We start from the raw sequence: 49183 nt of genomic DNA, 5'->3' as shown, positions 1-49183 counted from the left end.
CGGTGATGCTGTAAGCCGTCGTCTGGCTGCTGACATTACCGGCTGCGTCGGTGGCAGTGGCCTGGATGCTGTGGCTGCCGTCAGCCAGGGCCGCAGGCAGTGTATAGCTCCACGCGCCGCTGCCATTGGCGGTGGCCGTACCTACTGCCGTGCCGTCAACGTATACCATCACCGTACTGTTGGCTTCGGCACTGCCTTGTACCGTCGGCGTGGTGTTGTTGGTGATGCCGTCGCTATGGCTGCTGCCGCTGTCAGTGGCGGTGCTCAGGGCCAGGCTGCCGGGAACGGCAGGCGCGCTGGTGTCTATCTGCACGGAATAGCCGGAGGAGACACTGCTGCTCACGCTACCGCTCGTTGCCATTGCGGTAATGGCATGGCTGCCGTCACCCAGGCTGGATGCCAAGGTGTAGCTCCAGGCACCGCTGCCATTGGCCGTGGTCGTGCCGACACTGAGGCCATCCACATATACCGTCACCGTGCAGCCGGCCAGTGTGGTACCGGTCACGGTGGGGGTGTTGTTACGGGTAATACCGTCCGTGCTGCTGTCACCGGTATCGGTGGCGGTGGTCAAACCGCTGACAGTTGGGGCCGGCAACTGGATGGCTATGCTACGGGTGGCTGCGGTGCTGTTTGTTGTTCCGTCGTTGACCAAGAAACTGATGGTGCGGGTGGCAGTGCTGGCGCTGCTGGCGGTGTCATTGTAAGCCACCGCCCGGAGTGCAGCCTGCCATTGCGCCAATGTAGCCGTTGCGCCGCTGGAGGTCAGCGTCAGTACGCCGGTACCGCCATTGTAGCTGGCGGTAATATTGCCCATGGTGCTGCCATTATTGGTGAAGGCCAGCACATCTTCACCACTTTGAAAATTACCGTTGATGAATACCGTGGCGGATGCCAGCGCGGTGTTGTCGCGGTCAGAAAGCGTGATGCCAGCGTCAACCACCACCGGAGTCGGCGTGCTGCTGAGCATGTAGCTGCCATTGCCGCTTGTCGTGGTGACAATCGGTGTTTGATCGGTAGCTGTCACGGTAACCGCGCGCGTCGCCACGGTGCTGTCTTTGCTGCCATCGTTGACACTGAAACTGATGGTACGCGTGGCGCTGTTGGGTGTGATGGCGCTGTCGGTATAAGTGATGGCGCGCAAAGCAGCTTGCCACTGCGCCAGCGTGGCCGTGGCACCGCTGGAACTCAGTGTCAGTACCCCGGTGCCACTGTTGTAACTGGCACTGATATTGCCGTAAGTGGAGGCGTTGGTATTGCTGAATGCCAGTACATCTTCAGCACTGTGGAAGTTACCGGTGATGGCAACGGTGGCGCTGGCCAGCGTGCTGTTGTCCAGGTCGGATACGGTAATCCCGCTATCCACCGTGACTGGTGTGGAGGTGACGTTATTACCTGCAGTGAAGGCAGCACTGCCACCGCTGGCGGTGACGATGGGGGTTTGATCGGTAGCCGTTACGGTCACCGTCTTGGTTGTCGCCGCGCTGTTCTTGGTACCGTCACTCACCACGAAACTGATGGTGCGGCTAGCCGTATTGGGTGTGACCGCACTATCGGTGTAATTCACCGCACGCATGGCGGCCTGCCACTGGGCGAGTGTGGCCGTTGCCCCGCTGGAAGTCAGCGTCAACACCCCGGTACCCGCGTTGTAGCTGCCAACGATATTGCCGTAGGTGATGGCGCTGGTATTGGTAAAGCTCAGTATGTCTTCGCCGCTGTGGAAATTGCCGGTGATGGATGCCGTGGCGCTGGCCAGTGTGCTGTTGTCCAGATCGGACAAGGTGATGCCGCTGTCCACCACCACCGGAGTGGAGGTGGTGTTGTCGCCAGCAGTGAAGGCGCTGCTGCCGCCGCTGGTGGTGGCGATTGGGGTTTGATCGGTGGCGGTTACGGTTACGGTGCGGGTGGCCACGGCGCTGTTGTAACTGCCATCATTCACCTGAAAGCTCACCGTGCGGGAGGCAGAATTTGGCGTCACCGCAGTATCGGTGTAAGTCACTGCGCGCAAAGCCGCCTGCCATTGCGCCAAGGTTGCGCTACCACCGCTGGAGGTCAGCGTCAGCACCCCGGTACCCGCGTTGTAGCTGCCAACGATATTGCCCATGCTACTGCCGTCGTTGCTAAAAACCAGCACGTCCTCGCCGCTGTGGAAGTTGCCGGTAATGGACACCGTGCCGCTGGCCAGCGTGGGGCTGGCGTTGTCAGTCACACTAATATTGCCGTCCACTACCACCGGTGTGGATGCGGCATTGTCACCGGCAGTAAAGGCTGCACTGCCGCCGCTGGGGGTCAGCACGGGTACCACCGCCACGTTAACGGTAGAGGCCAGCGCCAGTACGGTGGTATCGACGCCACCATTGCTGGTGCCACCGTTGTCCCTGACGCTGGTCAGCGTTACCACGCGGTTGCCGGCGGTAGGACTGCCGCTACTGTCACGGTAACTGATGCCGCTAACCACGCTGGCTGCGGTGCTGCCGGAAATGCCGCTGCTGTTGATGGTCACCGTGGCGGTGCCAGCACTGAGCGATACGGTGACGCTCAGGCCGTTGCCGCTGGAGGTCAGCGAATTGCCATTGTTCAAGGCCACGCTGCTGCCGTCTATGGACAGAATTTCGTTACTGCCGTCATGCAGGCCGGACACGGTCAGGGTTAGTTGAATAATGCTCTGGCTGGATTCCACCGCACTGATGCTGGTGCCACTGAACACGGTTACTGCGGACCCGCCCATGGAAAAAATGGGATTGCTGGCGCTGGTGCTTGCAGTGGGCGCATCGTTCACCGCCACCACTCCTAGCGTTACATTGCCGGAGCCGGTACCGCCGCGACCATCGTTAACGCTGACATTGATGGTGCGGGTGGCCGTGCTGGGATCATTGCTGCTGTTGTCGTAAGTCAGCGCCGCCGCCAGGGTGCTCACCCGAGCCGCCGTGGCGTTGCTGTTGAAAGTGACGATCAGATCATGGCCGCCGACACCATCGCCATTACTGGCGATCACGCCGATGGCCACCCCGCCCACCGTCACCACGCTGCCGACGCTGGTGCCACTGGACAAGGACACCGTGCCACTGGTATCCATGCCCAGCACGTCCTGGCCGCTTTGGCCATTGGCGGAGATATGCACGGTCAGGTTGCCGCTGGAGAAATTTGGCGTGTCGCTGTCCGTCACCGTCACCGCAGTACCCACATCCAGCTTCACCGCACCGCCTTTTTCAGTGAACGTGGGATTGTCACCATTCAGGTTGCCTAGCACCGGTGCGGCGTCTGCCGCTACCGTTACTGTTTTGGTTACCACACTACTGTTGATCGCACCATCGTTGATGGAGAAGCTGATGGTACGGTTGCTGGTATTGGGTGACAGCAAACTGTCGGAATAGGTGACCGCACGCAAGGCAGCCTGCCATTGCGCCAGCGTGGCCGTGGCACCGCTGGAAGTCAGCGTCAGTACACCGGTGCCACTGTTGTAGCTGGCGGTGATATTGCCCATGGTGCTGCCGTTGTTGGTGAAGGCCAGCACGTCCTCGCCGCTATGGAAGTTGCTAGTGATGGACACCGTGGCGCTGGCTTGAGTAATACTGTCGGAATCGGACAGCGTGATGCCACTGTCCACCGTCACCGCAGTACCGGTGCCACTGCTGTAGGCGCTGGAGCCGCCGCTGGCTGTCAACGTCGGCGCAAAGCCGAAATTGATGGCATTGATGGCACCGATGCCGATCATGCCGGTTACATTGTGACCGTTGGCCGCCAGCATCCGAAAGGAATCAATGCCCTGGAAGGCGCTGTTGCCGGAGACGTTGAAGGTCACCAGTGTGCCGCTGCCTTGCAACACGTCACCTACGTTCAGCGTCAGCGTCGCGCCGCTGACCGCCACCCCGTTGATATAGCCAACCAGTTGCAGATTGCCGCCGGCGGTACCGGAATCGAAGCCATTAAGCACCACACCGATGGAATTCAAGGTAAAACGGCTGCTGTCATTGGACTTGACACTGAAATAGGAGATGGGAATGGTGCCGTCGCTATAGCCGTCCACCGTTTCCGTGGTGACCGCGCCGGCTTTTTCGACAATGATCGTCTGGCCGCCGTTATTGGTGGAACCCAGTTGCAACGAGAAATCCCAGCCTTGGAGGTTACCAGCGTTCACCACGCTACCGGATGGGTTATAGGTGTTGCCATCCGATGTGGTGAAATCGGTGGTACCGGTTACCGGCCGCGCCAGCAGCGCGTCGTAACTGAAATGCATGGCATCTACATCGATATGCCCGCTGCTGCGCTCCAGCGTCCAGTTGCCGCCCAGGCTTGCCGCACCGGTCGCATCGGTGGATGCCGCCACATCGGCGTGGGTATAACGGGACAGTGCACTGACGAAGGCCGCACCGCTGCTGCCAGCCGCGATATCACAGCCATACAGCAGGATATCGCCCCCAGGGTTCAGCGATTGGCCTATGGTTTGCAGGTCGGCCTGACGGCTGCTGAGGCCTGCGGTAGTCAGCTCATTGCTGCCCAGCATCAGGTCGGCACTCTCACCATGCGAAATGATATGCATGGCGGCATAGCCTTGATGGGTTTTGGCCCAGGCGGCAATCTGGCTCAAGCCGTCTTGGCTGGCATCCAGAATCACCACCTCCATACCGGCAGGCAGCTGGTTGATCAGGCTTTGGTAATTGCTGACATTGGATTCAATGAATACAACTTGCTTGGCCGCCGGTGCCGACTCCAGCAGCGCAGGTATTTTCTCGGTGGAACGATCGCTGCCAGCATGCGTGCTATCCGGGCTTGGTGCTTCAGGCAAGCTGCGTTCGGCAGGGGGCGGTATATCCACATGTGCCACAGCGGCTACCGTGGATGCTGCCGCGCCATCAAACATCAGCCGTGGCTCCAGCGCCTGCAAAAGCAAGCGGGAGCGTTTGGATTCATGGCTTTTTTTATCGCTGGCTTTCGCGTGCTGCGCAGATTTCCACCACCCCATCTTGCTCTCCCGGACTTATTTTTAGCTTGGTATCCCGGCCAGCTCCTCGCGCATCTTGCATGCAGCAAAGAAGACGGAACCAAGATAGAAGAAAAAACGGCGATGTAAATCACCATTTCTTGCGCATTAATACAAAAAGCATAATGTACAAAATTGAATTTTCCTAACGGATTTTTACTTGTAAAAACACCTAATACGACTTTAAATCAGCCTGCTAATTGATAAGCAAAACGCATCCCCATGCCTGACGCTGCCGATGGGCAGGCAGGGCTTGAAACAGGGGAAATAGGCAAATTCATGACATTTAGGTGCGCAGAAATGGCAGGCATTCAAGCTGCTGGAAAAACAGAGATAAGAAGCAATGAACAAACGAAGTACACCAGCGGCCGCCGCTGTGGCAGGCCTCACCCAAGCAGGTAATAAACCCAGCGTATTCGCGCTGGCTTAATCCCCCAGATAGCGGCTTATCTCCACCTCGTCCAGTTGTGCCGGGCGCAGGTAGCGCTCACCGTAGCGGCGGTAAATACCGGAGGTGAGAAACAGGTCGAACAGGACCGGGTCGATGTGCTTGTCCTGCTTGAAGCGGTACAGGATGGCCACCGACTCGGACAAGGTTTTGCCGCGCTTGTACGGTCGGTCGGAGGCGGTCAGCGCCTCGAAGATATCGGCAATGGCCATGATGCGCGCCGGGATTGACAGTGCCTCGGCAGTCAATTTGCGCGGGTAGCCGCTGCCGGTCAGCGTTTCGTGGTGGGTGCCGGCGTATTCCGGCACCCGGTGCAGCGATGCGGGCAGTGGCATCTGCTCCAGCATCACGATGGTCTGGATAATGTGTTCGTTGATCTTGAAGCGTTCTTCTTCGGTCAGCGTGCCGCGTCCTACGCTGAGGTTGTACAGCTCGCCCTGGTTGTACAGATAGTGCGGTACTTGCAGACGGAACCCATATTTCGGGTCCAGCGCCTTGCTGGGCGGACGCTCAAACAGATGCTGCACTTTGTCGGCCAGCAGCTGCTCCCTGGCTGGCAATGCCGCTGCCATGTCGCCGCAGCGCATCGCCTCCTCCTGCGACAGCCCCAGCCGGTCGTCAAAATGGCGCCACCAACTTTGTGCGGCAATATGCTGCAAGCGCTCGATACGCTCCGCTGCCATGAATTCACCGCCCTGGTTGCAGCTGGCCACAAAGGCAAAGTCATCCTGCAGTTGGGCCTCGCGTGCGGCCAAGCGTGCATCCTCCTGCGCCGGGTCTGCGCCGTGCAGGTAGATGGCCTCCAGCCTGGCGATGCGCGCATCCCGCAGCAAAACCTCGAAGCGGGTGCGCACTTCGTGCAGGCGGTTGTAGATGGTTTCCAGCTTGGTGGCCTTGTCCACCACGTATTCCGGGGTGGTAACCTTGCCGCAGTCGTGCAGCCAGGCACCGATGCGAAACTCACGCCACTCGTCCTTGTTGCGGAAGGAAAAATCAGCCAGCGGGCCCTGCTCTGCCGCACAGGCGGCCTCGGCCAGCATGAAGGCCAGCTCCGGCACGCGCTCGCAGTGGCCGCCGGTATACGGACTTTTGGCATCGATGGCACCGGCCAGAACGCGGATCATCGACTCCATCAGCGCCTTCTGCGCTTCGACCAGCGTCAGGTTTTCCATCGCCACCGCCGCCTGCGCAGCCAGCGCTTCCATGAAGGGCAGCAGTTTGGGGTCGAAGGGAATCTGCGCCTTGCTGTAGTCGTCGCAGGCATTACACAGCAGGATGACCCCGACCACGGCGTTTTCGTGCGCTTTCATCGGTAGCACCAGCAGCGAGTCCGCCTCGATGCCGATCTGCCGCAGCAGCTCGTAAGTATTGGCCTCCAGCTTGTCATCGCTGGCTGCCAGCCCGGTAAGCTGACACGATTTGCCGCTGGTCAGCACCTGTTCCGGCAGGCTGTTCTGCCAGCGGGTGTCTGCTGGCACCGTGTGCGGATAGGTGTGCAGCGTGTAGCGCAAGATGTTGTCATCCCCTGGCAGTAACACCGCCGCGCCTTCGCAATAGGCCATCTCGCATGCCGCCTGCAGCGTGGTCTGCAACAGCAGGTCGCGCTGCTGCAGCCGCCCCAGTGCCAGGCCGCTTTCCACCAGCCCCGCCAGCTTGATGCGGGCATCGCTCAGGCTGGCCAGGATGCTGCTTCCCAACAGCACCGCCAACAGCAGCAGCAGCTCGATCACAATGGCGCTGACATCCAGCAACAGACCGCGATAATGGAATAGCGCCAGCCCCAGCGCATAGGCCAGCAGTGCCAGCCCCAGGTTCAGCCACACCGCGCGCTGCGGCTGCTGCCTGAGCCAGCGCGCCGGGCCGCTATCGCCGCGCGGTATATGCCATAACAGGTTGATGCCCAGCAGCAGCCCTGCGGCCAGCTCTGCCCACAGAAACCACCAAGGCCGCTGCAGGAGGCTACCGTCGTACAAGGCCTCCATCACTTGCGCCTGGATTTCGATGCCCGGCACCAGCTCCTGCAGTGCGGTATAGCGCATATCGTTGAGGCCGGAGCCGGTCAGCCCCAGCAACACCAGCTTGCCAGCCAGCATCGCGGTATCGACCCGGCCCTGCATGACATCCACCGCCGAAACATAGCGCGCCATGCCGTCCGCCTGACGGGCAAAGTGCAGGTAGATGTCGCCATTGCTCTGGGTGGGTACATCCAGCTCGGCTACGCGCACCGATGCCACACCGTGTGCGTTGCTTGTCACCCGGATCGCATCATCACCGGTGCCGACACGGAACATTTCCAGCGCCAGCCCCGGCACCAGCTGCTCGCCCACCGTGGCGATCATGGCAATACGCCGTACGCCGCCACTGTGCGCGTCCACGCTCAGCAAGGCCTGGCCACTGGCGGCTGCCTGCAACTGCGGCAGGCTGGCCAGCACCTGCGGGTAGTGCCGCACAAAGGGACGCGGATCGTCCCCCATCACCCGTAGCGGTACGCTGCGCATGCCGCTGCTGGTGGTATAAGCCCGAAAATCGAAACCGGCAGCACCCAGCACCGTTGGCATTGCCGCCAGCGCCTGGGCGAGTAAACGGTCATTACCGGGCAGGGAACGCAGCTGGTCGGCCAGTGCATGCTGACTGGCGGGCAGGCGTGCCGCCAGCAAATCCGGCGAGCTTTGATCTGCCTCCGGCATATAGATATCCAGCCCCAGCACGGCAGGCTGGCGGTGCTGGATGCTGCCGATCAATGCTGCCAGCCTGTCACGCGGCCACGGCCACTGCCCCACTTGCCGCAGGCTTTTCTCGTCGATGGCAACAATGGTGACCGGCTGGCTAAGTGCCTGGCGCGGCAGCAGTTTCTGAAAGCTGTCAAACAGCCAGTCCCTGCCCTCCGCCAGTGGCGCACCCGCTATCGCCAGCCCTGCCGCAAGCTGGGGCGGCACTTGCTGGAGCCAGCTGGACGGCAGCTGGCTGGCAAGCTGCAACAGCAGCAGTAACGCCAGCAGCAAGGCCGCCATCGGCCGACCGCGCCCCCCGATCAGCAGGCGGCGCAGCATGTTTTGTGAACGCAAGGAAAAGGACATGACACCCCACTTGTCAGCTCAGTCGGCCGGTGATGGGCATCGGCCACGGGTCAACGCACCGAGACCTCCACCCGGCGATTGCGCGGCTCCTCCACCCCGCTGGCGGTGGGCACCAGCGGGTCGCGCATGCCACGGCCAGTCACCTCCAGCGACTTGGGCTGCACCCCAAGCTGCTGCAGCATGCCGGCAATCAACTGCGCCCGCTGCAGCGACAGGGTGTCGTTGTACTCGCTGCTGCCCACCAGATCGGTATGGCCGATCACCAGGATTTCTGGCACCGGTCGGCTGGCCACATCCTGCTTCAGCGCCGACAGCGTGGCCTGCGATGCAGCCGTCAGTTGATCGCTATCGTTCTGGAAATACAGCAGGTAGCTGGCGGGGCGTCGGGGCTGCGCCTGCAATACGTCAGCATAATGAGTGGTAATCTCGGCCTCGGTCTCACTGCCGCTTTGCACGCTGCCACCTGGCTTGACCGCCGCCGTAGCGTAGGCCTGTGCGATTTCCTTTTCTTGTCCGGCACTCCGAACAATCACCTTGCCCACACTGCCATCCGGTGCCGGTAGCAGCACCACCCGATCCGCAGTCGGCTGATACAGCAAGGCCGCGATGCCCGTCAGCACCACCAGAATTACCCCGCTCATGGCGTATCTCCCCGGTCCTGCGCTTCGATGATGAATTCGGTGCCGCGCACGCCCAGGGTCATGGTTGAGGTGCGAAACTGCACTGCCTCGGGCGAGTGCTTGGCAATGGCACCGGAAATCACACCCAGCCGGCCTTTCTTCAGCGTGGCCTGCAGCGCGCCTTGCTGCGTCTTGTTGTCGAAGTTGAATTTATCGAGTTGCAGCACCGACATCGCCCCGGCAGACAGCATTGTTTTGTCGCGCAGCATGATGCCCACTGCGCTTGCAGCCCCGGTCTGCACCAGGTCGGTTTCTTGCAGCGTCAGCCCGGGCTGGGCGGGCATGGTCTGCGTGCCACGCTTGACCAGCACATTGCCGCTTACCGTCTTGACGGTGCCGATACCCAGCTCCTCCGCCATTGCCATCGGTGTCAGCAACAGACAGAAGCAGCACAGCCAGCCGGCCCGCCTACCGCCATGTTCTTTCCACTTCATTTGTTTGCCCCCGATCCCCGGACGGACTAAGCCCATGCCTGTCGTTTGCGGCATGCCAGCACCGTGCAAACCCTTGCAACACCACGCGTTTGCCCAATAGTTTTATGGCTGAATTAAGACTGATTTGCCAGATGCTTTAATGTCTGCCGCTATAAAACGCCGTCTTTTGGATGCCATGCAGGCAGAGCCTAGCCGCCATGCCGGGTAAACCAGCCGGTATTCCTGGCTACGCGCAAAACCGCTTAAGCTGATTTCCCACCGGCCAGGCTGTCCATCAGGTGTTGGGACGCTAACGCTCAGAAGCCAAAAGCCCGAAATCAATCGGGCTTTTGTCCTGCTGCCTGCTGCAAACAACTGCCGTCAGGCCATGGCAATACGATACTGGCTGATGGTGGTGGATAAATGCCCGGCCAACTGATCAAGTTTCTCAGCCTGCGTATTGTTGTGTACGGCAACCACGCTGTTTTCTTCCGTCATGTGTGCGATTTGCTCGATATTCTGGCTAATCACCTGCATGGCCTGGTCCTGCTCCTCAATGGCGGCGGCAATGCCCTGCATACGTTGCAACACCTTGCGGGCTCCCTCATCAACCAGTTGCAGCCCCTGCTCGCTGGAGTTAACCGAATGCAGGCTCTGTTGTGACAATGTATCCGCCTGAGTCATGCCGGCAACCGAAGCATCGATGCGTTTTTGCACCTCCCGGATGAGGCCGGCGATTTCCTCGGTGGCCGTCCCGGTGCGGGCGGCCAGATTGCGCACCTCGTCTGCCACCACGGCAAAACCCCGTCCCATTTCCCCGGCACGTGCGGCCTCAATGGCGGCATTCAATGCCAGCAGATTGGTCTGATCCGCAATGTCCCGGATAACATCGACAATCCCGCCTATCCGTTGCGAACTTGCGCTCAGCAGCTGGATATCCTTACCGGAGGCTTCAATCTGCCGGGCGATTTCACTCACTTTTTGCACGGTCTCCTGCATGGTCAGCAGCGCCTGGCCTGTTTCGGTGCGCGATGTGTGCACTTGCTCCATCACCAGGCGCGTGCTGCTGGCCATTTCTGTCATGCTGACTGCAGATTCCTCCACTGCCGCAGCGACCGAGGCGGTTGCCTCCGATTGCACCGAAGCACTCTGTTTAACCTGATTGCTACTGGAAGACAGCTGCTCTGCAACCGAACCCATATCCCGGCCACAGCCCTGCACATCCAGAATCAAGCGCGAGAAAGCCTCCAGCAGCTTGTTGAAGGCACTGCCGATTTGCCGTGCTTCCAGTACGCCATCGGCCTGCACGGTGCAAGACAGATCCCGTGTTGCTACGGTTTCCTCCACAAAGCGGGCCACACGCAACAAGGGCCGGCCAATGCTGCGCCCAACCCACAGGCCAACGCCGGTACTAAACAGTATTGTGATGAAACCAATGACAATCACCATCCACAGATTGCGCAATGCCTGGTTTTCCTGGGCCTGGGTTTGCGCATCGATACTGGCTGTCAATTGCTGTTCCACGCCATAGAGCGCGTTAATCTTGCTGGTGATCGCGTCAAACCATTGGTCAGCCGGCACATTAAACCCACCCTGAGCCAGCCGGCTTTCCATCACGCGACGGTACTGCTCCACGCGCATGGATTCCGCACTGGCCAGCACTTGCTTCAGCCCAGCCACTTCATCGGCTTGGGCCACACCTGCAAACTGTTGCAGCAACTCCGCCTGGCTGTCGATCTTGGTCAGGATCACACGGTATTGCGGCCACTCCACCTTGTCCGCAATAAACACCGTCAGCGACAGCGCACGTTCGAGTCCGGCATTTTCCTTGGCCTGGATAAGGTCCAGATACGCCTGCAAACGACGCACGATATCGGCCTGGTCATTACTCTGGCCAATGGTTGAAATACTCTTCAAGAGTGTTGCAATGGTCTGGGTGAAATACGCCGAGCTTTGCGCAGGCACGGTAGTTTGTCTTGATATCTGTTCCCGCATCCCGCTCAGCTGCTGTAGCGCAGCGCTGGCATTCTGGATGTTCATGTTGTCCGCCAACTCATGATTACTGGCAATCACATGCTGATAAGCCTGCAGCTTGGCCTGGGTGCTTTGTTGGATGCCTGGAAGTTTGTCAGCAAAGTTCTTGCCATGCGATTGCAGAAAGCCGGCGGATGCCCCTCTTTCGATTTGCATGGTGTGGATCAGATTGCCGGTTGCAATGGCCACCTCCATTAACTTGCGGGTATGGATGGCTTTTTGATATTGGCCGTAGTTCTGCCACAGAAGCATGAGTGAAAAACTGCTGAGTACCAGAAGCGGCACCAGAATCAACAAGACAAGACGGTTCCTGATGGTGGAAAACATGAGCTGCTACCTTGTTCCGATGAGGGGCTGATGTGGAAAAATAACAAGGCAACAAGCGCCACGATCTGTAGGTGCGCTTGTCATCAAATTTTCCAATCATGACAAGATGTTATTTGTTTTACGGGCCGGTGGACTTGAAATAGGTCAATCCCATCAAACAAAACAAGCGCCAGCAGCAGACGGCAAAACTACAGTCACAACAGGAATTTACGCGCTTGCTGCAGGCAGCCTGCACGCCCATGACTGGTAATCAATAAGTGGGTGGTTTGTGTTTTATGCATGCAAACAAAAACGGCGGGAATAAACCCGCCGTTTGGGAAAGTGCCTCAGCTGGCCTTAGCTGGCTTTGCCTGCCGGAATCTGCTGAGTGATGCAGTGGATATTACCGCCGCCCAGCAGCACTTCACGCGCCGGTACGCCGACAATGCGGTATTCCGGGAAGATTTCCTGCAGGCGGCTGGCCGCTGCCTCATCGGTACGTTCATCCAGCAGCGGGAAGATGATCTGGCCGTTGCTGATCAGGAAATTCACATAGGACGCCGCCATGCGCTCGCCCACTTCACGCGGGACAGCCTGACCGCTGGCCACCACGCCTGCGGTTTCTTCTGCGGTGTAGTACAGGGGGCCGGGCGACAGCATCTTGTGAATCTTCAACGGGCGGCCCTTGGCATCGCGCGCTTGCGACAGTACTTCGTAGGCGGCCTGCGAACGCGGGTATTGCGGGTCGTTTTCATCGTCCACCCAGTGCAGGATCACCTCACCCGGACGGGCAAAACAGCACATATTGTCGATGTGGCCGTCGGTTTCATCCATGAACACGCCTTCGGGCAGCCAGATGAAATGGCTGACGTTCAGGTATTCGGACAGCAAGGCTTCAATCTGCTGTTTGGACAAGTGCGGATTGCGGTTGGGGTTGAGCAGGCACTCGGCGGTGGTCATCAGCGTGCCTTCACCGTCGACATGGATCGAGCCGCCTTCCAGCACCAGCGGTGCGGCGTAGCGGTCAAAGCCATGGTGGGCCAATACCTGGCTGGCTACGGCGCTGTCCTGGTCCCACGGGTGATACAGGCCACCGTTGAAACCGCCCCAGGCATTAAACTGCCAGTCCACGCCGCGCACCTGGCCAGCCTGGTCGATCACCACGGTCGGGCCGCTGTCGCGCATCCAGCAGTCATCGCTATTCATTTCCACCAGCGTCACTTCGGCGGGCATCACGGCACGGGCTGCGGCCATGCATTGTTGCGGCACTGCCATGAACACCGGGGTGGCTGCGGCAATGGCTTTGGCGATGGCGGCAAAAGTCTGCTGTGCCTCGCGTCCAGCATGACGCCAGTTATCCGGGCGCTGCGGCCAGATCATCCACACCGCCTGCTGCGGGGCCCATTCGGCGGGCATGTGAAAGCCGTCGGCGGCGGGTAGACTAGTGTGCGTTTTGCTGTTCATTTTGATCACCATGCTGGATTAATGCCATCAGAAGTATTCAAAACATCGCCCATGTGCAGACGGCGGATCGGGGCGTGCTAAAGCGGTTTGAGCGGCCGGTAGTATCTGCAATGCACGAGGAAGTGATTGACAGACGCAGTCTAGGGAGAGGCAAACTATTCAGCAAATGAACAATACGAATACTTTCATAAATACGGTGAATGATGTGAAATTGCATCAGCTGGATTTGAACCTGCTGTTGGCGCTGGATGCGCTGGTCAGCTTGCGCAGCGTCACGCGGGCAGCGGAGAAACTGTTTGTCAGCCAGCCCGCCATGAGCCACTCGCTCAACCGCTTGCGGGCATTCTTCAACGACCCGCTGCTGGTGCGCTCGCCACACGGCATGCAGCCGACGCAAAAAGCGCTCTATCTGCAACAGGGCGTGCATCAAGCGCTCAGCCTGCTGCAAAGCCACTTCAGCCAGCCCGAAGCGTTTGACCCGGCCACCTCGACGCGCCGCTTCACCCTGTGCACCACCGATTACGTGGAATGCGTGCTGATTCCGCCGCTGGTGAAAAAGCTGGCGGTGGAAGCGCCCAATGTCCATATCGACATCACCATCCTGCGCGAAGAAATCCCGGAGCTGGCGCTGGCCGACGGCGAAATCGATTTCCTGCTGGGTTTTGATGAATACATGAAGATTCCCGGCTATCTGTGCCGGGAAACCTGGTTGAACGAGCCCTTGACCGGCATCTTGCGTGCCGACCACCCTTTTTGCAGCGACCGGCTGACCCTGACGGACCTGATTGCCTTGCCGCATGTCTTCCACGCACCGCTGGGCCATCAGGGCTCGCCGATGGATGATTTTCTGGCCGCGCGCGGCTTGCAGCGCAAGATTTCGGTACACAGCCAAAGCTATATGGCGGCGGCGGCCATTGTCAGCCATACCGACCACCTGTTTATCCTGCCCAAGAAAGTGGCGGCGATGATGGCAGGCTACTGGCCGTTAAAGATGGTGGCGCTGCCGGAAGAGTTGCCGGGCTATCACCTTAACTGCATCTGGCATCCGGTGCAGGACAGCAACCCGGCGCTGCTGTGGCTGCGCGGCTTGATGCGCAGCCTGATTGAAGCCACCGACTAGCTGCGCGGTAGAGACTGAGCAGTATTCATCGCATGAATGGGTGTATCAAAATGAATCATTTTCCCGCATAAGCCAGACTCTTGTAGATTAGCCGCCATATTGCGTCATCGCCCATGCCTGCGCTTGTTGCAAGGCTGTCCGCGTGATGGGAATGAAATCCGTCTTCTTAGTGGAGGTAGAAGCATGATCGAGGTTACCGAACTATCCATTGCCCAGCTGCGAGCCGCGCTCGAATCCGGGCGTACCACGGCGGTGGAACTGGTCACGGCTTATCTGGCACGGATAGCGGCTTACGATGGCCCCGCCACCGAGACCCGGCTGAATGCGGTGGTGGTGCCCAATCCGGAAGCCATCCGCGAAGCCGAAGCCTCCGATGCACGCCGTGCCCGTGGCGAAACACTGGGCCCGCTGGACGGCATTCCCTACACCGCCAAGGACAGCTATCTGGTGAAGGGGCTGACCGCCGCTTCCGGCAGCCCGGCCTTCAAGGACTTGGTGTCCCAGCACGATGCCTTCACCATTGAACGGCTACGCGCCGCCGGTGCCATCTGCCTGGGCAAGACCAATATGCCGCCGATGGCCAATGGCGGCATGCAGCGTGGCTGTTATGGCCGCGCCGAAAGCCCCTATAACGCCAACTACCTGACCGCGCCGTTTGCCTCCGGCTCATCCAACGGGGCCGGTACTGCCACCGCTGCCAGCTTTGCTGCCTTCGGCATGGCGGAAGAAACCTGGTCTAGCGGTCGCGGCCCGGCATCCAACAACGGTCTGTGCGCCTATACCCCGTCGCGCGGGGTGATTTCGGTACGTGGCAACTGGCCGCTGACCCCCACCATGGATGTTGTCGTGCCTTATGCCCGCACCATGGCGGACCTGCTGGAAGTGCTGGACATCATCGTGGCTGACGATCCGGTGACCCGTGGCGATTTGTGGCGTCTGCAACCCTGGGTGAGTATTCCCAAGGCATCGACCGTGCGACCGGACGCCTATCCGGCCCTGCTGTCCGCGCCCGAAGCGCTCAAGGGCAAGCGCTTTGGCGTGCCGCGCATGTATATCAACCAGGACGAACTGGCTGGCACCAGCGATGCGCCGGGTATCGGCGGCCCCACCGGCCAGCGCATTCATACCCGCGCGTCGGTGATCGACTTGTGGGAAGCCGCACGTCAGGCGCTGGAAGCCGCTGGCGCGGAAGTGATTGAAACCGACTTCCCGCTGGTGTCCAACTGTGAAGGCGACCGTCCCGGTGCGCCCACCGTATTCAACCGTGGCATCGTTTCGCCTGAATTTCTCAATGACGAGCTATGGGCGCTGTCCGGCTGGGCTTTCGATGAATTCCTGCGCGCCAACGGCGACCCCAAGCTCAACCAGCTGGCAGACGTCGATGGTCCGCAGATTTTCCCGCATGACCCCGGCACCTTGCCTAACCGTGAAGGCGATCTGGCCGCTGGCATGGACGAGTACGTCAACATGGCCAAGCGCGGACTGAAGTCTTTTGAGCAGATTGCCAGCCTGCCCGACGGCCTGCGCGGTCTGGAAAAAACCCGCAAGCTGGATCTGGAAGACTGGATGGATAGCCTCAAGCTGGACGCCGTGCTGTTTCCCACCGTGGCTGACGTTGGCCCGGCGGATGCGGACGTCAACCCGGCTTCGGCGGACATCGCCTGGAGCAACGGGGTGTGGGTGGCCAATGGCAACCTCGCCATCCGCCACCTGGGCGTGCCGACGGTGACAGTGCCGATGGGCGTGATGGCCGATATCGGCATGCCGGTGGGCCTGACCTTTGCCGGGCGTGCTTATGACGACAACGCGCTGCTGCGTCTTGCCAGTGCCTTCGAGGCCACCGGCAGCCGACGGATGATTCCGCCGCGCACCCCGGCGCTAGGCCAGTGAGCATCCGCCAGACAGTGCTGCTGTCTTTCAGCTTGAAATAGCTTCACATTATCTTGTTATTGCCCATCGGCCCGCTGGCATGCAAAAAACGCATGCCAGCCCCGGTATAAACTCGCTTGTCAGCCAGCCATACGCACACCAGAATGTCAGTACACTCTGCACTGGAAACCGCATGACCGCCCTGCACACCATCCCCCAGCGCCTGACCGCCCTGCGCCAGGCCATGCAACAACAACATGTTGATGCCTGTCTGATTCCGTCTTCCGACCCACACTTGTCCGAATACCTGCCCGCCCACTGGCAGGCCCGGCAGTGGCTGTCCGGCTTCAAGGGCTCGATGGGCACGCTAATCGTCACGCAGGATCAGGCTGGCCTGTGGGCCGACAGCCGTTACTGGGAACAGGCGGAACAAGAACTGGCAGGCAGTGGCATTACGCTGATGAAAATCCAGACCGCAGCCAGTACCCAGCATCTGGACTGGCTGGTCAGCAGCTTGCAGCCCGGCCATATCCTGGCGGTGGATGGCGATGTGATCGGCCTGGCCGCTGCCCAGGCACTGCAAAGCCGGCTGGACAGCAAGGGGGTGCAGCTGCGTACCGACATCGATCTGCTGCAAACCATCTGGCAGGACAGACCCGCCCTGCCGCAAGCCACCATCTACCCGCATCTTGCACCGTTTGCCAGCACCAGCCGCCGCGACAAGCTGGCCGCCATACGCCAGGCCATGCAGCAAGCCGGTGCAGACTACCATTTTGTGTCCACACTGGATGACATTGCCTGGCTGCTGAATCTGCGCGGGGCGGATGTCAATTACAACCCGGTCTTCATCAGCCACCTGCTGCTGGGCCGGGACCATGCCACGCTGTTTGTGGACAGCAGCAAACTGGACACCGCGCTGCAGGCCGAACTGGCAGCCGATGGCGTGCAACTGGCCGACTACCACAGCACCAAGGCAGTGCTGGCCGCCCTGCCCGTCAGCAACACCATGCTGCTAGACCCGCGCCGCATCACCCTGGGCCTGTATCAGGCCATTCCGTCCACCATGCCACGGCAGCAGGCCATCAACCCCAGCACCTTGCTGAAGGCGTGCAAGACCACAGCAGAGGCAGAGCAGATTCGCAAGACCATGGAGCAGGATGGCGCGGCACTGTGTGAATTCTTTGCCTGGTTTGAGCAGACCGTTAACCGGGAAGCCATCACCGAACTGAGCATCGACGAGCAGATTACCGCCGCGCGCGCGCGCCACCCCGGCTTTGTCTCCCCCAGCTTTGCCACCATTGCCGGTTTCAATGCCAATGGCGCGCTGCCCCATTACCACGCCACGGCAGAGGCCCATGCCAGCATTGCCGGTAACGGCCTGCTGCTGATCGACTCCGGCGGCCAGTATCACGGCGGCACCACCGACATCACCCGCGTGGTGGCTGTCGGCACGCCCAGCCCGGAACAAAAGCGCGACTTCACCCTGGTGCTGAAGGGCACGCTCAACCTGTCCATGGCCCACTTCCCGCGTGGCACCCTGTCGCCGATGCTGGACGCACTGGCCCGCGCACCAATGTGGCAGCACGATATCGACTTCGGCCACGGCACCGGCCATGGCGTAGGCTATTTCCTCAATGTGCATGAAGGCCCGCAAACCATCTCGCGCAGCCTGCCGGATGCCAGCATGGCAATGCAGGAAGGCATGATTACCTCGGTGGAGCCGGGCATCTATCGCCCCTGTCAATGGGGTGTGCGTATCGAAAACCTGGTGCTGAATGTGCCAGCGCAAAAGAACGGCTTTGGCGACTTCCTGCGCTTTGAAACGCTGACGCTCTGCCCCATCGACACCCGTTGCATCGAGCACGCCCTTCTCTCGCGCCAGGAAGTGGACTGGCTGAACCATTATCACGCCGAAGTGCGACGCCGCTTGCAGCCCTTGGTGGATGGCGCGGCCCGAGACTGGCTGCTGCAGGCGACCAAGCCCATCTGAGCAAGACTAAAGCACAATAAAAAAACGCCCTGGAATCCAGGGCGTTTTTTCATGCCAGGCCAGCCACATGGCTTACATGGTTTCCAGCACCTTGATCCCCAGCAGATCCAGACCGGTACGCAAGGTCTTGCCAGTCAACGCTGCCAGTTGCAGACGGCTGGCACGCACTTCGCCTTCGCTCTTCAGGATCGGGCAGGCTTCGTAGAAGCGCGAGAACAGTGTGGCAATCTGGTACAGATAGTTGGACAGGTAGTGCGGGTAGCAGCCATCAGCCACCGACAGCAGCGTGTCCTCAAACTGGGCCAGTGCCGCAGCCAGGTGTTTTTCTGCCGGTTCGGTAATCACGATGGGCGCATTGGCATCCACGTTTTCCGCCTTGCGGAATACGCTCTGCACACGGGTGTAGGCGTATTGCAGATACGGCGCGGTATTGCCTTCAAAGGCCAGCATGGTGTCCCAATTGAAGATGTAATCGCTCATGCGGTTCTTGGACAGGTCGGCATACTTCACCGCGCCAATGCCCACTGCGGCAGCAATTTCGCGCTTCTCGGCTTCGGACAGGTCCGGGTTCTTTTCCGACACCAGCGCATAGGCACGCTCTTCCGCCTCGTCCAGCAGCTCGATCAGCTTGACGGTACCGCCGGAACGGGTCTTGAACGGCTTGCCGTCGTCACCCATCATCACGCCAAAGCCGATGTGCTCCAGCAGCATGCTTTCCGGGGCAAAACCGGCCTTGCGGCAGATGCTGAACATCTGGGCAAAGTGCTGGCTCTGACGGGCATCCACTACGTAGATGACACGGTCCAGATTCAGCACCTTGTGACGGTAGCGCACCGCGCCCAGGTCGGTGGTGGTGTACAGGAAGCCGCCGTCTTTCTTGCGGATGATCACGCCCATCGGCTCGTCGTCCTGGGTACGGAATTCCTCCAGGAACACCACCTCGGCGCCTTCGCTTTCGCTCAGCAGGCCAGCAGCACGCAGCTCGTCCACAATCACCGGCAGGTCGTCGTTATAGGCCGATTCGCCACGCACATGCTCGCGCTTCAGGCCGACATTCAGCTTTTGATACACCGCTTCGCAATGCTTGAGCGAGATGTCGACAAACTGCGCCCACAGTTTGAGCACTTCTTCGTCGCCACCTTGCAGACGCACCACGTAGTCACGCGCGCGGTCGGCAAATTCTTCGCTTTCGTCAAAGCGCACCTTGGCGTTGCGGTAGAAGGTTTCCAGATCGGACAGCTCCAGCGCGTTGTCGCCAGCCTGGCGGATTTCCACCAGATAGGCAGTCAGCATGCCAAACTGCGTGCCCCAGTCGCCAACATGGTTAGCCCGCACCACATCGTGCCCCAGGAATTCCATTACCCGCGCCAGCGCGTCACCAATAATGGAGGAACGCAGGTGGCCCACGTGCATTTCCTTGGCCAGATTGGGCGAGGAGTACTCCACCATCACGCGCTTGGCAACCACCGGGGTGATACCCAGTTTGGCGTCCTTCAAGGCAGCTTCGCTGCGGCGGGCCAGATATTCAGGGGCAAGATGAATATTGATGAAGCCCGGACCGGCGATTTCCACCTTGTCGGCAATGCCTTGCAGGTCGAGCGCGGCCACAACTTTCTGTGCCAGCTCACGCGGATTGGTCTTGAGTGCCTTGGCAGCCCCCATGACACCGTTAGCCTGATAGTCACCGAACTCCGGCTTGGAAGCCGGCTGGATCACAGCCGGCGCATCCGGCGCACCGGCAGCGGCCAGCGCTGCCTGTACCCGTTCATTGATCAACTGCAGAATTGTCATACCTCGCCCCATATTGCCGTGAAAACGAACAAAACCCTTCGTTTTCGAAAAAATTAATAGTGTCGATTGTATGCCCCCCAGCCGTGCCGGGCAATGTTTGCATTGCAGCAAAATGGCGCAAACTGCGCCAATTCGGGGCAATCCGACGCCATCGGGACAAGCGCATGCCCCCAGCGTGACAGCCAGATGGTTTCGCCGATTGCCGGCAGCATAAATTCTGCGGCGCTGACATCCTGTTCGCGCAGCGCCATGGCTAGCTCTGCCATGGGTTGCTGGATGGGTTCGTCCGTCAGGATGAACGTCCCCCAGTGCACCGCCCAGGCCTTGCGTGCCGCCACGTGCTTGAAAATGCGTACGGCTTCTTCCGGATTGATATGCTGCGCCCGCATGATCTTGCGCGGCTCGTAAGCACCAATGGGCAGCAACGCAAAATCCACCGGGCCGATATGCAAGCCGATTTCATGAAACAGTTCGGCGCGGTAGCCGGTATCGCCGGGGAACCAGATTTTCTGTCCGTCCCCTTCCAGCAAAAAGCCGCCCCACAGCGCCTGGTTCATATCCCCCCAGGGGCCACGGTTGCTCCAGTGATGGGCCGGCGTCAGCAGTATCTGCAACGCCCCGCGCCCACACGCCTGCCACCAGTCCAATTCAGTGATTTTTGCGGCGGGAATGCCTGCTGCCCGGACTGTGCGCGAGACACCCAGCGGCACAATCACCTCCGGCGCCCCACCCTCCTGCGCAGCCAGCCGTTGCAAAGTGGTGAAGTCAAGGTGGTCGTAATGCAAATGGGTCAGCAGCACCAGATCAATGCGCGGCAGATCAGGCAGATCCAGCGGTAAGGCCACCTGCCGCTTTGGCCCCAGATGGCGAAATGGCGACGCCCGTGGTGACAACACCGGGTCGATCAGGATATTCAGCCCGGCCAGCTGGATAAAGCTGCTGGCATGCCCCAGCCAGGTGACACTGGCGTGCTGCCGGTTGGCCCGTAGCGCAGCGGCGTCACCGCAGCAAACCGGAATCATCTCTGGCCGGTGGTCCGGCTTTTGCCGCCACAGGGCGGACAGCTTCCAGTACAGCAAGCTGCCCAGCGATGGCAAGGCAAAGGGGTAGAAATTGCGATAGCCGCTGACACCATGATGGCGGCGGGCCGGGCTGGCCTGATAAGGCAGTCGGCTGAACATGGAGGCCATCCAGTCTGGGCGTCTGGGCATGGGATCTTCCGCAAATACGTTGAGTGAGAAATGCAGCCAGCCTGGCCATTTGGCAAGAGGCCGCATGAAAAATGGCCTCCAGAGGAGGCCATTGCAGGCAAGATGCAGGCTGCCGCTCAGAAGCTGTATACCGCCTGAGCCGCGAAGATATCGTTGCTCTTGCGATAGTTGCCATCGCTGCGCAGGAATACGTCGCGGTTGGCCCAGTCGTGACGGATTTCCATCTTCAGGGTCAGCTGGTCGGTCGGGTAGAACAGCAAGGCTGCGGTCAACGCCTGACGGGTAGCGCCGGAGCAGTCTGTACCATTGCCACCATTGGCTACGCTGTTGTTGTAGCAGGCTTGCGAAATGCCAAAGCCGTTGGTGCCATCCACACCACTGGCTTGACCCAGTGCAATACCGCCGCCACCGCCGCCGTTCTTGCTGTCATTCAGGTAGTCATAGCGCAGGGTGGCACCCATGCGGCCAAACCAGTCGGAATTCCATTTCTGGTGCGCCAGCATAGAGAAACCCCACCATACGGCATCGCCACCATTCCAGGCGGCCTGCTTCTGGCGACCATAGTCGATTTCGGCGTTGTAGACACTGTCAGTACCCGTCAGCGTCATGTCCAGCTCGCCAAAGTAGTAGGCACCGTAGGCGCTGTTGGACGTTCCCTGATAACCATAGGTATTGTCAGCAGTATTGTTCGTGTTATGCACAAACAGGCTTTGACGGCCAACGTTCATCGAGCCACCAATGTCCAGATTACTGGTCATGGTGTAATCGACACGGCCAGTCACTGTCGGGGTGCTGTTGCTATGGGTATGGGTACCGGAGTCGGTTGCACTGTTCGGGTTGGTGTGGAACTGCTCGTTGGCAATCATGAACTTGGTGGCCCATGCACCATGCGCCCAGTTGAAGCCAGCACCCACATAGCTGCCCGGATCGCTGAAGTCATACAGCAAGCCATGGGTGATGGTGTTCATCTGGTTGGATTGCTGCACTTCGTAACCACCAAAGCTGTTCATCAGGCCGGCTACCAACTGGGTGGTATCCGATACCGGGAAGTTGATGATGGCGGTATTGATGATGTTGTTACCGGCACTGCTGGTACCACCGCTGGTCAGCAGATTGTTACCGGAACCACGGTTCGGCAGGATGCTGACTTCGGCACTGGGTGCCAGCGGGCCGACACCAAAGGTTTTCTTGATATCCAGATAGACATCGCCAAAGGTGCTATTGGTGTAAGCATACTGGTTGCTGTGATTAACAAACTGGAAACCGGCGCTCCGGCCCAGACGGCTGGCAACATAAGTCGGGTCCATGTAACCGGTAATGCTCAAACCGGCAATCGGACCTTCGCTGGCGTCGGTGGTCAGCTTGTCCACCTTCATTTCCATGCCGGCCACACGCTGCTTCAGCTCGGTGCTGTCATCCGCCTCCGGAGCCTTGGCAGCCGTGGCGGCATTCACCGCCTGCTGCAGTTGCTGCATTTGCGCCTGCAGGGCCTCTAACTGGGCCTTGAGCTTGGCGATTTCGTCTCCCTTGGCATCGGCCATGGCCATGCCGGGAAGACCTGCGATCAGTGCGCTGATCAACAATTTCTTCATTTCATTTCTCCCTTGTACTACCGCATGAACAGCACTTCTCCTACGCTTTGGATAAAAAACGGGGCAGCAACCGGAATCTGACATCCCACCTGCCACCCCGTGGTCATTACACAACTTCCCCGTTAGTTCAGGCCTGCATGAAAGCCAACTGCATTTCGCGATCGCGCTTGCGCTGCACCGAACGCATGTAGAGGTTGCCGGCGACCACCCCTACCGACACCACCACGATAAACAGCGTGGCCAGAGCATTCATTTCCGGGTTCAGCCCCAGACGCACTCGGGAGAACACCACCATGGGCAGCGTGGTGGAACCCGGGCCGGACAGGAAGGCAGTCAGCACCAGGTCGTCCAGCGACAGGGTGAAGGACAGCAGCCAGCCGGACACCAGTGCCTGGGAAATCAGCGGCAGGGTGATCACAAAGAACACCTTCAGCGGACGCGCGCCCAGATCCATGGCCGCTTCTTCCAGCGAGCGGTTGAGTTCACGTACCCGGGATTGCACGATGATGGCTACATAGGACACACACAGCATCACGTGACCAATCCAGATGGTGAATACCCCGCGACCTTCCGGCCAACCCAGTGTCTGCTCCATGGCTACAAACAGCAGCAGCAGCGAAATACCCTGAATCACCTCGGGAATCACCAGCGGCGCGTTTACCATGCCGGCAAACAGCGGAAACAGGCGGAAGCGGTTAAGGCGCGCCAGCACGAAGCCGGCCCAGGTCCCCACCACCACCGATGCCGTGGCCGTCATCAGGGCAATCTTGATACTGAGCAAGGCCGCCGTGATCAGCTCGTCATCTTCCAGCAGCGCCCAGTACCATTTGGTGGAGAACCCCGACCATACCGTCACCAGCTTGGACTCGTTGAACGAGTAGATGATCAGCAACAGAATGGGCAGATACAGGAAAGAGTAGCCGAAGCCAAGTACCGCATAAGACAGCGGTTTGCTGGGTTTCATGGTGCTCATTTCACTTCCTCCATCGCTTTTGCCTGGTAATGCTGGAACATGGCCATTGGCACCAGCAGCAGCAGCACCATCGCGCAAGTCACGGTAGCCGCCATCGGCCAGTCCATATTGTTGAAGAACTCATCCCACATCACGCGACCAATCATCAGCGTATCCGAACCACCCAGCAGTTCCGGAATCACGTACTCGCCCACCGCCGGAATGAACACCAGCAAGCTACCGGCGATGATGCCGTTTTTGGACAGCGGCAGGGTCACCTGCACGAAGGCCTTCCACGGACGGGCACCCAGATCGTAGGCAGCCTCCAGCAGACGCAAGTCCATTTTTACCAGATGCGAATACAGCGGCATGATCATGAACGGCAGGTAGGAAAACACCATGCCGATATACACACCCCAGTTGGTGTGATACAGGCGCAGCGGCGTATCGATCACCCCCAGCCACATCAGGAACTGATTGAGAAAACCATCGTTCTTGAGAATACCGATCCAGGCATACACGCGAATCAGGTAGGAAGTCCAAAACGGCAGCATCACCATCATCATCAGCGTGTCACGAGCAGATTCGGACGCGCGGGCGATGTAATAGGCCATGGGATAGCCGATCAGCAGACACAGCAAGGTGGAGACAAACGCCATCTTCACCGAGCTGATATAGGTGGCGAAATACAGGTCGTCACCCAGCATGAACTTGTAGTGACCGATATTGAGTACCAGGGTGAAGACATCGTCTTCCATCTTGGTCAGCGGCGTATAGGGTGGAATACCCAGTTGCTGCTGCGAGAAGCTGATACCCACTACCAACAGGAAAGGCAGCAGGAAAAATACAAACAGGAATAAAAACGGTACACCAATGACGGTTGTCCTGCCGGACGGTAACCATCGATTGAATTTGAGACTTTTCATGATTTAGCACCACTTGGCCGGTGGGACCGGCTTGCCAAGCCCATCTTTACAGCCATCATATCAAGGCCCTGTCACGACTCGCCCTGATGTGATGACTTACGTTTCACTGCAAGCCGACCCTGTCGGACCGGTTTGCAACCCTCACTCCACATACTTTTTTCTAACCGTTTGCCGTGGCTGGTATACCACAGCAAGCGGCCTGTGCATCAGCCCTGCCGCCACCGCAGCAGCGCGGGCCGTGCTGTCGGGGCCTGGTGGAGCAACTGCCCCACCAGGCCGGGACGCGGTTTAGCGGCCAGTCTTCAACTGAGTCCACAGACGGTTCTGCAGACGCATGATGTCAGCCGGCAGCGGCTTGAGCAGGAACAAGGTCTTCATGACCGATTCAGGCGGATAGATGGACGGATCGTTGGCGATTTCCGGCTTCACGTACTTGCGCGCTGCCGCATTGGCAGTCGGGTAGAACACCTCGTCGGTAATCGCGGCATTGACTTCCGGATTCTGGATGTAGTTGATCCACTTGAGGGCGGATTCCACGTGCGGTGCATCTTTCGGGATCACCATCACGTCAAACCAGATCGGTGCACCAGACTTCGGAATCACATAACCCAGCTGGTAAGTACGCTTGGCTTCGGCGGCACGGTGCTTGGCAATGTTAACGTCGCCAGACCAGCCCAGCGCCAGGCAGATATCGCCATTGGCCAGGTCATTGATGTAGCCGGAAGAGTTGAACTGGGTGATATAGGGGCGGATTTTCTTCAGCAGTTCGAAGGCGGCCTGGTAGTCAGCCGGGTTCTTGCTGTTCGGGTCCTTGCCCAGATGGTGCAGCGCCACAGCGAACACGTCGTTGGCCTGATCCAGCACCGACACGCCGCAGCCCTTCAGCTTGGAAACGTATTTCGGGTCAAACAGGATGTCCCAGCTATCCAGCGGTGCACCGGCACCCAGAATGGCCTTGACCTTGGTGAAGTTGTAACCCAGGCCATCCGTACCATAAGCCCAGGGTACGCCGTGGGCATTGCCCGGGTCGGCATCCTGAATCTTGGCCATCAGCGCCTTGTCCAGATTGGCCAGGTTAGGGATCTTGGATTTGTCCAGCTTCTGGTAGATGCCAGCTTCGATCTGCTTGGCCATGAAGTTGGAAGTTGGAACCACGATGTCGTAGCCGGCGCGACCGGTCAGCATCTTGGCTTGCAGGGTGTCATCGCTGTCGTAAACGTCGTACTTGACCTTCACACCGGTCTGCTTTTCATAGCCAGGAATGGTGCTCTTGGCAATGTAGTCGGACCAGTTGTAGACATTCAGTATCTTGTCTTCTGCCAGAACGCCAGCACTTGGCAACAGCAGAAGCAGCGAACACAGCACTTTCTTGACAAGTTTCTTCTTCATTACAGGCTTCCTAATGTATTGCAAGACCATAAACTCCCTGTGTCTGGGGACGTCAGGGACCTGATGAACTGCACCTCATATTGACCGGTCGGGGATTCCCCCTCATATCCGGCCAGTGCCAAACCCGGGCAAAAGCGGCACGCATATTTGCTAAGCAATATTCGTGCACAACATTTATAACCCCATCCTATCCATTCTGGCTATTTCCAATCCAGATGAATGTGACACCAGTCAGGCAAGAGACGAAGGACAAGGCAACTTACTGCTGCCAGCCTTTCACATTTATTGTTATCGCAGGAAACCCGTGGAAGCCGGCGCGATAGGCAGCAAACAAATCCGCCTGCCCTCTTCCTGCTTCCGCACAGGCCATGACATGCATGACCTGGCCTCCTCCGTTGTAGATTCCACCTCGGTAATGTTTAATAAAATCCACAATTCGTGGCGAGGTGTTACAGCTTTTTAACCACAAAGACATTCAGCCGCAACATGAATTTTTTGCGCATCGCAAAAAAAACCAGCCGGGCAGGCTCTTGACGCCCCAACAAGTTTGCCATCTCACACATCTGATCATTTATCGGCCACAAGCCTGTCAATACGCCCAAAATTACTATTACATATGATCAAAACCCGCAGCCCGCTTGGTGTTTCAAGGGTTTAGCATCCAGGTGTGCTCATGTGGCCCGGGAAGCGGCAAGACAAGGAATGCACGAGGGGCTAACGATTCAACGCAGCCCGTTGCTGTCCGGTAGACAAAAAAAGTTTTTTCTTCTGCTGCAGTGAAATGAGGCAGATTTGCCACAGATCAAATCTGGCTACTTACCGACGTGTCTGCATGGCAAAGAAAAGCGGATTGCCCCTACAGGCAATCCGCTCACGTTTTAGCAAAAACTTTGTGCTGGCTTATATTTGATCAGATCAACCGTGCCAGTAGTGCTTTTTCCATGCCGGCCATATCGGGAATGCGCACCTGCATGCCATTACCAGCCGCCAGATCGACCGCTATGCCGTTACGCGTCATCTGTGTCAGCTGCACGATGCGATTGCCACGCGGATGGATAACCTCAATACGGTCGCCCACGCCAAAGCGGTTTTTCACCTCAACCAGTGCCCAGCCATCGGCATCCACTTCCAGCACATCGCCCACATACTGGCTTTGCTTTGCCTTGGAATGGCCATCCAGATAGTTCTGGTAATCCTGCGTCTGGTGACGCTCCAGGAAGCCCGGGGTATAGCCGCGATTGGCCAGGCCATCCAGCTCGGCCAGCAGGCCCAGGTCAAACGGGCGACCGGCCACGGCATCATCAATAGCCTGGCGATATACCTGGGCGGTACGCGCCACGTAGTACAAGCTCTTGGTGCGGCCTTCGATCTTGAGCGAATCGACACCTATCTTCACCAGTTTTTCCACCTGCTCCACCGCACGCAGGTCCTTGGAGTTCATGATGTAAGTGCCATGCTCATCTTCGATGATGGGCATCAGCTCGCCCGGACGACTGCCCTCTTCAATCAGATAAGTCTTGTCGGCCAGCGGGTGACGTTCGGCACCACCACAGGCGGCAAAGCTCTGGTTGGCTTCTTCCAGTGCCTTGTTGAAGTCCAGCTTGATGGTTTGCACATCGCCAGCGTCGTCACCCTGGGTATCGTGCATCTTGTAATCCCAGCGACAGGCATTGGTACAGGTGCCTTGATTGGGGTCGCGGTGATTGAAGTAGCCCGACAGCAGGCAGCGGCCAGAATAGGCAATGCACAGCGCGCCATGCACAAACACTTCCAGCTCGATATCGGGGCATTCCTGGCGGATTTCGGCAATCTCGTCCAGGCTCAGTTCGCGCGACAGAATAATGCGTGACACACCCAGCTTCTGCCAGAACTTTACGCCCATGTAATTAACGGTATTGGCCTGTACCGACAGGTGGATCGGCACTTCCGGCCAGCGCTCGCGCACCATCATGATCAGACCAGGGTCGGCCATGATCAGCGCATCGGGCTTCATGGCAATCACCGGCTCCATGTCTGCCATATAGGTCTTGATCTTGCTGTTGTGCGGCAACAGGTTGCTGGCCACAAAAAACAGCTTGCCTCGGGCGTGGGCTTCGTCGATGCCGGTTTTCAGCTCTTCGAGCTTGAAGTCGTTATTACGTGCGCGCAGCGAATAGCGCGGCTGGCCGGCGTAAACCGCATCGGCACCAAAATCGTAGGCAGCACGCATTTTGTCCAGCGTGCCGGCGGGCAGCAGCAATTCCGGGGCTTTTAACATAGTGGCTTGGCTTTCTTAATGAGACAGACAGGCAATGGGCAGCGGCATGCGATCCGGCGGCACAAAAGCACGGCGCGATGCATCCTGGTTCAGCCTGTCATCCGAATAATATGCGAGCAGGACGGCTCTGGCGTCCTGCAGGACATCGTCACACTGCGCCAGGAAAGCAGGCCAATCCTCTACCAGCGCCGGCGTCTGCTGGGCGCGGTGGTACAAAATGGACAATAGCGACATGGTGACGGTGTGGTGGTATTTCTCGGCCGCCCCCTGCGCCATGGCATAACGGGACAATGCCCGCGCACAGCGTGCCGCAGCCTCTGCCGCCGGGTATTGCCGACGATAGGCCCAGGCAGCATACAAATGCGCCTGGTGGGTAAACTCGGATGCAGGCAGCGTACTGGATTCCAACTGACGCAAAAACGCCTGGTAGTCCATGAGTCGGGGTCTCCGAAAACTGTAAAAACAAAAAGGCCCCGCCGTATCAGGGGCCTTTTCTAAATATGTTGCGGCGCGATTATGCGCCGCCTATACCAGCACCGTCAAGCATTAAACCCAAGGCGCAGCCAGCATTAAATCCCTGTTTTCAATGCCATTTTTCCCTTATGGTTTTTTGGCCAGCAACACCAGCATCAGCAACTGCACCAACAGGGACAACAGCATCAGCACACCCCAGCAAACCATCAGCAGCGGCGACTGCGCCAAGCTCAGCCCACTCATGACTGCAGCACTGAGCACAAAAGACAACGTCGCCCCCAGCAAGCCGATAAACAATTGTTTGCGCTGGCAGCGCAGACGCTGAATGAACCGTAAAATCATTGCACTCTCCATGCGGATAAACTGCCTGACCGATTGATGGCAAGCCCGTCACCCAGCCGCGTGCTCGGACTTGGACTGCTGTAGCCATTCAAGCTCTGCTTCAGTAAAACCGGCACTGCGGCGGGCATCCAGATTGTAACTGCCGCGATGAGCGGTCAGGTCGTGCTCGGCCAGCAGATTACTGAACGTGGACACCGGGTCCAGTTGCCGCGCACGGCACAGCCAGTGAAACCAGTGATTACCAACCTGCACATGGCCTATTTCATCCTGCAGGATGATGTCCAGAATGGCCACGCTGTCATGATCGCCAATATTCGCCAGCTTGCGCTTGAGCTCCGGACTGGCATCCAGCCCGCGCGCCTCCAGCACCCTGGGCACCAGTGCCATGCGCACCAGCACGTCGTGATCGGTATGGTGGCAGATATCCCACAAACCGTTATGCGCCGGAAAATCACCATAGTCATAGCCCAGTTGCTGCAAGCGCTGCTGCAACAGCCGGAAGTGGCGCGCCTCTTCGGCGGCAATGCGCAGCCAGTCGCCCACATAGGCATCTGGCATGTCGCGAAAGCGCCAGGCGGCGTCAAGTGCCAGATTGACCGCATTGAATTCGATATGGGCAATGGCATGCAACATGGCCGGCTGCCCCAGCGGCGAGCCGGGACGACGTCTCGGCACCTTGGTGGCATGCACCAGTTCCGGCCTTGGCGGATGTCCGGCCACCGGCAAGCGCGACAAGGGCGCATCCAGCCGTTGCAGCTGACCGGCCTGCCATGCGGCATGAATAGCCTCGGCGGCGGCCAGCTTGGCGGTCACCTCACAGCTGCACAGCGCTGCTTCGATCTGCGGATACAAAGAAGAAGGATTCATCATGGTGCAGCATTCTAACGGCTTGCACCGCAATCGGGCGATCCAGCACCCAATTGCGTGCCAATAAAAATATGACCCAGCAGCAGCGCATTTCCTGCTCGCAGGCGGAAGACATGGCAGCATCCAGCACAACAGCATCGTCGCCAGCGCAGGCTTGATGCATAATGCGGGCATCTGCCACAGGGAGAACATCATGCTGTTTAATTCCAGCCAACTCGGCACCGTAGAAGTGGATGAAAGCGCCATCATCAATTTTGCCCAAGGCATCCCGGCCCTGGAAAACTGCACCCAGTTCAAGCTGTTCCATAATGCAGACAGTGATAATCCGTCGGTATTCTGGATGCAGTCGCTGAACGATGCAGGCATCACCCTGAGCGTGACCCACCCGGCCCAACTGGGTGTGCGCTACGAAGTGGAACTGAGTGATGAAGAAGTTTCCCGGCTGGAACTGAGCAAGCCGGAAGACGCCGTCATTCTGGTACTGCTGTATCAGGAACAATCCGAGTCCGAATCCCATCCGGCATTGGGCGAACTGAAAGCCAATATCCGCAACCCGCTGATCATCAACCTGGCCAGCCGTCAGGGCCTGCAAAAAACCGGCCTGTCCTGCGACATCCTGATGCACAACCTGGCCTGATCCCGCCCGGCCCGGTCATTACCGGGCCATCTGGAGTACCGCATGCCCCAAGCCTCTTTGCCCCGCTGCCCCTGGTGCGGCGATGATCCGCTCTATGTTACCTACCACGATGAAGAATGGGGCCGTCCGCAGCACGATGAACACAAGCTGTTTGAAATGCTGATTCTGGAAGGTGCTCAAGCGGGCTTGTCATGGATCACCATCCTGCGCAAGCGTGAAGGCTATCGTCGGGCTTTTTACGGTTTTGATCCGGTAAAAGTGGCGCAGATGAGCGAAGAGGACGTGGAGCGCCTGATGCTGGACAGCAGCATCGTGCGCAACCGGCTGAAAATACGTAGCGCCATCCGTAATGCACGGGTATTCCTGCAGCTGCAGCAACAGCATGGCAGCTTTGATCAGTGGCTATGGGCACACACTGACGGCGGCAGCCTGGTGAATCACTGGCAGTCAATGGCCGATAGCCCCGCCACGTCCGAGCTATCGGACAACATCAGTCGGGAACTAAAAAAGGCCGGGATGAATTTTGTCGGCAGCACCGTGATCTATGCTTACCTGCAAGCCACCGGCGTGATCAACGACCATTTGCAGGGCTGTCACCTGCATCCACAATACCAGCCGGGCTGAAATCAGGCCGGACAGGTATCGAATACCACGGTATGCAACAGCCCATCGGCCGAATGAAACGGGTGGGCGCGCACACATTCATCCTCCTGGCAGAATGCCATCATGCGCCAGCCCTCAATCAGCTCACGCACCTCCTCTTCCGACCAAGGCCCTTCCAGCCGCTCCGGCACCAGCGCCGACAATTCACGACACAGGGCATGCAGCTGCTCGGGAATGTCCAGTTGCTGCAGGGTAAAAATCAGGGGCTTGACCTGAGGCATGCATAGCCTTTCCCCGGAACGGGTATGCGGTGAGCTGCCATCATTTCATGCTTTATTCATCAAATCTAGTTAAAAGACTATTCGTAAAAATCTTTGACTTCTGTCAGTGCAAAATTGCAACGTCGGCAATAAAAAAGGACCGCCCGTCACGGATGGTCCTTTTGTCGACTGCAAAAGCAGCAGGCAGATGCCGACTCAGAACAACTTCAGTCCTTTGAGCATCACCACCAGAATCAAGAGCGGCGACACAAAGCGCACCACCACCAGCAACACGCGCACCAGGCTCTCGTTGTGTAGCTGCCCCTCATTGGACAAGGCCGCTTTCAGGCGATCAAAACCCCACACCCAGCCCACGAACAGACACAGGAAAATACCGCCCAGCGGCATCAGGATGTTGGAAGTCACAAAGTCGAACAGGTCGAACATGGTCATGCCGAACAGCTTGAAATCGGCCATGGTGCTATTGGACAAGGCACAAGTCGCGCCAAACAGTGCCAACACCAACAGATTAATCACCGTTGCCTTGGGGCGGCTGATACCAAAACGCTCGCTCAGTACCGATACCGGCACTTCCAGGATAGACAGCATCGCACCAGTAGAAGCAATAGCGGCCAGAATAAAGAAGGCCACCATGAACAGCTGCCCCATGGGCATGCTGGCAAACACCGCCGGAATGGTGATGAACAACAGCGACGGCCCTGCTTCCGGCTTGAAGCCAAAGGCAAACACCGCCGGGAAGATGGCAATGCCAGCCAGCATGGACACAAACAGATCGGCGCACATCACCCGCAGGGTAGTGGCCGGAATGTTCTGATCATCGCGGAAGTAACTGCCATAAGTCATCATGGTGCCCATTCCAATGGATAGCTTGAAAAATGCCAAGCCCACTGCGGTCAGCACCACACCGGCGGTAATCTTGGAAAAATCAGGCGTAAACAGGAAGCTCACCCCCTGCATGGCACCAGGCAGCATCAGGCTGCGCACGCCGATGACCACCAGCAGCAAAAACAGCACCGGCATCAGCTTCTTGGTGACCGCCTCAATCCCCTTGGCCACGCCCATCAGCAAAATGCCACCAATCAGCGCCAGCACCAGCCATTGCCACAGCAGTGACTGTACCGGGTCGGCAATCAGCGAACCGAATGCCGCCGACGTTACCTTGGGATCACTAGACAGGATGCCACCGCCAATGGCCTTGAATACATAAGCGAATACCCAGGCCGCCACTTCGGAATAGAAAGCCATGATCAGGAAAGCCGACAACACGCCAAAGGCGCTGATCAGCCACCAAGGCTGGCCGGCTGGTGCCAGTTTTTTGAGCGCGGTTACCGCATCGGACTTGGCCCGACGCCCCAGCATGATTTCGGAAATCATTACTGGCAGGCCCACCAGCAAGGTGGCGCAAACGTAAACGATCAGGAAACCGGCACCGCCATTGGTACCGGTCAGGTAGGGAAACTTCCAGATATTGCCAAGGCCTACGGCCGAGCCCAGTGTTGCTGCCAGTACACCAAAGCTGGAGGTAAAACCGTCACGCGCCTTGCCGGCGCCAGTGGAGGCCGAGGATCTGCTGTCCTGTGTCATTTGCTCTCTCATTACGACAAAATTCAAACCCGTTCAAGCGATAACCTGAACGGGTGCCACGGATTCCGGGGTCACCGGAGCGGCGATTCTGAAGTGATTTGCCAGACCATGCAAAATTATTTGTCAGGCCGGATCCTGCACGCGACACAACTCCTTGGTCAGCCGGGCCAGCCAGTCAAAACAGGCAGCCAGTTGACTCTCCTCAATAAACTCATCCGGGCGATGTGCCTGCTCAATCGAACCCGGCCCCAGCACCACGCAAGGTATTCCTGCAGCATGGAACACCCCGGCTTCCGTTGTGTAGGCAACACCATCACCGCCATGGCAGGCGCACAGTTTTTCCACATAATGCAGTACTTCGCTGTCCGGCGTGGCCTCGAAAGCCGGGCAGTACACGCGGGGGGCAATACTGATATCCGCTTCGGCAGCCACCTGGCGCATTTCCAGCAATAGATTGTCGGCATAATCCCGTACCGAATCGACAAAGCGTTGCGGATCATCGCCAGGAAGCCAGCGGCATTCGAAAGTGAACTCGCAATCCTTGGGAACGATATTATTGGCGGTACCGCCGTGAATGGTGCCGGTTTGCAGCGTGGTGAACGGCACATCATATAAAGGCTGATGATGGCCGAAAGAAGCCTCGGTATCTGCCAGTCGGCGCACATGCGTAATCAGCCGTGCGGCATATTCGATGGCATTGACCCCCTGGGGCGTCAGCGAGGAGTGCGCGGCGCGACCTTGTACATGGCAGTGATAATGGGCAATGCCTTTATGCGCCACCACCGGCCGCATTGAGGTAGGCTCGCCGATAATGCAACCAGCCACAGCCACCTTGTCCTGCAACAGACCGTCAATCAGCCGTGGCACACCCAGGCAACCGACTTCCTCATCATAAGACAGCGCAATGCCTAAACCCTGTCGCAAGCGCCCCTGCTCCGCCAGCCCAACCCAGTGCGGCACATGAGACAACACGCAGGCAATAAAGCCCTTCATGTCAGCAGAACCCCGCCCATACCAGCGGCCATCACCTTTGTCGGTTAGCTCGAACGGGGGCGATGTCCATGCCTGACCATCAACCGGCACCACATCGGTATGACCCGACAGCAGCAACAGCGGCTGATCAGCTGAACCGATACGGGCAAACAAATTGGCCTTGCTTCCTTCGTCATTTAGCGTGAGCTGGCATGCAACGCCATACGCTGCAAGATACTGCTTGACCCAGTCAATCAGCTCCAGGTTGGAATGGCGGCTGGTGGTATCAAACGCCACCAAGGTGCGCAGCAGGGAAAGGTAGGAAGAAGACATGGCGCAATCCTGTAGACAAATGCGGTATAGGGCGAAGTCTGCCCCGACTGCCCGGCAGACGGCAATATGCCGTACACAAAAATGCGGATGCACGCCCCTCGCCGGGCGCGGACGGCGCTGGCAGCATATCCCGCTTGGCAAACAGAATGAAACCCGCTATTATTCGCACTCTTCTACGGCGGGTCTCCTCGCATTGTACGGTAGCAAACCTGGTCAGGTCCGGAAGGAAGCAGCCATAGTTACTTAGTACAAGTGCCGAGGGTCAGGCTCGCCACCCCTCCCCTTCTTAGCTTTTCCTTCATCTGTGTACATGTTTACGACATGCAGCTACCATTTTTCGGCCAAATGGAGTTCATTCCATTGTATTCATAGATAAGAATACGCTAACATAGCAAGCATGCGTATGTAATCCTTCATGGAACTTAATGATTTTTTTCAAATCAGATTATTCCTTATGGATTTTCTTTGCTATTTTTAGGACATAGGGCAGTGTCCTAAGCCAAAACAATAATTCAATACAATACTGTTTAGCCTTTTAAGAGGAACAACCCATGAAACTCTTTGAAAAAATCACCAATCCGCGTGAAATCCGCCGCAAGCTTGGCCTTAACCAGCAAGAATTCTGGAGCCGCATTGGCGTAACCCAGTCTGGCGGTTCTCGCTATGAAAGCGGTCGCAACATGCCCAAACCAGTACGCGAACTGCTGCGTCTGGTTCACGTTGAGCAGATCGACCTGTCCAAGGTACGTCGCGAAGACTTCGAAATCGTCGAGTACCTGAAGGAAACCCACCCTGACCTGTACAAGAGCCTGCGCAAGGCAGTACGTGCCAAGATGGAAGCCCAGGAAGGCAGCAGCGAAGCCACCGCAAGCTAATTGTTGTTTTGGGCCAAAGGGCAGCAGCGCTCATCATGCAAGGTGAGCGCTGCTGCCCTTTTTCATGCCTGCCCGCCCCCAGAACCGGCCGGGCTGCTACGCTTACTCGCCGGCATTACGCACCAGCAACACCGGCACATCTGCCTGCTTGAGCAGGCCCTCGGCAACACTACCCATCAGGATATGCATCAAACCGCTCCAGCCGTGGGTTCCCATCACCACCAGGTCTGCACCCCAGCTATTGGCATCATCCAGCAGCACCGAGGCAATCTTGTCGCCCCAGCTTTCCAGAATCTTCACTTCCGGAGTCAGCCCCGCAGCCACAGCCTGCGCCTGCGCCTGACCCAACACCTGCTCGCCCGCCTGCTTGATGGACTTTTGCAGTTCTGCCGCGTCCAGAAATTCGGTACCGCCCCAGCCAAACTGGGCCAGATCCACCACGTGCACCAGCCGGATGGTGCTGTTCATGCTCTTGGCCAGCCGACATGCTTCGGCCAGGGCAAGGTTGGAAGTGTCGCTGTCATCCACCGGCACGAAAATGCGTTGGTACATAACCCTCTCCTTGTGTGTGTTGCTACTATGCATTCAGTCTATCAAACCATGCCCGCTAGCGGTTGATGCAGATTAAGACAGTCGATTAGACTGAACGTCATTTTATTCAGGTGAAATCATGGCCCGTATCAAGATTGCACTGCCAGAGCAGTTCATCTACCAGACAAGCATGGATGTCCGCATCGGCGACATCAACTACGGCGGCCACATGGCCAACGATGCCATTTTGCGGCTGGCACACGAAGCGCGCTTGCGCTGGCTCAAGAGCATGGGCTACAGCGAACTGGATGTCGAGGGTTCTGGCATTATCATGGCAGATGCTGCGGTAATGTACCGGGCCGAGGCCTTTCATGGTGACAGCCTGGTTTTCAATCTGGGCATCGCTGACCCCAACAAGTACGGGCTGGACATCGTCTACCAGGCTATCGATAGCAACAGCGGCAAAGAAGTGGCAAGATTGAAGACGGGAATCGTCTTTTTCGACTACCAGACCCGTCAGGTGGCAGTTATGCCGCCGGCCTTCGTCACAAGACTCAATCAATAACAACAGGGGATTCCGTGATGCGTCCATATCCAACCAATAGTCCGCAGGCTATTGCCCGTTTGCTGGCAATGTTCATGATTTCCGATGGCAATATGGATCCGCGCGAGCTGGACTTGCTGGAAGACGTCAACGTCTACGACCTTATCAACCTGCCTCGCAAACAGTTTGCCCAGGTGCTGGTCGACTACTGTGACGATATTTCGGATGAAGCAGAACAGGATGGCACCATCCATCTGCTGGACACTGACCGCATCGAAGCCATGCTGGCGGAAGTGACCGATCCGAACAAACGCATTCTCACCTGCGTACTGGCCATGGACATCAGCAAGTCTGACGGCACCATCAGCGATCCGGAAATCGTCCTGCTGCGCCACATGATGAAAGAGTGGAATATCAGCCTGGAAGATCTGGAACGCCAGTTCGTACGCTGAACCACAGACTGCGGATTCACGGCACGAGGGCTGTGAACCGTGCGCCCGGCAGTGTCAAAGCCGCCCCGGCTGCCCGTGGCGGCTTTAGTATTTGATAACAACAGGGCTAAGCCACATGAATACACGCTTTAGCGGCAGCGCACACTACGTTGCCACCGACGACCTGATGATGGCGGTGAATGCCGCAATTACCCTGCAACGTCCATTGCTGGTCAAGGGCGAACCTGGCACCGGCAAAACCATGCTGGCCGAAGAAATTGCCGCCAGCCTGGGACGCCCGTTGATCACCTGGCCGATCAAGTCCACCACCAAGGCCCAGCACGGCCTGTATGAATACGATGCGGTATCGCGCCTGCGCGATTCACAACTGGGCGACGCCAAGGTCCACGACATCAGCAACTACATCATCAAGGGTCAGTTGTGGCAGGCATTCGAGGCGGATACCGCGCCGGTGTTGTTGATTGATGAAATTGACAAGGCCGACATCGAATTCCCCAATGACCTGCTGCGCGAGCTGGACCAGATGGAATTCTTCGTGCACGAAACCCAGCAGTTCGTGCGGGCCAGACAGCGCCCCATCATCATCATTACCTCCAACAACGAAAAGGAACTACCGGACGCTTTTCTGCGCCGCTGCTTCTTTCATTACATCCGCTTCCCTGACCGGGAAACCATGCAGTCCATCATCGATGTGCACTACCCCGGCCTGCAGCAACAGCTGATCGGCCAGGCACTGGAGGTTTTCTTTGCCATTCGCGAATTGCCGGGGCTGAAAAAGAAACCCACCACGTCAGAACTGCTGGACTGGCTGAAACTGCTGGGCAGTGAAGGCATAGACAGCGATGAGCTGGCTGAGCGCCATGGCAATGCCAGCCTGCCGCCCCTGGCCGGGGCGCTGCTGAAGAACGAGCAGGATATCTCCCTGTTCGAGCGGCTGGCCAATATGGCCAGACTGCGCCGTGGCTGACGCATCCACGCTGCTACAAGGCTTTGCCGCCCAACTGCGCCTGCAGGGCAAGAGCCCGCACACACAGGACGCCTACCTGCGTGATCTGCAAGGGCTGCAAACCCTGCTGGCCGAGCGTGACTGGCTGCATGTCAGACCAGACGACATCCGCAAAGCCATGGCAACCCTGCACGCACGCGGCATGGGCAGCCGCAGCCTGGCACGTAAACTGTCGTCCTGGCGCCAGTTTTACGACTGGCTGCTGCGTGAGCAACAGCTTGATACCAACCCCTGCCTGGGCTTGCGCGCACCAAAGCAGGACAAACCACTGCCCAAGGCACTGCCGGTGGACGGCACCGCAGCCCTGCTGGAACACATTCCACCCGAAGGCACGCTCAGCCTGCGTGACCGTGCCTTGTTCGAGCTGATGTATTCCTCTGGTCTGCGCCTGTCGGAAGCCGTGGCTCTTGATCTGGCCGATATGGATCTGTCAGAGCAACTGCTACGGGTACACGGCAAAGGCAACAAGACCCGGCTACTTCCCATCGGCCGCACGGCACTGGAATACCTGCAGCAATGGCTGCGGGAAAGAGCCGCTGAAGCAGGCTGCCAGGCGGTATTTGTCGGCCAGCACGGCAAGCGTCTTGGGGCCAGACAAGTGCAGAAGCGACTGGCCGAATGGGCGATCCGCACCGGTATGGACAGACACGTCCACCCGCACATGCTGCGCCACTCATTTGCCACCCACCTGCTGCAATCATCCGGCGATCTGCGCGCGGTGCAGGAACTGCTGGGGCACGCCAATCTGTCCACCACCCAGATTTATACCGCGCTGGACTTCCAGCATCTGGCCAAGGTTTACGATGCCGCCCACCCCCGCGCCCGCAAGAAAGACTGACCGCCCCTAGACACCAGCAACAAAAAAGCGCCGGCTGCTGCCGGCGCTGTTACATGCATCACCCAACCCGCTCAAGCGCGGCGCGGCACCGCAGCCAGCACGGCCTTGAGCAGCTGCCAGGCCTTGTCAACCGAGGCCAGCTCTACCCGCTCTCCCGGCGCATGTGCGCCACGAATGGTCGGCCCAAAGGAAACCATGTCCATGGCGGGATACTTGGCACCAATGATGCCGCACTCCAGACCAGCATGAATCACCTGCACGCCAGACTTGCCACCGAACTCCTGCGTGTAAACCTGCTGGAACAAGGCCAACAACGGCGACTGCGGATTAGGAGCCCAGCCCGGATAACCGCCTTCCATTTCCACGGTAAAACCGGCCAGGCCAAACAGGCTTTCCACTTCCCGAGCCAGCATCCAGGTACCGGAATCCAGCAGCGAACGCACCATCAGGTTGGCAAACACCTTGCCATTTTCCACCCGTACCACACCCAGATTATTCGAGGTTTCCACCACGCCGTTCACGCGCTGGCTCATGCGCTTTACGCCATGTGGTGCCGCGTGCAGTGCGGCCAGAATGGCTGCCTGATCGGCCGCATCCAGCACCGTACTGGCCGAGGCTGATTCAGTCAGTACGGTGATACCTTCATCGACACCTGCCAGTTCAAAACGCAGCAAGGATTGGAAGGCATCCAGCTTGGCTGCAACACGGGCTGCATCCGCTTCCGGATAGGCCACCACTGCCACGGCCTCCCGCGACAATGCGTTGCGGGCGGTACCGCCAACCAAAGACACCAGGCGCAGCTTCGTTTCGGCTTCCAGTTCGCGCAGCAAACGCACCAGCACTTTGTTGGCATTACCACGGCCTAGATGAATGTCGGCCCCGGAATGCCCGCCCTTCAGCCCACGGATGCACAGGGATACCGCCTGATAGCCCGCCGGCAGCGCAACGGAAGCGTAGCTGCGCGTGACATTGACATCCACGCCGCCAGCGCAGCCCATGTAAAACTCGCCCCATTCTTCGGTATCGATATTGATCATCATGCTGCCTTGCAACAGCCCTGGCTCCAGACCCAGCGCACCGCCCATGCCGGCCTCTTCGTCCAGCGTCATCAGTACCTCTATCGGGCCATGTGCAATATCGTCACTGGCCAGCACCGCCAGCCCCATTGCAACGCCGATGCCGTTATCGGCACCGAGGGTGGTGTTCTCGGCCACCAGCCAGCCATCCTGCAATGTCGGGCGGATCGGATCTTTGAAAAAATCATGCTCGGTGCCGGTATTGGCCTGGCATACCATGTCCAGATGCCCCTGCAATACCACACCGACGCGGTCTTCCAGACCGGTTGTTGCCGGTTTGCGCACAATCAGGTTACCGGCAGCATCCACAACAGTCTGCAAGCCGCGCAATTCAGCCCAGCCCTTGAGATAGTCGCGCAATTGCTGTTCGTGCTTGGAGGGACGGGGAATGTCGCACAGGGTCTGGAAATGCTCCCAGACAGCCTGTGGCTGAAGCTCGGCGATGTTAACCACAATATATCCTTTGACATGACATGCTGACGGGCATCTTGTGCGCCGTCATCGATAGCGCGTAGCAGAGACTGTCAATGACAGCCCTGTTTTGTACACAATCGACTTTATCATGCACACGCCGCCTGGTCATGTGGCATTGCACTAGTCAGGCAGGGCACGGCTGCTGGTTGCAGCAGCCCAAAGCAGGAAATCAGGCAGGGATCAGCAATGGTGCATGCGCCAGCGGCGTTGCCGAGCGCATATAGTGGTCCAGCAGCATGCGCATGAACTGATGGCTCCTGCAGATGGCATGGCGCAACTGGCTGATGGTTTCAGCCGATGGGTGTGACCCCACCAGGGTGACGATGATCTCCAGTGCCTCCCAGGGGTGGGCATCGTCATACCGGGCATGCAGCTTCAGCCACTTCATGGCCTTGGTGCGCACCGCATCATCAAACTGGTTTGCATAATGCGGTTTGGCGCACACGCGGGCCGACCACTCGCCGGTTGCCCCTTCGATGGCGTAATTGGTTGCGGCCATGGCCACGGCCAGCGTATCCCGGTGGCACACCTGCCAGCACCACTGGCTCAGGCACAGGGTTTCCAGCGCCTGCGTGCCATGCACCATGGCAGGAACATCTACCCCGGATTCAGCCGCCCAGTTGACCCAATGATCGGCATGGTTCTGTTCCACCCGGATATTGCGGATCAGATAGCGGCGCGCCATATCATGCCCCAGTCCCTGTCCATAACGGATTTTCAGCAGATTCATGGCCATGTATTGGGGAAACTGTTCAATCACCGGCCAGCCGCCAGACAGGAAGGCCTGGTGCGTTACATGATCAAGCCGGGCTTCCTGCATCCGGGTAAACAATTCGTGCTCCACCACCGCGCTTTTATATTGGTCACAATAGTGAACCAACTCCTGCGCCCAGGCCGGATAACTGCAAACATCCATCAGCGGGCCGCTGCGGACAAATGGCTGCTGGTCTGCCATGCTTTCATTCTTTCCTGAAAAGGCCCGTATCAATTGCGGTCGGGCCAGCGGTGTAGGGTGGATTCTGACTGATCATGGGCCGCAGATACAAACGGCTGCGGCTCGCCAATATAATAACCCTGCGCATAATCCACGCCGATCTCCTGCAATGCAGCAAGTATTTCCGGGGCACTGACAAACTCTGCAATCGTCTTTTTGCCGGTGACATGTCCAATATGGTTGATCATTTCCACCATGGCCCGGTCCACCGAATCATTCACCATGTCCTTGACGAAACTGCCATCAATTTTCAGGTAATCCACCGGCAGATGCTTGAGATAGACAAAGGAAGACATGCCGGCACCAAAGTCATCTAATGAAAAATGGCAGCCCAGGCCTTTGAGTTCGCGGATAAAACGCGTGGCCTGCTGCAAATTGGAAATGGCGCTGGTTTCCGTGACTTCAAAGCAGATCATCCCCGGCGCAATGGCATAGCTGACAAACTGCCGGCGGATGAAGTCGAGGAAATTGTCATCGCACAAAGTAGCGCCGGACAAGTTGATCGCACATAGCGAGATGGAGTGATCGCCCTGCTCCTGACGTTGCCACAAGGTTTCAAATGCCAGACGCACGACGATGCGGTCGATATCGGGCATCAGGCCAAAGCGTTCGGCAGCCGGAATGAATGTACCGGGCAGGATGATGTTGTCGGCCTCATCCCGCAAACGCAGCAGCACCTCGACATGCCGCCCGCTCTTTTTTCCTTCATGCCGCAAGGGAATGATGTCCTGGCTGTACAGGCAGAAGCGCTCTTCCTCCATGGCCGAACGCAAACGCTGCACCCAAGCCATTTCTACCGAACGCACTGCCAGTTCAGTATCTTTCGAACTGTACAGCTGAATGCGATTGCGGCCTTTTTCCTTTGCCATGTAACAGGCAATGTCCGCTGCCTGCATGGCCTCGGCCAGCGTAGCGCCCGGCTCGCCCAGAAACACCAGACCAATACTGGTGCTAATGGAAAAGGGAATCCCCTCCCACTGGAAACCTGCCAGCTGTACTGCGCGGCGCAGCCGATCGGCCTTGTCCAGCGCCGTATCGATACGACAGTCCTCCAGCAAGACACCAAACTCATCTCCACCCAGCCGGGCCAGCACATCGGATAGGCCCAACTGCTCCTGCAGTACGCGGCATACCTGGCGCAGCAGCTCATCCCCTGCTGCATGGCCGTTGGTATCATTCACCAGCTTGAATTGGTCCAGATCAACAAACAGCAAGGCATGCGAGGTATCCGTTACCATCAGCCGACTCAGGGCGCGCGTTACCCGCTGTTCAAACTCGCGCCGGTTGTACAGCCCGGTCAGGGCATCGTGTGCAGCCTGCCAGGAAAGATGGCTGATGTATTGCTGCTCGATGGACTTGTCATGCAGTACCAGCACCAGTCCATCTACCACACCCTGCGCATCACGAATGGGCGAGGCCACCAGCGAAACCATATGGCTGCTGCCATCCGCGCCTTGCAGACGCAAACTGGGGAAAGCCTGCTTACTCTCGCAGTGGGTACGCAACTGACTGGTGGTGACCAGATCCATACTGCTGCCGGACAGGTCAATCATGGAGAAGACATCTTCAAAATAGCGGCCCAACACCTGCTGGCCGCCACCAAGCAGGTGTTGGGCCACGGCATTGAGGTAACGCAGCTGACCGGACAGATCAATGGTAATCACCGCATCACCAATGGCGTTGAGGGTGGTTTCCACGCGCTCCTTCTCGGCATTCAGCTCTGCCTGAAAGCGGGCCGACTGTCGCAGCAGCACCCGCACTTGTCGCACCGTCAGCAGCAACAGGGCAGAGCCTGCCAGCAAATTCAGCCACAGCAACAAGGTGGTGGCAAAGCGCGAGCCCTCACCCAGTACTTCGGAAAATGCCCGGGCTGGCGGCTTGAGCTCTTCATTGATCTCGACAATACGTCGCCTGAGCACCATCAGCTCATCGTTGCTGATGTAACCATGATTGAAACCGCTGTGCAGCCGCTCGGCAATGGCGGCGGTTTCCGCCACGTAGCGGTCGCCAATTTCCCAATAATGAATGGCCTGGCTCAGATAGCTGACGTGCCGAAACCACAAGAAGGCCGCCATGATATTGTCGATATCATCCGGATGATTGCCCCCTTGCAGCAGCCCGGCGCGTGCCAGGTCCAGATCGGGTGATGCACGATCCAGCGCCAGCCGTGCCTGACGATCACCCAATTGGATGGCAATGGCTGTCTTGTAGGCAAGGAAATCGGTCTCGGCACGACTGTCAACATAGCGCGAGAGATAGTAGATGGCATCTTTCTGCGCCTTGGACCACAGCCCTTCGCCGCCCACGTAGGCGCGGATGGTAGACAGGACATTCAGACTGAACACACTTACCAGCAGCAAGGCCCCGACAATTGTCACAAAAGGCCAGACCACCCGGATCAGCTTGCGGCTGCCATACGCACTCATCGCAGACATTAAGCTCCCTTGCTATGTATTTCCAGGTATGCGGCAGCCCTGATCACAGGCCCTCACCGTCCACAGGCCCTGCATGAACAAAGCGGCCAGCCCGGATGGTGCTGCCGGTTTCAATTAGCTTGCGCGATGACGCGATGGCAACCATCTATCAATCTTATTTGAATGTCTATTAAACAAACTGTCAATGCCAGAGTAATTGCATTCGGCATACCACTCTTTGGGTATAGCCTTCTTTGGCAGTACTGACCGGCTGATTTGCAGACCCTACCCTTGGCAATAAAAAAGCTGCCAACGGCAGCTTTGAGTTGATGGGCATGCCCATTTCCAGCACACCCCAGCTCAGGCCTGCACCTCCTCGCCATCCTGCTGTTCCTGCTGCAACTGCCACATCTCGGCATAACGACCACCTTGCTCCAGCAAGGCGCGGTGGGTGCCACGCTCCAGCACATGGCCGGCATCCATCACGATGATCTGGTCGGCATCCACAATGGTGGATAAACGATGGGCAATGATCAGCGTGGTCCGATTGGCCGAGATGCTTGCCAACTCATGCTGGATCGCCTTTTCCGTACGGGAATCCAGTGCGCTGGTTGCTTCATCAAAAACCAGGATGGGCGGATTCTTCAGTACGGTACGGGCAATCGCCACCCGCTGCTTTTCACCGCCGGACAATTTCAGGCCACGCTCCCCTACCTGGGTGTCATAGCCATCGGGCAGGCTCATCACAAAGTCATGGATATGTGCAGAACGGGCTGCCTCCATGACTTCTTCCCGGCTCGCACCCGGACGTCCATAAGCAATGTTGTAATAGATGCTGTCATTGAACAGCACCGTATCCTGCGGCACGATGCCGATGTGCGCGCGCAAACTGTCCTGGGTAAGCTGGCGGATGTCGCGCCCATTGATGCTGATGCTGCCCTGGGAGACATCGTAAAAGCGGAACAGCAAGCGCGACAGGGTTGATTTGCCAGCCCCGCTGGCACCAACCACCGCCAAAGAGCTACCCGCAGGAATCTCGAAATTCAGCCCGTGCAGAATGGTGCGCTTGTCATCATAAGTAAATTCAACATCGGCAAAGCGGATGCCGGCCTGCCGGGTATCCAGCGCCACGGCACCGGCTACATCGTCCACTTCCTGATGGGTGGAAAGCAGGCCGAACATGCGCTCGATATCCGCCAGCGAATGCTTGATTTCGCGATAGATGAAACCAAGGAAATTCAGCGGGGTATAAAGCTGGGTAATGAAGGTGGCCACCAGTACCACATCGCCCACCGTCATCTTGTGCTGCACCACACTATTGGCCGCCAGCACCATGATGAGGGTGACACCGCTGGCAATGATGATGCCCTGGCCAGCGTTAAGCATGGACAGCGACACCTGGTTCTTGATGGCTGAAGCCTCCCAGGCCGCCAGATTGCGGTCATAGCGCGCGGCCTCGTACTGCTCATTATTGAAGTACTTCACGGTTTCGTAATTGATCAGCGCATCAATGGCCTTGGCATTGGCCTTTGAATCCAGATCATTCATGCTGCGGCGGAACACCGTGCGCCATTCGGTCACCACCAGGGTAAACACGATGTAGATGGCAATGGTTCCCAACGTAAGCGCAGCAAACTCCCAGGCATAACGGCTGAACAGAATGACCGACACCATGCCGATTTCAAGCAGTGTCGGCAGGATGTTGAACACCATGAAATTCAGCAGAAAGCCGATGCCCTTGGTACCACGTTCGATATCCCGGCTCATGCCGCCGGTCTGGCGTTCCAGATGAAAACGCAGTGACAGGCGGAGCAGATGCTGGAACACACCGCGTGCCACGCTGCGAACCGCCCCCTGAATGACACGGGCAAATACGGCATCGCGCAACTCACCCAGCACACTGGATGTCAGCCGGGCCACGCCATACCCCACCAGTGCCATCACCGGCACGGCCAACAGCGTGGCCGGAACGGAAAGCCGGTCAACAATATCCTTCAGATAAAGCGGCACAGTGACAGCAGCCACCTTAGCCAGAATCATGCAGGTCAGGGCCAACAGCACCCTGCCCTTGAACGCCCACAGATACGGCAGCAGTGTTCTGAGGGTTTGCAGGTCGTTTCGGTTGGCCGGCGCAGGGCCGCTATGGGTAAAACGCATGAAAACTACCTGTCGGGAGGCTGGCCGCAACCAGCACATGATGGACGCACCCTATCATCTGGTCTGCAACCAGCGGGGTGACGACGTGACGATGCCGCAGCGGCACTGGGTTAATGCAGGACGCGCGGTGCCACCAGCGTCATTTCCGGAATGGTGACATCAAAGCGCTTGCCGTCATCCGCCAGCATCTGGTAGCTGCCGCGCATCGACCCGTAAGGCGTCTTCAGATGCGTAGCACTGCTGTACTCGAAAGTCTGGCCAGGCTCCAGCCGGGGCTGCTCGCCCACCACGCCCATGCCACGCACTTCCTGCTCCTGATTGTTGGCATCCGCGATAACCCAGTGCCGGCTGATCAACTGGGCCGGTTCGTTACCGGTATTGGTCAGACGAATGCGATAACCGAACACATAGACGTCGGTCGCCACATTGGATTGTTCGGCGATGTAGTGTGGTTCGGCCTCTACTTCAATCTGGTAGATTTTGTCTGCCATGCTCGTTTCCTTGTGCTGGTATGCTGCATTTTATCGCACTCGGTCGCGCTGGCGCGGTAGAATAAGCGCCTATTTCATGACTCCATCCGTGTTTGCAAGGTAGACCATGCGCGACTTCCGTATTGCCCCCAGCCTCCTATCCGCCGATTTTGCCTGTCTGGGCCAGGAGGTGCGCGACGTCATCGCCGCCGGAGCCGACATCATTCACTTTGATGTCATGGACAACCATTATGTCCCTAATCTGACCGTAGGCCCCCTGGTATGTGAAGCCATCCGCCCGCATACACAAGCCCCCATCGACGTGCACCTGATGGTCAAGCCGGTGGACAGCCTGGTGCCGATGTTTGCCAAGGCCGGTGCCAACATCATCACCTTCCACCCGGAAGCGTCGGAACACATCGACCGCACCCTGGGCCTGATCAAGGAATCCGGCTGCAAGGCTGGTCTGGTATTCAACCCGGCTACCCCGCTATCTTATCTGGATCACGTGATGGACAAGATCGACATGGTGCTGATCATGTCGGTCAACCCTGGCTTTGGCGGCCAGTCCTTCATTCCGCATGCGCTGGAAAAAGTGCGTGCCGCGCGCCAGCGCATTGATGAGTATACCGCCAAGCATGGTGGAGAAATCTGGCTGGAAGTGGATGGTGGCGTAAAAGTGGACAATATCGCTGCCGTTGCCGCCGCAGGTGCCGATACCTTTGTTGCCGGTTCGGCCATTTATGGCCAGCCTGACTATCAGGCCGTGATTGCTGCCATGCGTGCCGAGCTGGCCAAGGCCGCCTGATGCAGGCCGCCATTGTTACCGGCGCATCGCGCGGCCTGGGTCTTGCGCTGTGCGCCGAACTGCTTCAGCGCAATTTCGTGGTAATCGGCCTGGCGCGGCAGCACAGCGAAGCCCTGCAGCAACTGGCGGTACAATATGCAGGCCGTCTGCACTTCCTGCAGGCAGACCTGGCAGACAGCGCCAGCCTGCAAGGCCTGATGGATGAAGCGCTGCAGCTGCTTCCCCTGCACGATATCCGGCAATTGCTGCTGATCAATAATGCTGGTGTCGTCACGCCGATTGCTACTGCCGGCTTCTACCCGGCAGCCGAACTGAGCCAGGCCATTGCCATCAACCTGACCGCCCCGATGCTGCTGACCGATGCCCTGCTGCGCCTTGATGACGAACCGGATTGCGCGCTGCGCATCGCCTGCATTTCCTCTGGCGCAGCCATCAAGGCATATCCGGGCTGGGGTGTTTATGGCAGCAGCAAGGCCGGGCTGGATCACTTCTGCCGACATGTCGCCCAGGAGCAATTGGCCCGTGCCAATCCGGCCCGTATCGCCGCCATCTACCCTGGTGTTATCGATACCGACATGCAAGCCAGCATCCGCAGCAGCGATCCGCAGCAATTTCCCAACCGCGAACGCTTTGATGCCCTCAAGCGCGAGGGTGGGCTGAGCACTCCGCAACAGGCCGCCCGCAAGATTACCGACCATCTGCTCAGCGCAGAATTCGGCGTAGAAACTGTCATCGACATCCGGCAGCTGCCGGACACCGCACAACACTGAATACCCAGTCCCATGAATCTGAAACACATCAAAGCCGTTGCCTTCGACCTGGACGGCACCCTGGTTGACTCCATCCCTGATCTGGCCGCCGCTGCCAATGCCATGCGCCAGCATCTGGGCCTGCCTATCCTGGCCGACCTGCGCATTCAGGAACATGTTGGCGACGGCATTGCCAGCCTGGTGCATCGCGCCATCACCGACGAACGCCACGGACAGGCCGATGCCGCCATCTGGGAGCAGGGCTTCAACTTTTTTGTGCGTTACTATCACGCCCACCTGACGGACAACACCACGGTATATCCGGGCGTGCGTGATGGCCTGGGTCTGCTGCGCGCCCTGCAGCTGCCCGTGGTGGTGGTCACCAACAAATCGGAATACCTGGCCATTCCCTTGCTGGAGCAGCTTGATTTGCGTGAAGCCTTCAGCCTGGTGATTGGCGGCGACACCCTGGCCGAGAAGAAACCCTCAGCCCTACCGCTACAGCATGTCTGCAATGTGCTGGGTATCAACACCAGCGAACTGGCCATGGTGGGCGATTCGGAAAACGATATCCTGTCGGCACGTGCCGCAGGTGCAACGGCCATCGCCGTGAATTATGGCTATGCCGATGCCAGCCAGCTACAGGCGGATCTGGTCATCGGCAGCCTTGCCGAACTGTACGATTTGATGAAAAAATAAGGCCCACAACTTCATTCCATACGGATCAAACCTGCATCATGACTTTCCTGCCCGCACCGGCCAGTTGGCGATGGCAACGCTAAGCCACATTCTGTCCAACCTTTTCGCTTTCAATCCGGTTTCAAGGTAGCGCACTCATGACGCATGAAGAATTCAACCAGCTGGCTGCGGCCGGCTACAACCGTATCCCGGTCACACTCGAACTGTTTGCCGATCTCGACACGCCGCTGTCGGTCTATCTCAAGCTGGCCAACCAGCCGTACTCCTATCTGCTGGAATCGGTAGTCGGGGGCGAGCGCTTTGGCCGTTACTCCTTCATCGGGCTGCCTGCTACCACGCGCCTGCGTGTCAACGCACACAAGGTACAGGTGGAGTATGGCGACAAGGTGATCGAACAGTACGAAGGCGACCCGCTGGCCTTTATCGAAACCTTCCAGCAACGCTTCAGCGCGCCACCGGTGGAAGGGCTGCCGCGCTTCACTGGCGGCCTGGTGGGCTACTTCGGT

Annotated in this window: 40 protein-coding genes and 1 other RNA gene (1 of these 41 running past the window's edge); 16 read left to right on the top strand and 25 right to left on the bottom strand. The window is 58.4% G+C overall.

Features of this window, described 5'->3' with window-relative positions; genetic code table 11:
• The 6 genes from ACODR9_RS17020 to aguA all read right to left on the bottom strand — a co-directional run.
• The coding region (locus tag ACODR9_RS17020) for a DUF4347 domain-containing protein (protein ID WP_488810586.1) at positions 1–4960 on the bottom strand (4960 nt) is incomplete at its 3' end.
• Between the two features lie 444 nt (positions 4961–5404).
• Positions 5405–8503, bottom strand: a complete 3099-nt coding sequence (locus ACODR9_RS17015; protein ID WP_488810585.1) for a CHASE2 domain-containing protein — start codon at positions 8501–8503, stop codon at positions 5405–5407.
• 50 nt (positions 8504–8553) lie between these two features.
• Entirely contained in the window at positions 8554–9144 is a 591-nt protein-coding gene (locus ACODR9_RS17010; protein ID WP_488810584.1) for an OmpA family protein, read from the bottom strand.
• Positions 9141–9617, bottom strand: a complete 477-nt coding sequence (locus tag ACODR9_RS17005; RefSeq protein ID WP_488810583.1) for a FecR family protein — start codon at positions 9615–9617, stop codon at positions 9141–9143. The genes ACODR9_RS17010 and ACODR9_RS17005 overlap by 4 nt, the downstream gene beginning before the upstream one ends.
• 360 nt (positions 9618–9977) lie before the next feature.
• Entirely contained in the window at positions 9978–11882 is a 1905-nt protein-coding gene (locus ACODR9_RS17000) for a methyl-accepting chemotaxis protein (protein WP_488810582.1), read from the bottom strand.
• A gap of 411 nt (positions 11883–12293) precedes the next feature.
• Positions 12294–13400, bottom strand: a complete 1107-nt coding sequence (aguA, locus tag ACODR9_RS16995) for an agmatine deiminase (protein ID WP_488810581.1) — start codon at positions 13398–13400, stop codon at positions 12294–12296.
• 205 nt (positions 13401–13605) lie between these two features.
• On the opposite strand from aguA, the gene ACODR9_RS16990 reads away from it, so the two are divergent.
• From ACODR9_RS16990 to ACODR9_RS16980, 3 genes are all read left to right on the top strand, one after another.
• A complete protein-coding gene (locus ACODR9_RS16990; protein WP_488810580.1) occupies positions 13606–14520 on the top strand; it encodes a LysR family transcriptional regulator in 915 nt (304 codons plus the stop codon).
• 183 nt (positions 14521–14703) lie between these two features.
• On the top strand, positions 14704–16410 hold the full coding sequence (locus tag ACODR9_RS16985) for an amidase (RefSeq protein WP_488810579.1): 1707 nt from the start codon (positions 14704–14706) through the stop codon (positions 16408–16410).
• Between the two features lie 181 nt (positions 16411–16591).
• Positions 16592–18379, top strand: a complete 1788-nt coding sequence (locus ACODR9_RS16980; RefSeq protein WP_488810588.1) for an aminopeptidase P family protein — start codon at positions 16592–16594, stop codon at positions 18377–18379.
• Positions 18380–18451: 72 nt separating this feature from the next.
• On the opposite strand, the gene argS is transcribed toward ACODR9_RS16980, so the two are convergent.
• The 6 genes from argS to ACODR9_RS16950 all read right to left on the bottom strand — a co-directional run bounded on the left by argS (position 18452) and on the right by ACODR9_RS16950 (position 26240).
• Positions 18452–20170, bottom strand: coding sequence for an arginine--tRNA ligase (gene argS / locus ACODR9_RS16975; RefSeq protein ID WP_488810578.1), 1719 nt, complete (start codon positions 20168–20170; stop codon positions 18452–18454).
• Positions 20171–20223: 53 nt separating this feature from the next.
• A complete protein-coding gene (locus tag ACODR9_RS16970; protein ID WP_488810577.1) occupies positions 20224–21381 on the bottom strand; it encodes an MBL fold metallo-hydrolase in 1158 nt (385 codons plus the stop codon).
• Between the two features lie 116 nt (positions 21382–21497).
• A complete protein-coding gene (locus tag ACODR9_RS16965) occupies positions 21498–22973 on the bottom strand; it encodes a DUF3138 family protein (RefSeq protein WP_488810576.1) in 1476 nt (491 codons plus the stop codon).
• 127 nt (positions 22974–23100) lie between these two features.
• Positions 23101–23937, bottom strand: coding sequence for an ABC transporter permease subunit (locus tag ACODR9_RS16960; protein ID WP_488810587.1), 837 nt, complete (start codon positions 23935–23937; stop codon positions 23101–23103).
• 5 nt (positions 23938–23942) lie between these two features.
• The gene (locus ACODR9_RS16955) at positions 23943–24851 is read right to left on the bottom strand and encodes an ABC transporter permease subunit (protein WP_488810575.1); all 909 of its coding nucleotides are present in this window, start codon (positions 24849–24851) and stop codon (positions 23943–23945) included.
• A gap of 288 nt (positions 24852–25139) precedes the next feature.
• On the bottom strand, positions 25140–26240 hold the full coding sequence (locus tag ACODR9_RS16950; protein ID WP_488810574.1) for a polyamine ABC transporter substrate-binding protein: 1101 nt from the start codon (positions 26238–26240) through the stop codon (positions 25140–25142).
• Between the two features lie 163 nt (positions 26241–26403).
• On the opposite strand from ACODR9_RS16950, the gene ACODR9_RS16945 reads away from it, so the two are divergent.
• Positions 26404–26703, top strand: coding sequence for a hypothetical protein (locus tag ACODR9_RS16945; protein ID WP_488810573.1), 300 nt, complete (start codon positions 26404–26406; stop codon positions 26701–26703).
• A gap of 447 nt (positions 26704–27150) precedes the next feature.
• On the opposite strand, the gene trhP is transcribed toward ACODR9_RS16945, so the two are convergent.
• The 4 genes from trhP to ACODR9_RS16925 all read right to left on the bottom strand — a co-directional run bounded on the left by trhP (position 27151) and on the right by ACODR9_RS16925 (position 30183).
• On the bottom strand, positions 27151–28497 hold the full coding sequence (trhP, locus tag ACODR9_RS16940; protein WP_488810572.1) for a prephenate-dependent tRNA uridine(34) hydroxylase TrhP: 1347 nt from the start codon (positions 28495–28497) through the stop codon (positions 27151–27153).
• 15 nt (positions 28498–28512) lie between these two features.
• Positions 28513–28932, bottom strand: a complete 420-nt coding sequence (locus ACODR9_RS16935; protein ID WP_488810571.1) for a hypothetical protein — start codon at positions 28930–28932, stop codon at positions 28513–28515.
• 165 nt (positions 28933–29097) lie between these two features.
• On the bottom strand, positions 29098–29313 hold the full coding sequence (locus ACODR9_RS16930; RefSeq protein ID WP_488810570.1) for a hypothetical protein: 216 nt from the start codon (positions 29311–29313) through the stop codon (positions 29098–29100).
• A 48-nt stretch (positions 29314–29361) separates the two neighbouring features.
• Complete coding sequence (locus ACODR9_RS16925; protein ID WP_488810569.1) at positions 29362–30183, bottom strand: ferritin-like domain-containing protein; 822 nt, start codon at positions 30181–30183, stop codon at positions 29362–29364.
• A 190-nt stretch (positions 30184–30373) separates the two neighbouring features.
• Here ACODR9_RS16925 and fliW point away from each other — a divergent pair, with 190 nt between their 5' ends.
• The gene (gene fliW / locus ACODR9_RS16920; RefSeq protein WP_488810568.1) at positions 30374–30817 is read left to right on the top strand and encodes a flagellar assembly protein FliW; all 444 of its coding nucleotides are present in this window, start codon (positions 30374–30376) and stop codon (positions 30815–30817) included.
• Positions 30818–30859: 42 nt separating this feature from the next.
• Positions 30860–31441: a DNA-3-methyladenine glycosylase I gene (locus tag ACODR9_RS16915; RefSeq protein WP_488810567.1), complete on the top strand. Its 582-nt coding sequence runs from the start codon at positions 30860–30862 to the stop codon at positions 31439–31441.
• 2 nt (positions 31442–31443) lie between these two features.
• Here the strand turns inward: ACODR9_RS16915 and ACODR9_RS16910 are convergent, their stop codons facing one another.
• The 3 genes from ACODR9_RS16910 to argE form a co-directional block, all read right to left on the bottom strand.
• Entirely contained in the window at positions 31444–31701 is a 258-nt protein-coding gene (locus tag ACODR9_RS16910) for a hypothetical protein (RefSeq protein WP_488810566.1), read from the bottom strand.
• 195 nt (positions 31702–31896) lie between these two features.
• Positions 31897–33285: a sodium-dependent transporter gene (locus tag ACODR9_RS16905; RefSeq protein WP_488810565.1), complete on the bottom strand. Its 1389-nt coding sequence runs from the start codon at positions 33283–33285 to the stop codon at positions 31897–31899.
• A 123-nt stretch (positions 33286–33408) separates the two neighbouring features.
• The gene (argE, locus tag ACODR9_RS16900) at positions 33409–34590 is read right to left on the bottom strand and encodes an acetylornithine deacetylase (RefSeq protein WP_488810564.1); all 1182 of its coding nucleotides are present in this window, start codon (positions 34588–34590) and stop codon (positions 33409–33411) included.
• A 177-nt stretch (positions 34591–34767) separates the two neighbouring features.
• Between argE and ffs the strand changes: the two genes are divergently transcribed.
• An RNA gene (ffs, locus tag ACODR9_RS16895) (signal recognition particle sRNA small type) lies at positions 34768–34866 on the top strand.
• Between the two features lie 275 nt (positions 34867–35141).
• On the top strand, positions 35142–35465 hold the full coding sequence (locus ACODR9_RS16890; RefSeq protein ID WP_089085376.1) for a helix-turn-helix domain-containing protein: 324 nt from the start codon (positions 35142–35144) through the stop codon (positions 35463–35465).
• Positions 35466–35567: 102 nt separating this feature from the next.
• Here ACODR9_RS16890 and ACODR9_RS16885 read toward each other — a convergent pair whose 3' ends face one another.
• Positions 35568–36017: a universal stress protein gene (locus tag ACODR9_RS16885; protein WP_089085375.1), complete on the bottom strand. Its 450-nt coding sequence runs from the start codon at positions 36015–36017 to the stop codon at positions 35568–35570.
• Between the two features lie 118 nt (positions 36018–36135).
• Between ACODR9_RS16885 and ACODR9_RS16880 the strand changes: the two genes are divergently transcribed.
• The 4 genes from ACODR9_RS16880 to xerC all read left to right on the top strand — a co-directional run bounded on the left by ACODR9_RS16880 (position 36136) and on the right by xerC (position 38836).
• Positions 36136–36561 (top strand): thioesterase family protein, encoded by a 426-nt coding sequence (locus ACODR9_RS16880; protein WP_488810563.1) that lies wholly within the window; start codon positions 36136–36138, stop codon positions 36559–36561.
• 17 nt (positions 36562–36578) lie between these two features.
• Positions 36579–36992, top strand: coding sequence for a TerB family tellurite resistance protein (locus ACODR9_RS16875; protein WP_488810562.1), 414 nt, complete (start codon positions 36579–36581; stop codon positions 36990–36992).
• A 115-nt stretch (positions 36993–37107) separates the two neighbouring features.
• Entirely contained in the window at positions 37108–37959 is an 852-nt protein-coding gene (locus tag ACODR9_RS16870; protein WP_488810561.1) for an AAA family ATPase, read from the top strand.
• Complete coding sequence (xerC, locus tag ACODR9_RS16865; protein WP_488810560.1) at positions 37952–38836, top strand: tyrosine recombinase XerC; 885 nt, start codon at positions 37952–37954, stop codon at positions 38834–38836. The genes ACODR9_RS16870 and xerC overlap by 8 nt, the downstream gene beginning before the upstream one ends.
• A 71-nt stretch (positions 38837–38907) precedes the next feature.
• Here xerC and ACODR9_RS16860 read toward each other — a convergent pair whose 3' ends face one another.
• The 5 genes from ACODR9_RS16860 to apaG form a co-directional block, all read right to left on the bottom strand.
• Positions 38908–40365 carry an aminoacyl-histidine dipeptidase gene (locus ACODR9_RS16860; RefSeq protein WP_488810559.1) on the bottom strand — a complete coding sequence of 486 codons (1458 nt, stop codon included), beginning with the start codon at positions 40363–40365 and terminating at the stop codon, positions 38908–38910.
• A 190-nt stretch (positions 40366–40555) separates the two neighbouring features.
• Positions 40556–41341 (bottom strand): iron-containing redox enzyme family protein, encoded by a 786-nt coding sequence (locus ACODR9_RS16855; protein ID WP_488810558.1) that lies wholly within the window; start codon positions 41339–41341, stop codon positions 40556–40558.
• Between the two features lie 29 nt (positions 41342–41370).
• Positions 41371–43815, bottom strand: a complete 2445-nt coding sequence (locus tag ACODR9_RS16850) for a putative bifunctional diguanylate cyclase/phosphodiesterase (RefSeq protein WP_488810557.1) — start codon at positions 43813–43815, stop codon at positions 41371–41373.
• 339 nt (positions 43816–44154) lie between these two features.
• Positions 44155–45951 (bottom strand): ABCB family ABC transporter ATP-binding protein/permease, encoded by a 1797-nt coding sequence (locus ACODR9_RS16845; protein WP_488810556.1) that lies wholly within the window; start codon positions 45949–45951, stop codon positions 44155–44157.
• Between the two features lie 110 nt (positions 45952–46061).
• Complete coding sequence (apaG, locus tag ACODR9_RS16840) at positions 46062–46442, bottom strand: Co2+/Mg2+ efflux protein ApaG (RefSeq protein ID WP_488810555.1); 381 nt, start codon at positions 46440–46442, stop codon at positions 46062–46064.
• A gap of 106 nt (positions 46443–46548) precedes the next feature.
• Between apaG and rpe the strand changes: the two genes are divergently transcribed.
• From rpe to trpE, 4 genes are all read left to right on the top strand, one after another.
• Positions 46549–47229, top strand: a complete 681-nt coding sequence (gene rpe, locus ACODR9_RS16835; RefSeq protein ID WP_488810554.1) for a ribulose-phosphate 3-epimerase — start codon at positions 46549–46551, stop codon at positions 47227–47229.
• Positions 47229–47999 carry an SDR family NAD(P)-dependent oxidoreductase gene (locus tag ACODR9_RS16830; protein ID WP_488810553.1) on the top strand — a complete coding sequence of 257 codons (771 nt, stop codon included), beginning with the start codon at positions 47229–47231 and terminating at the stop codon, positions 47997–47999. The genes rpe and ACODR9_RS16830 overlap by 1 nt, the downstream gene beginning before the upstream one ends.
• Positions 48000–48011: 12 nt before the next feature.
• Complete coding sequence (locus ACODR9_RS16825; RefSeq protein WP_488810552.1) at positions 48012–48677, top strand: phosphoglycolate phosphatase; 666 nt, start codon at positions 48012–48014, stop codon at positions 48675–48677.
• Between the two features lie 137 nt (positions 48678–48814).
• A protein-coding gene (trpE, locus tag ACODR9_RS16820; RefSeq protein WP_488810551.1) for an anthranilate synthase component I crosses the window boundary here: on the top strand, positions 48815–49183 show its beginning. 1095 nt of this gene lie beyond the right edge of the window; the window shows 369 of its 1464 coding nt (coding positions 1–369); the start codon lies at positions 48815–48817; the stop codon falls past the right edge of the window.

Source organism: Aquitalea sp. FG25 (assembly GCF_057809375.1).
Note: the sequence above shows the minus strand (reverse complement) of the source record. Positions and strands in the feature narration are given on the sequence as shown.

Excerpts from the sequence above, each read along its gene's own strand:
- ACODR9_RS17010 (WP_488810584.1), bottom strand. The coding sequence starts at position 9,144 with ATGAGCGGGGTAATTCTGGTGGTGCTGACGGGCATCGCGGCCTTGCTG.
- ACODR9_RS16950 (WP_488810574.1), bottom strand. The coding sequence starts at position 26,240 with ATGAAGAAGAAACTTGTCAAGAAAGTGCTGTGTTCGCTGCTTCTGCTG.
- ACODR9_RS16890 (WP_089085376.1), top strand. The coding sequence starts at position 35,142 with ATGAAACTCTTTGAAAAAATCACCAATCCGCGTGAAATCCGCCGCAAG.
- aguA (WP_488810581.1), bottom strand. The coding sequence starts at position 13,400 with ATGAACAGCAAAACGCACACTAGTCTACCCGCCGCCGACGGCTTTCAC.
- ACODR9_RS16850 (WP_488810557.1), bottom strand. The coding sequence starts at position 43,815 with ATGTCTGCGATGAGTGCGTATGGCAGCCGCAAGCTGATCCGGGTGGTC.
- ACODR9_RS16830 (WP_488810553.1), top strand. The coding sequence starts at position 47,229 with ATGCAGGCCGCCATTGTTACCGGCGCATCGCGCGGCCTGGGTCTTGCG.
- apaG (WP_488810555.1), bottom strand. The coding sequence starts at position 46,442 with ATGGCAGACAAAATCTACCAGATTGAAGTAGAGGCCGAACCACACTAC.
- argE (WP_488810564.1), bottom strand. The coding sequence starts at position 34,590 with ATGTCTTCTTCCTACCTTTCCCTGCTGCGCACCTTGGTGGCGTTTGAT.
- ACODR9_RS17005 (WP_488810583.1), bottom strand. The coding sequence starts at position 9,617 with ATGAAGTGGAAAGAACATGGCGGTAGGCGGGCCGGCTGGCTGTGCTGC.
- ACODR9_RS16970 (WP_488810577.1), bottom strand. The coding sequence starts at position 21,381 with ATGCCCAGACGCCCAGACTGGATGGCCTCCATGTTCAGCCGACTGCCT.
- ACODR9_RS16935 (WP_488810571.1), bottom strand. The coding sequence starts at position 28,932 with ATGGACTACCAGGCGTTTTTGCGTCAGTTGGAATCCAGTACGCTGCCT.
- ACODR9_RS16885 (WP_089085375.1), bottom strand. The coding sequence starts at position 36,017 with ATGTACCAACGCATTTTCGTGCCGGTGGATGACAGCGACACTTCCAAC.
- fliW (WP_488810568.1), top strand. The coding sequence starts at position 30,374 with ATGCTGTTTAATTCCAGCCAACTCGGCACCGTAGAAGTGGATGAAAGC.
- ACODR9_RS17000 (WP_488810582.1), bottom strand. The coding sequence starts at position 11,882 with ATGCTTCTGTGGCAGAACTACGGCCAATATCAAAAAGCCATCCATACC.
- ACODR9_RS16930 (WP_488810570.1), bottom strand. The coding sequence starts at position 29,313 with ATGATTTTACGGTTCATTCAGCGTCTGCGCTGCCAGCGCAAACAATTG.
- ACODR9_RS16960 (WP_488810587.1), bottom strand. The coding sequence starts at position 23,937 with ATGAAACCCAGCAAACCGCTGTCTTATGCGGTACTTGGCTTCGGCTAC.
- ACODR9_RS16915 (WP_488810567.1), top strand. The coding sequence starts at position 30,860 with ATGCCCCAAGCCTCTTTGCCCCGCTGCCCCTGGTGCGGCGATGATCCG.
- ACODR9_RS16905 (WP_488810565.1), bottom strand. The coding sequence starts at position 33,285 with ATGACACAGGACAGCAGATCCTCGGCCTCCACTGGCGCCGGCAAGGCG.
- ACODR9_RS16965 (WP_488810576.1), bottom strand. The coding sequence starts at position 22,973 with ATGAAGAAATTGTTGATCAGCGCACTGATCGCAGGTCTTCCCGGCATG.
- ACODR9_RS16870 (WP_488810561.1), top strand. The coding sequence starts at position 37,108 with ATGAATACACGCTTTAGCGGCAGCGCACACTACGTTGCCACCGACGAC.
- ACODR9_RS16875 (WP_488810562.1), top strand. The coding sequence starts at position 36,579 with ATGCGTCCATATCCAACCAATAGTCCGCAGGCTATTGCCCGTTTGCTG.
- ACODR9_RS16880 (WP_488810563.1), top strand. The coding sequence starts at position 36,136 with ATGGCCCGTATCAAGATTGCACTGCCAGAGCAGTTCATCTACCAGACA.
- ACODR9_RS16825 (WP_488810552.1), top strand. The coding sequence starts at position 48,012 with ATGAATCTGAAACACATCAAAGCCGTTGCCTTCGACCTGGACGGCACC.
- ACODR9_RS16910 (WP_488810566.1), bottom strand. The coding sequence starts at position 31,701 with ATGCCTCAGGTCAAGCCCCTGATTTTTACCCTGCAGCAACTGGACATT.
- ACODR9_RS16855 (WP_488810558.1), bottom strand. The coding sequence starts at position 41,341 with ATGGCAGACCAGCAGCCATTTGTCCGCAGCGGCCCGCTGATGGATGTT.
- ACODR9_RS16955 (WP_488810575.1), bottom strand. The coding sequence starts at position 24,851 with ATGAAAAGTCTCAAATTCAATCGATGGTTACCGTCCGGCAGGACAACC.
- rpe (WP_488810554.1), top strand. The coding sequence starts at position 46,549 with ATGCGCGACTTCCGTATTGCCCCCAGCCTCCTATCCGCCGATTTTGCC.
- argS (WP_488810578.1), bottom strand. The coding sequence starts at position 20,170 with ATGACAATTCTGCAGTTGATCAATGAACGGGTACAGGCAGCGCTGGCC.
- trhP (WP_488810572.1), bottom strand. The coding sequence starts at position 28,497 with ATGTTAAAAGCCCCGGAATTGCTGCTGCCCGCCGGCACGCTGGACAAA.
- ACODR9_RS16845 (WP_488810556.1), bottom strand. The coding sequence starts at position 45,951 with ATGCGTTTTACCCATAGCGGCCCTGCGCCGGCCAACCGAAACGACCTG.
- ACODR9_RS16925 (WP_488810569.1), bottom strand. The coding sequence starts at position 30,183 with ATGATGAATCCTTCTTCTTTGTATCCGCAGATCGAAGCAGCGCTGTGC.
- ACODR9_RS17015 (WP_488810585.1), bottom strand. The coding sequence starts at position 8,503 with ATGTCCTTTTCCTTGCGTTCACAAAACATGCTGCGCCGCCTGCTGATC.
- ACODR9_RS16985 (WP_488810579.1), top strand. The coding sequence starts at position 14,704 with ATGATCGAGGTTACCGAACTATCCATTGCCCAGCTGCGAGCCGCGCTC.